Annotated in this window: 46 protein-coding genes; 20 read left to right on the top strand and 26 right to left on the bottom strand. The window is 75.1% G+C overall.

The features are described from left to right. Positions 1-69 precede the first annotated feature (69 nt). The 4 genes from H9657_RS15910 to H9657_RS15895 all read right to left on the bottom strand — a co-directional run bounded on the left by H9657_RS15910 (position 70) and on the right by H9657_RS15895 (position 5,726). Positions 70-1,530, bottom strand: coding sequence for a cellulase family glycosylhydrolase (locus H9657_RS15910; RefSeq protein WP_191784406.1), 1,461 nt, complete (start codon positions 1,528-1,530; stop codon positions 70-72). A 215-nt stretch (positions 1,531-1,745) separates the two neighbouring features. Beyond that, on the bottom strand, positions 1,746-3,776 hold the full coding sequence (gene acs, locus H9657_RS15905) for an acetate--CoA ligase (protein WP_191784405.1): 2,031 nt from the start codon (positions 3,774-3,776) through the stop codon (positions 1,746-1,748). Between the two features lie 116 nt (positions 3,777-3,892). Beyond that, on the bottom strand, positions 3,893-4,756 hold the full coding sequence (locus H9657_RS15900) for a hypothetical protein (RefSeq protein WP_191784404.1): 864 nt from the start codon (positions 4,754-4,756) through the stop codon (positions 3,893-3,895). Positions 4,757-4,877: 121 nt separating this feature from the next. After that, positions 4,878-5,726, bottom strand: coding sequence for a formate/nitrite transporter family protein (locus tag H9657_RS15895; protein ID WP_191784403.1), 849 nt, complete (start codon positions 5,724-5,726; stop codon positions 4,878-4,880). Between the two features lie 320 nt (positions 5,727-6,046). Here H9657_RS15895 and H9657_RS15890 point away from each other — a divergent pair, with 320 nt between their 5' ends. The 3 genes from H9657_RS15890 (at position 6,047) to H9657_RS15880 (ending at position 9,762) form a co-directional block, all read left to right on the top strand. Further along, positions 6,047-7,720: an ABC transporter substrate-binding protein gene (locus tag H9657_RS15890; RefSeq protein WP_191784402.1), complete on the top strand. Its 1,674-nt coding sequence runs from the start codon at positions 6,047-6,049 to the stop codon at positions 7,718-7,720. Positions 7,721-7,804: 84 nt separating this feature from the next. Continuing rightward, positions 7,805-8,833, top strand: a complete 1,029-nt coding sequence (locus H9657_RS15885; protein ID WP_191784401.1) for an ABC transporter permease — start codon at positions 7,805-7,807, stop codon at positions 8,831-8,833. Continuing rightward, entirely contained in the window at positions 8,830-9,762 is a 933-nt protein-coding gene (locus tag H9657_RS15880; RefSeq protein ID WP_318241549.1) for a carbohydrate ABC transporter permease, read from the top strand. The genes H9657_RS15885 and H9657_RS15880 overlap by 4 nt, the downstream gene beginning before the upstream one ends. A gap of 51 nt (positions 9,763-9,813) precedes the next feature. Here H9657_RS15880 and H9657_RS15875 read toward each other — a convergent pair whose 3' ends face one another. Next, positions 9,814-11,265, bottom strand: coding sequence for an NAD-dependent malic enzyme (locus H9657_RS15875; RefSeq protein WP_191784399.1), 1,452 nt, complete (start codon positions 11,263-11,265; stop codon positions 9,814-9,816). A 105-nt stretch (positions 11,266-11,370) separates the two neighbouring features. Here H9657_RS15875 and H9657_RS15870 point away from each other — a divergent pair, with 105 nt between their 5' ends. Further along, positions 11,371-11,850 carry an NUDIX hydrolase gene (locus tag H9657_RS15870; protein ID WP_191784398.1) on the top strand — a complete coding sequence of 160 codons (480 nt, stop codon included), beginning with the start codon at positions 11,371-11,373 and terminating at the stop codon, positions 11,848-11,850. Further along, positions 11,847-12,707, top strand: a complete 861-nt coding sequence (locus H9657_RS15865) for a Fic family protein (RefSeq protein WP_191784397.1) — start codon at positions 11,847-11,849, stop codon at positions 12,705-12,707. The genes H9657_RS15870 and H9657_RS15865 overlap by 4 nt, the downstream gene beginning before the upstream one ends. 52 nt (positions 12,708-12,759) lie before the next feature. Here H9657_RS15865 and H9657_RS15860 read toward each other — a convergent pair whose 3' ends face one another. The 9 genes from H9657_RS15860 to H9657_RS15820 all read right to left on the bottom strand — a co-directional run bounded on the left by H9657_RS15860 (position 12,760) and on the right by H9657_RS15820 (position 22,239). Further along, positions 12,760-13,098, bottom strand: coding sequence for a hypothetical protein (locus H9657_RS15860; RefSeq protein WP_191784396.1), 339 nt, complete (start codon positions 13,096-13,098; stop codon positions 12,760-12,762). Between the two features lie 108 nt (positions 13,099-13,206). Next, complete coding sequence (locus H9657_RS15855) at positions 13,207-15,951, bottom strand: helix-turn-helix transcriptional regulator (RefSeq protein WP_191784395.1); 2,745 nt, start codon at positions 15,949-15,951, stop codon at positions 13,207-13,209. Between the two features lie 392 nt (positions 15,952-16,343). Then, positions 16,344-17,192 carry an HAD family hydrolase gene (locus tag H9657_RS15850; protein WP_191784394.1) on the bottom strand — a complete coding sequence of 283 codons (849 nt, stop codon included), beginning with the start codon at positions 17,190-17,192 and terminating at the stop codon, positions 16,344-16,346. A gap of 85 nt (positions 17,193-17,277) precedes the next feature. Further along, positions 17,278-17,835, bottom strand: a complete 558-nt coding sequence (locus H9657_RS15845) for a nucleotidyltransferase family protein (RefSeq protein WP_191784393.1) — start codon at positions 17,833-17,835, stop codon at positions 17,278-17,280. Then, on the bottom strand, positions 17,828-18,709 hold the full coding sequence (locus H9657_RS19750) for an ABC transporter permease (protein WP_318241548.1): 882 nt from the start codon (positions 18,707-18,709) through the stop codon (positions 17,828-17,830). The genes H9657_RS15845 and H9657_RS19750 overlap by 8 nt, the downstream gene beginning before the upstream one ends. Next, positions 18,706-19,503: an ABC transporter permease gene (locus H9657_RS15835; RefSeq protein ID WP_318241547.1), complete on the bottom strand. Its 798-nt coding sequence runs from the start codon at positions 19,501-19,503 to the stop codon at positions 18,706-18,708. The genes H9657_RS19750 and H9657_RS15835 overlap by 4 nt, the downstream gene beginning before the upstream one ends. A gap of 68 nt (positions 19,504-19,571) precedes the next feature. Beyond that, positions 19,572-20,393 carry an ABC transporter ATP-binding protein gene (locus H9657_RS15830; RefSeq protein WP_191784391.1) on the bottom strand — a complete coding sequence of 274 codons (822 nt, stop codon included), beginning with the start codon at positions 20,391-20,393 and terminating at the stop codon, positions 19,572-19,574. A gap of 10 nt (positions 20,394-20,403) precedes the next feature. Then, on the bottom strand, positions 20,404-21,483 hold the full coding sequence (locus H9657_RS15825; RefSeq protein WP_191784390.1) for an ABC transporter substrate-binding protein: 1,080 nt from the start codon (positions 21,481-21,483) through the stop codon (positions 20,404-20,406). 195 nt (positions 21,484-21,678) lie between these two features. Beyond that, on the bottom strand, positions 21,679-22,239 hold the full coding sequence (locus H9657_RS15820) for a nucleoside deaminase (protein ID WP_191784389.1): 561 nt from the start codon (positions 22,237-22,239) through the stop codon (positions 21,679-21,681). Between the two features lie 104 nt (positions 22,240-22,343). On the opposite strand from H9657_RS15820, the gene H9657_RS15815 reads away from it, so the two are divergent. Next, entirely contained in the window at positions 22,344-23,282 is a 939-nt protein-coding gene (locus H9657_RS15815; protein ID WP_191784388.1) for an XdhC family protein, read from the top strand. Positions 23,283-23,379: 97 nt separating this feature from the next. On the opposite strand, the gene H9657_RS15810 is transcribed toward H9657_RS15815, so the two are convergent. The 11 genes from H9657_RS15810 to H9657_RS15760 all read right to left on the bottom strand — a co-directional run bounded on the left by H9657_RS15810 (position 23,380) and on the right by H9657_RS15760 (position 35,857). Next, positions 23,380-23,889 (bottom strand): GNAT family N-acetyltransferase, encoded by a 510-nt coding sequence (locus tag H9657_RS15810; RefSeq protein ID WP_191784387.1) that lies wholly within the window; start codon positions 23,887-23,889, stop codon positions 23,380-23,382. A gap of 142 nt (positions 23,890-24,031) precedes the next feature. Further along, positions 24,032-26,776: a molybdopterin-dependent oxidoreductase gene (locus tag H9657_RS15805; protein WP_191784386.1), complete on the bottom strand. Its 2,745-nt coding sequence runs from the start codon at positions 26,774-26,776 to the stop codon at positions 24,032-24,034. Then, complete coding sequence (locus H9657_RS15800) at positions 26,773-27,558, bottom strand: FAD binding domain-containing protein (protein ID WP_318241546.1); 786 nt, start codon at positions 27,556-27,558, stop codon at positions 26,773-26,775. The genes H9657_RS15805 and H9657_RS15800 overlap by 4 nt, the downstream gene beginning before the upstream one ends. A gap of 11 nt (positions 27,559-27,569) precedes the next feature. After that, positions 27,570-28,451 carry a MurR/RpiR family transcriptional regulator gene (locus H9657_RS15795; RefSeq protein ID WP_318241545.1) on the bottom strand — a complete coding sequence of 294 codons (882 nt, stop codon included), beginning with the start codon at positions 28,449-28,451 and terminating at the stop codon, positions 27,570-27,572. Next, positions 28,448-29,725: an allantoate amidohydrolase gene (locus tag H9657_RS15790; RefSeq protein WP_191784384.1), complete on the bottom strand. Its 1,278-nt coding sequence runs from the start codon at positions 29,723-29,725 to the stop codon at positions 28,448-28,450. The genes H9657_RS15795 and H9657_RS15790 overlap by 4 nt, the downstream gene beginning before the upstream one ends. Further along, entirely contained in the window at positions 29,722-30,930 is a 1,209-nt protein-coding gene (locus tag H9657_RS15785; RefSeq protein WP_225215452.1) for a pyridoxal-phosphate-dependent aminotransferase family protein, read from the bottom strand. The genes H9657_RS15790 and H9657_RS15785 overlap by 4 nt, the downstream gene beginning before the upstream one ends. A 57-nt stretch (positions 30,931-30,987) precedes the next feature. Next, positions 30,988-32,391 carry an allantoinase AllB gene (gene allB, locus H9657_RS15780; RefSeq protein ID WP_191784383.1) on the bottom strand — a complete coding sequence of 468 codons (1,404 nt, stop codon included), beginning with the start codon at positions 32,389-32,391 and terminating at the stop codon, positions 30,988-30,990. Positions 32,392-32,401: 10 nt separating this feature from the next. Beyond that, entirely contained in the window at positions 32,402-33,304 is a 903-nt protein-coding gene (pucL, locus tag H9657_RS15775; protein ID WP_191784382.1) for a factor-independent urate hydroxylase, read from the bottom strand. Between the two features lies 1 nt (position 33,305). Beyond that, entirely contained in the window at positions 33,306-33,626 is a 321-nt protein-coding gene (uraH, locus tag H9657_RS15770; protein ID WP_191784381.1) for a hydroxyisourate hydrolase, read from the bottom strand. Beyond that, on the bottom strand, positions 33,623-34,183 hold the full coding sequence (uraD, locus tag H9657_RS15765; protein WP_191784380.1) for a 2-oxo-4-hydroxy-4-carboxy-5-ureidoimidazoline decarboxylase: 561 nt from the start codon (positions 34,181-34,183) through the stop codon (positions 33,623-33,625). Before uraD ends, uraH begins: the two co-directional genes overlap by 4 nt. Before the next feature lie 99 nt (positions 34,184-34,282). Next, positions 34,283-35,857, bottom strand: a complete 1,575-nt coding sequence (locus tag H9657_RS15760) for an AtzH-like domain-containing protein (protein ID WP_191784379.1) — start codon at positions 35,855-35,857, stop codon at positions 34,283-34,285. Positions 35,858-36,171: 314 nt separating this feature from the next. Between H9657_RS15760 and H9657_RS15755 the strand changes: the two genes are divergently transcribed. The 7 genes from H9657_RS15755 to H9657_RS15725 all read left to right on the top strand — a co-directional run bounded on the left by H9657_RS15755 (position 36,172) and on the right by H9657_RS15725 (position 40,845). Continuing rightward, positions 36,172-36,882 (top strand): pilus assembly protein FlpE, encoded by a 711-nt coding sequence (locus H9657_RS15755; RefSeq protein WP_225215451.1) that lies wholly within the window; start codon positions 36,172-36,174, stop codon positions 36,880-36,882. Beyond that, a complete protein-coding gene (locus tag H9657_RS15750; RefSeq protein WP_191784378.1) occupies positions 36,879-38,120 on the top strand; it encodes a TadA family conjugal transfer-associated ATPase in 1,242 nt (413 codons plus the stop codon). Before H9657_RS15755 ends, H9657_RS15750 begins: the two co-directional genes overlap by 4 nt. Before the next feature lie 37 nt (positions 38,121-38,157). Further along, positions 38,158-38,856, top strand: coding sequence for a type II secretion system F family protein (locus H9657_RS15745; protein WP_318241544.1), 699 nt, complete (start codon positions 38,158-38,160; stop codon positions 38,854-38,856). Continuing rightward, complete coding sequence (locus tag H9657_RS19745; RefSeq protein ID WP_191784377.1) at positions 38,853-39,503, top strand: type II secretion system F family protein; 651 nt, start codon at positions 38,853-38,855, stop codon at positions 39,501-39,503. Before H9657_RS15745 ends, H9657_RS19745 begins: the two co-directional genes overlap by 4 nt. 192 nt (positions 39,504-39,695) lie before the next feature. Further along, complete coding sequence (locus tag H9657_RS15735; protein ID WP_191784376.1) at positions 39,696-39,944, top strand: DUF4244 domain-containing protein; 249 nt, start codon at positions 39,696-39,698, stop codon at positions 39,942-39,944. Next, on the top strand, positions 39,941-40,417 hold the full coding sequence (locus tag H9657_RS15730) for a TadE family type IV pilus minor pilin (protein WP_191784375.1): 477 nt from the start codon (positions 39,941-39,943) through the stop codon (positions 40,415-40,417). Before H9657_RS15735 ends, H9657_RS15730 begins: the two co-directional genes overlap by 4 nt. Further along, positions 40,414-40,845 carry an Rv3654c family TadE-like protein gene (locus H9657_RS15725; protein WP_191784374.1) on the top strand — a complete coding sequence of 144 codons (432 nt, stop codon included), beginning with the start codon at positions 40,414-40,416 and terminating at the stop codon, positions 40,843-40,845. Before H9657_RS15730 ends, H9657_RS15725 begins: the two co-directional genes overlap by 4 nt. 209 nt (positions 40,846-41,054) lie before the next feature. Here the strand turns inward: H9657_RS15725 and H9657_RS15720 are convergent, their stop codons facing one another. Next, a complete protein-coding gene (locus tag H9657_RS15720; RefSeq protein ID WP_191784373.1) occupies positions 41,055-43,658 on the bottom strand; it encodes a DEAD/DEAH box helicase in 2,604 nt (867 codons plus the stop codon). A 111-nt stretch (positions 43,659-43,769) separates the two neighbouring features. Between H9657_RS15720 and pxpA the strand changes: the two genes are divergently transcribed. From pxpA to H9657_RS15685, 7 genes are all read left to right on the top strand, one after another. Further along, complete coding sequence (gene pxpA, locus H9657_RS15715) at positions 43,770-44,618, top strand: 5-oxoprolinase subunit PxpA (protein ID WP_191784372.1); 849 nt, start codon at positions 43,770-43,772, stop codon at positions 44,616-44,618. Between the two features lies 1 nt (position 44,619). Then, entirely contained in the window at positions 44,620-46,467 is a 1,848-nt protein-coding gene (locus H9657_RS15710; protein WP_191784371.1) for a 5-oxoprolinase subunit B/C family protein, read from the top strand. A gap of 60 nt (positions 46,468-46,527) precedes the next feature. Then, positions 46,528-48,357, top strand: coding sequence for a ribonucleoside triphosphate reductase (locus tag H9657_RS15705; RefSeq protein ID WP_191784370.1), 1,830 nt, complete (start codon positions 46,528-46,530; stop codon positions 48,355-48,357). 108 nt (positions 48,358-48,465) lie between these two features. Further along, entirely contained in the window at positions 48,466-49,479 is a 1,014-nt protein-coding gene (locus tag H9657_RS15700) for a bifunctional riboflavin kinase/FAD synthetase (RefSeq protein WP_191784369.1), read from the top strand. Between the two features lie 114 nt (positions 49,480-49,593). Then, the gene (gene rpsO, locus H9657_RS15695) at positions 49,594-49,863 is read left to right on the top strand and encodes a 30S ribosomal protein S15 (RefSeq protein ID WP_191784368.1); all 270 of its coding nucleotides are present in this window, start codon (positions 49,594-49,596) and stop codon (positions 49,861-49,863) included. A 238-nt stretch (positions 49,864-50,101) separates the two neighbouring features. Then, a complete protein-coding gene (locus H9657_RS15690) occupies positions 50,102-52,333 on the top strand; it encodes a polyribonucleotide nucleotidyltransferase (RefSeq protein WP_191784367.1) in 2,232 nt (743 codons plus the stop codon). Position 52,334: 1 nt separating this feature from the next. After that, positions 52,335-53,660, top strand: coding sequence for a M16 family metallopeptidase (locus H9657_RS15685; protein WP_191784366.1), 1,326 nt, complete (start codon positions 52,335-52,337; stop codon positions 53,658-53,660). Positions 53,661-53,806: the final 146 nt, after the last annotated feature.

Below are 53,806 nucleotides of genomic sequence, written 5' to 3'. Positions count from 1 at the left end.
CCTACCGGGAGGGCGACGCGTGGCTCGGGGACGGGCGCGCGGCGGTGCGCGCCCGGTCACGGGGGCTCGTCAGCGGCAGGTCACCGGGACCGTGCCGGTCGGGGCCGTGCCCGAGCCGATGAACCCGTAGCTCACGGTCTGGGCGGCGCGCAGCGTGCCGTTCCAGGCCGCGTTCGTGGCGGTCACCGTGCTGCCGGAGCCGCTGAACGTCGCGCTCCAGCCCTGCGAGACGGACGCACCCGCCGGGAGCGTGAACGTCGTCGTCCAGCCGGACAGCGCGCTCGCGCCGGCCGTGACGTCGACCGTGCCCTGGAACCCGCCGGGCCACGCGTTCGACACCGTCAGCCGCGCGCTGCACGCGCCGCTCGGGCTGCTCGTGGGCGAGCTCGTGGGCGTCGGCGACGGCGTCGGGGTGGGCGAGGCCGTCGGCGTCGGTGAGCTCGTCGGCGTCGGTGAGCTCGTCGGCGTCGGCGTCGGGGTGGGCGACGTGGACGGGGTCGCGGTCGGGGTCGCCGTCGAGCCCGAGAAGAACGTGGCCGTCCTGGCCGTCGCCCGGATCCCGTTCGGGCCGTCGAAGATCAGCGTGCCCCACGTCGTCTTCCGCGCCGGGTCGAAGCTCGTCACCATGTCGAGGTACTCGACGCCACCGCCGTTGCCCGACCACGACCAGCCGTAGTAGCCGATGCCGCGCCGGACGGCCTCGCTCATGATCGTCGCCTCGTCCGGGTTGCCGTCGGAGTGGTCGTACCCGAACTCGCCGATGACGAGCGGCAGGCCCTGGGCGGCGAACGCGTCGAGGTACGCCGTGATGGTCGACGCCTGCGCGTACACGCCGTACATGTGCACCGAGAACAGCGTGTTGTGCTCGGGGTCCGCGGCGGCGACCGTCGCGGCGGTGTCCCGCATGACGCCCTTCCAGTCCTGGCCCCAGTTGGGGGCGTCGACGACGATGTTGTGCCGCAGGCCGGCGGCGCGCACCTTCACGACGGCGGCGGCGGTGTCGGCCGTCCAGGCGGTGACCTGGGGCTCGTTGTTGCCGGTGGGCTCGTTGCCGATGTTGATCTGGATGAAGTCCTCGGTGCCCTGCAGCACCGACTTCAGCGAGATGAAGTAGTAGGCGGCCCGGTCGAGGCTCACGGCGCCGGACTGCTCGCCGTTGCCGGTCGTGTCGTGGTTCTCGAGCATGCAGACGAGCTGGTTGGCCCGGCACAGCGCGATGACGGCCGCGACGTCCGCCGCGTCGTTCTCGGTCCAGCGGTCGCCGCCGGACAGCACGACGCGCAGCGCGTTGGCTCCGGCCGCCCGGATGGCGGGGACGGCCGTGGGCGTCTGCGACGTGTACCAGGTGTGGGCGTGGCTGACGCCGCGTGCGACGAACGGCGTGCCGTCCTGCTCGACAAGCCGCGTGCCGGAGACGTGCAGGCCGACGGGGTCGGCCGCGGTGGCGGTGGTGGCGGCGGAGGTGATCCCGCCGACCGCCAGGAGCGCGACGCCGCAGGCGGCTGCCGCGCGCAAGGTGGTGCTCTTCATCGACGTCCTCGTTCCGCGAAGGTGTCCGGGTGGCGCCCGTCGTCGCCGGCGAGCGGCGGTGCGGGTGCGGCCGTCAGACAACCAGCAGCGCCGGGGCCCCTCCATCGGTGAAGCGTTTCGCCGCAGGATCGCGGCGAAGCGCTTCGCCCGCGTCCCTCCCGGTACGGCGAACGGCCCGGGACGACGTGCGTCCCGGGCCGCTGCGACGGCGGCTCTCAGTCCTCGGAGGACGCCGCCGGCTTCGCGAGGCCCTGCGCGATGAGGTCCATGACGGACGAGTCGGCGAGCGTCGTGGAGTCCCCGACCTGCCGGTGCTCGGCCACGTCGCGCAGCAGCCGCCGCATGATCTTGCCGGACCGGGTCTTGGGGAGCTCGGCCACCACGAGGATCTGCCGCGGCTTGGCGATCGGCCCGATCTCCTTGGCGACGTGCGTGCGCAGCGTCTCCTGCACGGTCGCGGCGTCGGCGGCGTTGCCCTCCGCCACGTCGCCGCGCAGGATGACGAAGGCGACCACGGCCTGGCCGGTCGTCTCGTCCGTCGCACCGACGACCGCGGCCTCGGCGACCCACGGGTGCGACACGAGCGCGGACTCGATCTCGGTGGTCGACAGCCGGTGGCCCGAGACGTTCATGACGTCGTCGACGCGGCCCAGGAGCCAGATGTCGCCGTCGGCGTCCTTCTTGGCGCCGTCACCCGCGAAGTAGATGTTCTTGAAGCGCGACCAGTAGGTGTCCTTGTAGCGCTCGGGGTCGCCCCAGATCCCGCGCAGCATCGCGGGCCACGGCTCGGTCAGCACGAGGTAGCCGCCACCCCCGTTCGGGACCGGCTGCGCGTCGTCGTCGACGACGTCCGCGGCGATGCCGGGCAGGGGCACCTGCGCCGAGCCGGGCTTGGTCTCGGTGACGCCGGGCAACGGGCTGATCATGATCGCGCCCGTCTCGGTCTGCCACCACGTGTCGACGATCGGGGTGCGGTCGGCGCCGATGACCCGGCGGTACCACATCCACGCCTCGGGGTTGATGGGCTCGCCCACCGACCCGAGCACGCGCAGCGAGGACAGGTCGAAGTTGCCCGGGATCTCCTCGCCCCACTTCATGCAGGTGCGGATCGCCGTGGGCGCCGTGTACAGGATCGTCACGCCGTACTTCTGCACGATCTCCCACCAGCGCCCACGGTGCGGGGTGTCCGGCGTGCCCTCGTAGATGACCTGCGTCGCGCCGTTGATCAGCGGGCCGTAGACGACGTACGTGTGCCCGGTGATCCAGCCGACGTCGGCCGTGCACCAGTACACGTCCGTCTCGGGCTTGAGGTCGAACACGTTGAGGTGCGTGTACGCGGCCTGCGTGAGATACCCGCCGGTGGTGTGGAAGATGCCCTTCGGCTTCCCCGTGGTGCCGGAGGTGTAGAGGATGAACAGCGGGTGCTCGGCGTCGACGTCGACGGGCGTGTGCTGCGACGACGCGGCGTCGACCGCCTCGTGCCACCAGACGTCCCGCCCGGCCGTCCATTCCACGGGCTGACCGGTGCGCCGCACGACGACCACGTGCGAGACGCTCGGGGCGCCCTTCTCGAGCGCCTCGTCGACGGCCGGCTTGAGGGCCGACGGCTTGCCCCGGCGGAAGCCGCCGTCGGCGGTGACGACGAGCTTGGCCTCGGCGTCCAGGATGCGCGAGCTCAGGGCCTCGGCGGAGAACCCGCCGAAGACGACCGAGTGCGGTGCGCCGATCCGCGCGCACGCGAGCATCGTGATGACCGCCTCGGGGATGAGGGGCAGGTAGATCGCCACGCGGTCGCCCGTGCCGACGCCGAGCGCCGCGAACGCGTTGGCGGCCTTGGACACCTCCCGCAGGAGGTCGGCGTACGTCAGGGTGCGCGTGTCGCCGCCCTCGCCCTCGAAGTGCAGCGCGACGCGGTCGCCGCGCCCCTCCTCGACGTGCCGGTCCACCGCGTTGTACGCGGCGTTGAGTCGCCCGTCCGCGAACCATCGTGCGAACGGCGCGTCCGACCAGTCCAGCGTCTGCGTGAACGGCGTCGACCACGAGAGCAGCTCGCGCGCCTGGTCCGCCCAGTACCCGGGCCGGTCCGCGTTGGCCCACGCGTACGCGTCGGCGGTCGCGTTCGCCTGCGCGGCGAACTCGGGCGACGGGGGGAAGCGTCGGTCCTCGGTGAGGAGGTTCTCGAGGCCGGGCGAGCCCTGCGCGTCGGGGGCGGCCTCGTTCGACGTGGGGGCAGAGCGTTCGGTCACGTTGTCTCCTACGCAGCGGCTTCGGTGCGACGGTGGGGCTGACCAGGGCGGTCCTCGTGACGGACCTTAGTCCCGGATGTCCCTGCCGCGCACCGTGCCGTCCGGTGCCGGACGCCTCACGCGGTGCGGTTGCGCTCGCGGAACTCGCCGAGGCGCACGCCATGACGCCGGGTCAGGGCGATGACCGCGCCCGCGGTCACCAGCAGCACGCCGACCGCGATCGTCGTGCCCGACGTCCCCGCGACCGTCGCCTGCGTGACCGTCAGCTCCCAGTTGTCGGCCCCGACGACGTCGAGCGTCGTCTGGCGCGCGATGCCGGGCGCGTAGAGCTGGAGCCCGCCGACCACCCCCAGCACGAGCCCTGCGGTGAGCGGCACGGCCGCCGACCACAGGCCCAGCGCGAGCAGGCCGGCGAGCAGCAGCACACCGGCGCTGACGAGCACGATGCCCACCAGCTCGAGCGACGCGTCCCAGCCCTCGACCTGCACCCGCAGGATGCGGCTCTGCCCCAGCAGCAGCAGCGCGAGCGCGAGCGGCGCGAGGACCAGGCCGACCAGGACCCCGAGCACGTGGGTGCCGGCGTGCGGCGTGCGCGGTGCGTGGGAGTCGGGGAAGAGCTCGCCGTCGGTCCCGGAGCCGTCGGTCCCGGTCCCGGTGCCGGTCCTGGAGCCGTCGGTCGCGGGGCCGTCGGTCGCGGGCCGGTGCCCGTCCGTCCCGGTCGCGTCGTCGGACGGCCGGGTCGCGGGGGTCGCGGCGGCGTCGCGCGAGGCGTCCGCGGGCGGAGCGACCGGGTCGGGCGCCTCCTGGCCGCGCACGGGTGCCGGCGGCGTCGGAGCGGGTCGCGACACCGCGTGGCGGCCCGTGTCCGTCTCGGTGTCGTCCTGTGCGGGGACGCGCACCGGGGCCCCGGCGGCGTCGTCCGTGCCCGTCGTGCCTGCGCCCGTCGGGTCGACGGGGCGCTTCGGATCCGTGGCGCTCACGCCTGCTCCTCGGTCGCGGCGGTGCGTCGTGCGACGCCTGGCGCTCCCACGGTAGGGCCAGCGTCCGCCGTCCGCCGTTCGGCGCGCGAGGCCGGACCGGGTGGTCCTCGGGGCCGCGGTCTCAGCCCCGAGCGAGGCTGGGGGCCTGGGCGGCGGGCGACGGTGCGGGGACCTCGGGCGGCTGCGGAGGGGCCGCCTCGACGTGCCGGGCGCCGTACGCGTACGCGGCGCCGACGAGCAGCGCCCCGCCGATGGTGTTGCCGAGACCGACCGCGGCCACGTTGCGCGCGAACTCCGCGACCGTCGCGTGGGGCAGCCCGGCGTAGAGCCCCAGCGAGAACGTCGTCATGTTCGCCACCACGTGCTCGAAGCCCGACGTGATGAACACGAGGACGCACGCGAACACGGCGACGATCCGCGCGGTCTCGCTCGTGAGGCGCGCCCAGCACCACACCGCGAGGCAGACCAGGACGTTGCACAGCACGCCGCGCACCACGAGCTGCAGGGTGGTCGCCTCGGCCTTGTGCTCGATCATGCCGGCGATCGTGCTGCCGCCCGCAGTGCCCGGGGCGAGCACGCCGGAGACGTGCAGGAGGGCCGCGAACGCCATGGCGCCGAGCAGGTTGCCCGCGAGGCACGCCACGAGCGTGAGTCCCGCGCGGCCCCATCCGATGCGTCCGAGCATCGCGCCCTGCGTGAGGATCATCATGGCGCTCGTGGCGAGCTCGCCGCCCGCGACCAGGACGATGGTGAGCGCGATGCCGAAGACGGCCCCGTTGACCAGCGGCGCCCACGGCGAGCCGGCGGCGACGAGCGGCCCGCCGGCGGTCACCATGATGAGCACGCCGATGCCGATGTAGGCGCCGGCGAGCGCGGTGCGCACGAGGAACAGGCCAGGCGTGCGGGTCAGGTCGACCTTGTGCGCGGCGGCGTCGGCGTGCGCGGCGACGGCCGCGGGGATGGTCAGCACTCCCTCATCGTGGGCCCAGGTGGGGGCACCCGGGTGGGACGTAAGTGCCTCCTGGGTTGCTGTCCGGTGACGATCCGGTCACGACCCGATCGGATGCTTGACCGGCATGCGCGCAGGCGCATAGCGTCCCGGCACATCGGCAGATGTATCGTTAATCCAACGGCGTCGACCGATGACTCCGAAGGGCCTGCGGCAAGGATGCCGTAGCGTCCCTCCGGGCCGCTGACGCAGAGCGACGGATCGACCGGCGCCGGCGGTGAACCCCCCTGCTCCAACGCCCGGGTCGTGGCCTGGGACGGATCTCGAAGAGGAGAGCCCTGATGGCACGTGCGGGACATCTGACAGGACGGCGGACGCGTTCGGCGCGGGCCGCCGGTGCGCTGACGCTGGTGGGCGCGCTCGCGCTCGCCGCCTGCGGCAGCGGGGACGGCGGGGACACCACCGCCGACGGTGAGGCCAAGGACCTCGAGTGCTCGACCGAGGCGGTCGCGGACAAGCCGTGGAAGGCCGCGGAGCCGCGCGAGTTCTCGCTGCTGTGGACGGACTGGGCCGACTACCCGATCACGGACAGCTGGGAGTTCTTCGACGAGATCGAGGAGCGGACGAACGTCAAGCTCAACCTGACGAACATCCCGTTCAGCGACGCGATCGAGAAGCGCAGCCTGCTGATCAGCGCGGGCGACGCGCCCCAGATCATCCCGCTCGTGTACACGGGTGAGGAGCGCCAGTTCGCGGCCTCCGGCGCCGTGGTGCCGCTGAGCGACTACATCGACTACATGCCCAACTTCAAGAAGTACACGGAGGAGTGGGACCTGGTCGACATGGTCGACAACCTCCGCCAGGAGGACGGCAAGTACTACATGACGCCCGGCCTCCAGGAGGTCTCGGTCCCCGTCTTCACGCTCATCATCCGCAAGGACGTGTTCGACGAGGTCGGCGCCCCGGTGCCCGAGACCTGGGAGGACCTGGAGAAGGGCCTCGAGCTCATCAAGGCCAAGTACCCCGACGCCCAGCCCCTGGCTGACGGCTTCGAGGGCGGCGCGATGATCAACTACGCGGCCCACTCCTTCGGCACCATCGGCGGCTGGGGCTTCAGCGACGGCGCCTGGTGGGACGAGGACAAGGGTGAGTTCGTGTACGCCGCGACGAACGACGGCTACAAGGAGATGCTCACCTACTTCAACGGGCTGGCCGAGAAGGGCCTGCTCGACACCGAGTCGTTCACCGCGTCCAACGACGGCGGCGGCACGGTGACCGAGAAGTTCGCGGCCGAGAAGGTCTTCGCCGCCTCGGGTGGTTCGTGGACCGTCCAGGAGTTCGGCACGGCGCTCGACGCCGCCGGCATCACGGACTACGAGCTCGTCCAGATCGCGCCCCCGGGCGGACCGGCCGGCGCCGTCGTGGAGCCCCGCAACTTCTGGAACGGCTTCATGCTGACCGCTGACGCGGCCAAGGACGAGAACTTCTGCGACCTGCTGCACTTCACGGACTGGCTGTACTACAACCCCGAGGCCCGTGAGCTGATCCAGTGGGGCGTCGAGGGCGAGCAGTTCACCAAGGACGACGAGGGCAAGTACACGCTCGAGCCGGACTACACGCTCAAGACCCTCAACCTCAACCCGTCCGGCACGATCGACATCAAGAAGGACCTCGGTTACGCCAACGACGTCTTCGCCGGGTCGACCGAGTCGCGCGAGCTGAAGGAGTCCTACAACGTCCCGGCGTTCGTCCAGTACATCGACGACGTCCAGACGAACCGCACGCCGCGCGACCCGTTCCCGCCGCACCCGCTCGACGAGGCCGAGCTCGAGCAGTCCTCGCTCCTGGGGACGCCGCTCAAGGACACGGTCGACACCGCGACGCTCGAGTTCATCCTCGGGCAGCGTGACCTCTCCGACTGGGACGGCTTCGTCGCCCAGCTCGAGGGTCAGGGTCTGCAGGGCTACATGGACCTGATCAACGGCGCTCGTGAGCGCGCCGAGAAGAACAGCTGACCGACGCTCGACGAGGTGCGGTGGGCCGGTCCCTCACGGGGGCCGGCCCGCCGCACCACCGATCCGCTCACGAAGGAGTGAGAGATGAGCGCTGCTCACGCGACGGGTGACGCACTCGCGACCACGGTCCCGGTGCCACCCCCGGGGGCGACCTCCCCGTCGAGGGACGGTCAGGACCCCGGCAAGAAGGACGAACGAGCCCGCGTGCGGAAGATCGGGTGGCGGCACACGATGCGCCGCGACTGGGTCCTCTACGCGATGGCCCTGGTCCCGGTGCTGTTCCTCCTGGTGTTCCGGTACGTGCCGATGTTCGGCAACATCATCGCCTTCCGGCGCTTCCGGCCCGGCGGCAGCATCGTCGGTGACGAGTGGGTCGGCATGCGTTATGTCGAGCTGTTCCTCAACGACCCCAACTTCTGGAACGTCTTCGCCAACACGGTGATCCTGGGTGGCCTCACGCTGCTCTTCTGCTTCCCGCTGCCGATCGTGCTCGCGCTGCTGCTCAACGAGGTGCGCAAGACGGCCTTCAAGCGCGTCATCCAGTCGATCTCCTACCTGCCGCACTTCCTGTCGGTCGTCATCGTCGTCGGCATGCTCATGCAGCTGTTCTCGCTGCAGGGCACCGTCAACCAGATCATCGAGGCGACCGGCGGCGAGGCGATCCCGTTCCTGCAGCGCGCGGAGTGGTTCCGCACGGTGTACGTCGGCTCCGAGGTCTGGCAGACCGTCGGATGGGGCACGATCCTCTACCTCGCGGCGCTCACGACCGTCGACGCCTCGCTCTACGAGGCCGCGCGCATCGACGGTGCGGGCCGCCTGCGCCAGACGTGGCACGTCACGCTGCCGGGCATCCGGCCGACGATGATCACGCTGCTGATCCTCAACATCGGCCTGTTCCTCAACGTCGGGTTCGAGAAGGTCCTCCTCCTGTACAACCCCCTGACCTACGCCACCGGTGACGTCGTCTCGACGTACCTGTACCGCGTCGGTCTCGTCTCGAACAACTTCAGCTACGCGACGGCCATCGGTCTGTTCCAGGCGATCATCGGGCTCGTGATGATCCTCTCGGCGAACTTCCTGTCGCGGCGAGTGGTGGGAGCAAGCCTGTGGTGACCCAGAGCGCCCTCACGGCGACCCCGGAGGTCGGGGCCGGCAAGTCCGTCGGCCCGCGGGACTCCAAGGGCTACAAGACGTTCACCTGGTTCAACGGCACGTTCCTGATCCTGCTCTGCGGGTTCATGCTCTACCCGTTCGTCACGGTGCTGGCGCAGTCCTTCAGCAGCGCGGGCGCGGTCAAGGCGGGCCTGGTGAACGTCTGGCCGATCGGCTTCAACCTCGACACGTACAAGGTCGTCATCGCCAACGACCTCTTCTGGTCGTCGTACCGCAACACCGTCGTCTACACGCTCGTCGGCACGACGATCGCCATGGTGCTCACGACGCTCCTCGCGTACGTCCTCGCGCGGCGCGCCCTGCGGGGCCGCAACGTGCTCATCGGCATCGCCGTGTTCACGATGTTCTTCAACGGCGGCCTGATCCCCAACTACGTGCTCATCCAGACCCTCGGGCTGAAGAACACGATGTGGGCGGTCGTGCTGCCCGGGGCGATCTCGGTGTTCAACCTGCTGGTCATGAAGTCGTTCTTCGAGAACATGCCCTCCGAGCTGGAGGAGGCAGCGCAGATCGACGGCCTCGGCTGGTGGGGGATCTTCCGCCGCATCGTGCTGCCGCTGTCGAAGGCGGTCATCGCGACGATGATCCTGTTCTACTCGGTGGCGATCTGGAACGACTGGTTCGCGGCGTTCCTGTACCTCGACAAGCAGGAGCTCTTCCCGGTCACGCTGTACCTGCGCAACATGATCGCGGGTGCGTCGTCGACCGCCTCCCAGGGCGCGGCGGCTGCCGGGTCCAGCAAGGAGGCGATCTCGGCGAACATCCAGGCCGTGACGATGATCCTCACGATCATCCCGGTCCTGTGCATCTACCCGTTCGTGCAGCGCTACTTCGTCTCGGGCATCATGCTCGGCTCCGTCAAGGGCTGAGCACTCCCGCGCACGACCCCGGCGAGTACTCCTCGCCGGGGTCGCGTGCGTTCACGCCCGCGTCGAGCGCACCGTGGCGATCGCCCCGGTGTCGGGGCGGGCGGCCGCGTGGCCCGCCTCGGACTCGGCCGCGGCGCGCACGGCGGCGGCGACCGCGGTCGTCGCCTCGGGGTTGAACACGCTGGGGACGATGTAGGTCGGGTTGAGCTCGTCGGGGTGGACGACCGACGCGAGGGCGTGGGCCGCCGCCAGCAGCATCGACTCGGTCACCGAGCGCGACTGCGCGTCCAGCAGGCCGCGGAAGACGCCGGGGAACGCGAGCACGTTGTTGATCTGGTTCGCGAAGTCCGAGCGGCCCGTGCCGACGACCGCCGCGTGCCGTGCGGCGTCGTCCGGGTCGACCTCGGGACGCGGGTTCGCGAGGGCGAACACGATCGAGTCGGGCGCCATGCGCGCGACGTCGTCCCCGGTGATGACGTCGGGTGCGGACAGCCCGATGAAGACGTCGGCGCCGACGACCGCGTCGCGCAGCGTCCCCGTCTCACCGCGCGGGTTCGTGGCCTCGGCCGTCCAGCGCAGCGACGGGCTCAGGCCCGGCCGGTCGACGTGGACGACGCCCTCGATGTCGGCGACGACCACGTCGCGCACGCCGGCCGCGAGCAGCAGCTTGAGCACGGCGGTCCCGGCCGCGCCCGCACCCGACATGACGACGCGCACGTCGCCGATCTGCTTGCCGACCACCTGCAGGGCGTTGGTCAGGGCCGCGACCACGACGATCGCCGTGCCGTGCTGGTCGTCGTGGAACACCGGGATGTCGAGCCGCTCGCGCAGCCGCCGCTCGATCTCGAAGCAGCGGGGGGCCGAGATGTCCTCGAGGTTGATGCCCGCGAAGACGGGGGCGATCGCGACGACCGTCTCGACGATCGCGTCCACGTCGGTCGTGTCGAGGCAGATCGGGAACGCGTCGATGTCCGCGAACCGCTTGAAGAGCACGGCCTTGCCCTCCATGACGGGCAGCGCCGCGAGCGGTCCGATGTCGCCCATGCCGAGCACGGCGGTGCCGTCGGTGACCACCGCGATGGTGTTGCGCTTGATGGTCAGGCGGCGCGCGTCCTCGGGGTGGTCGGCGATGGCCTGGCAGACGCGCGCGACGCCGGGCGTGTACGCCATCGACAGGTCGTCGCGGTTGCGCAGCGGCACCTTCGACTCGATGGACAGCTTGCCGCCGAGGTGCATGAGGAACGTCCGGTCGGAGACGCGCTGGACGACCACGCCCTCGAGGCCCTCGAGCGCGCTGACCACGTCGGCCGCGTGGTCGGCGTCCCGCGTCGCGCAGGTGACGTCGACCGTCATGGTCTCGTGGAACGACGCCGTGACGTCGAGGGCCGTGACGATCCCCCCGGCGCGCTCGATGGCCGTGGTCAGGTCCGAGACGGCGGTGGGCCGGGCCCGCACCTCCAGCCGGGCGGTGATGGACGAGGACACGGACGGCGCGGAGACCATGCCGTCATTGTGGCGGGTGGGAGGGCCGTGGCGCCCTCCGACGGGCCGTCCGCGCGGCGGTGGGGGACGGGCATGGCGCCGGTGGGCGGCGCGTAGCATCGGCGCGTGCCCGTCCCGCCCTTCGTCCTGGCCCTGCGCGAGCGTGTGGGGCACGACCAGCTCTGGCTGCCCGGCGTGACCGCGGTCGTGCTGCGCGAGGACGGCCCGCGTCCCCGGCTGCTGCTCGTGCGGCGGTCCGACACGGGAGAGTGGACGCCCGTCACGGGGATCGTCGACCCGGGGGAGGACCCGGCCGTGGCCGCCGTGCGCGAGGTGCTCGAGGAGGCCGACGTCGTCGCCACGGCGCAGCGGCTCGCACTGGTGGGCGTCGTCGGGCCCGTGGTCTACGACAACGGGGACCGGTCCCTGTACCTGGACCTCACGTTCCGGTGCCGCTGGGTGTCCGGCGACCCGTTCCCGGCCGACGGGGAGAACACCGACGCCGGGTGGTTCGACCTGGACGCGCTGCCCGCGATGTCGGCGTCGATGTCCGCACGCGTCGCCGCCGCACTGCCCGCGCGCGGCGAGGCGCTCTTCACCGCATGAGCGTCACCCCGTCCGGGCCCGGCCCGGGTGACGCGCTCGCGAGCCTCGCGGGCCTGCCGGGGGTGGCCGCCGCGGTGGACGCGGCACGCGCCGCGTGCGAGGAGCTGCGCTGGCACGAGGCGTTCCGTCGCCGGTGGCGCGAGGTGCGTGCCGAGACGGGGCTGCGGGCGGCGGCCGCGTCGGCCGCGCTCGACGGTGCACCCGTCGGCGTCGAGGCGCTGCGGGCGTGGGCGACCGGGACGGTGGCGCCGGGCGCGGGTGCCGAGGCGGTCGCCGCGGGTGCGCTGCGGGCGCAGGCGGTCGTCGAGGCGCAGCTGCCGGCGCTCGGGTCGCGCGAGACCGGGGCGCGCGTCCCGCTGCCGCAGCTGCTCGCGCGGCTGCACGCCGCAGCCGCGGCCGACGTGCTGCCGGACGCCGAGGTCGGCCGGCCGCGCAGCGGGCCCCCGGGCGACCTGCGCGGGCTCGGCACGGCGCCGTCGCCCGAGGTGGCCGCGGCGCGGGTCACGGGCGTGCTGCGCGACGCGGCGGCGACGCGCGCACCCGCCCTCGTCGTCGTGGCGGTGGTCCACGCCGAGCTGCTGACGGCCCGACCGTTCGCCGGGGCCAACGGCGTCGTCGCACGCGCCGCCGCACGCCTCATGGGGACGCGCACGGGACTCGACCCCACTGGCTCGGTGCTGCCCGAGCTCGTGTGGCAGGAGGCGCCCCCGACGTACCTCGCGTCGGCCGCGCGGTACGCGACCGGTGACGCCGACGCGGTCGCGCGCTGGGTCGTCGCGTACGGGGAGGCGGTCGTCCACGGGGCCGGACACGCCCGTCGCGTGGCCGACGAGGTGCTCGCGGGGCGGCGCGCCTAGCGACCGCCTCGCCCCTGGTGCGCGGAGCCGAGGTCCGGTGCCGCGGGTCGTGTCAGGAGACGGGCGGGACGGGTCCTGGCCGACCGTCCGCCGGCTGGCCGATCCGGCGGCGCACCGCGCCGTCGACGAGCAGCGCGATCCCGGTCAGGAGCGCCAGCAGCCCGAGCAGGAACGTGAACGCGGCTGCGATGTCGAAGTCGTCCTCGCTCGGACCGGTGTAGCCGGAGCGGTAGTCGTTCAGGTCCTCGGCCCGCAGCGACGCGAAGGCCAGACCGACGGTCGCGACCGAGCACACGGCCCACAACAGCCCGCTCACGCGCAGGGCGACGACGCGCCGGGTGACGCGGCGACGTGGACGGGCGGCAGGAGCGTGCGGCACGGGCGACGTCATGCGTCGGACCTAGGGGGATCGCGTTCCGGGCGCGAGGCACCGACCCCCTCGACGGCGGCATGGTGGCACGCGCTCACCAGGGCCCCGCGCACCACTGGGACACGGGTCCTAGATCAGCGTCGCGACGCGGTCCCGGGACGTGACGCCGAGCTTGCGGAAGATCCGGTAGACGTGGTTGTCGACCGTCCGGTCGCTCACGAGCAGGCGCTCGGCGATCTGGCGGTTGGTCGCCCCCTGGGCCACGAGGCGGGCGATCTCCAGCTCGCGGGCCGTCAGGAGCTCGCCGGCACCCGCGGCGCCGGTCACCAGGTCCAGGTCGTCGCCGGCCGCGGCCACCAGCTCCCGCAGCCGCGACGCCTCGCGGGTCGCGCCCACGGCGTCGCCGCCCGTGCGCAGCGCCCGGACGGCTGCGGCGTGCGCGCGCGTGGCATGCAGCACCAGCCCCTGGGCGCGCAGCTCGTCGGCGGACGCCAGCAGCGCCCCGGGCTCCCCGGCGGCGGCGCGCACGTACCGGCCGAGGGCGGGCAGCAGCGTCCCCTGCGCCTCCCGGCCCGCGTCCGCGACGAGGCGCGCACGGTCCGGGTCGCACCACACCGTCGCGAGCTCCGACGCGTCGAGCACGGCGGCCAGCACGTCGCCCCGCGCGACGAGGGCCGCGACCTCGTCCCACGCCGCGGCGGCCGCCGCGCGGGGGTCCGCCCCGGTGGTCACCGCGAGTACCGCGGCGACCGGCGCCGGCCGCGCGAGCGGCGAGAACGCCGCGCGCAACGGCGAGGAGGACAGCTGCGCGACCATGGACCGCGCGCTCGGCACGTTGCCCTGCAGGAGCGAGAGCAGCGCCGCCGTCGTGAGCAGACCCGCGTGGGTGCAGGGCCGCAGCGGGGCCGGCGACCCGGTGGCGAAGACACGGGTCAGGTGGGCGCGCAGGGTCGCCAGCCGGCCCTGGAGGTACAGGCCGAGCGCGACGACGTACCCGTGGGGCTCGATCTCGACGGCACGGAACGTCCCGCGGGCCTGCTCGAGCAGCCGGGAGGAGCGGTCCGTCGCGGTCTGCAGCTCACCGGCGCTCAGCAGGGCGAGGGACAGCAGCGACATCTGGTCGGTGTTCGGGTACGTGGCTGCGGGGCCGCCGTCCGAGAGGACCTCGCGTGCGTCGTCGACCCGCCCGCGGGCGAGCAGCGTCTCGGCGCGGACCACGCCCACCACCGTGTCCACGCGCCGTGCCAGCTCGACGTGCCGGAAGGGCAGGTGCGGGTCGCCGGCGGCGGCGTGCGCGGCGAGGCCGCGGTCGAGCGGGTCGTCGAGCAGGTGCTCGTCGAGCGGGTCCCCGTCGAGGGTGTCCTCCTCGAGCGGGACGGGCGCGACGGGGACGGACGGTGCGGCTGCGGGCTCGGCGGGTGCGGGCTCGGCGGGTGCGGCCGGGACGGCCGCGCCTCGCCGCGGGGCGTCGTCGCCGGCGACCAGCCGCAGGTGCTCCGCCACCGCCCCGGCGAGCGTGGCCCGCAGGTCCCGGGGCCCGGCGGCCGTGGCGTCGAGGGTCCCCAGCGCCTCGTGCACGCGGCCCAGCACCAGGGCGCGGTACGTCGCCTCCCACGCGTCCACGAGCACCGGGCGACGGTGCGGCGGTCCCGGCGTGGTGGCCCGCGAGGCCGTGAGCACCTGCTCGATCGTCTCGGCCGACGCGCCCGCGGTCAGCAGGGCGTCGAGGTAGTTGACCGTGTGCAGGCCGCTCGGCCGGCGCTCCCACGCGGCGCGACACACCATGACGCGGGTCGCGGCGTGCTGCCGCAGCACGCGGCCCAGCACCGCCGCGGACTCGGGCGACGACGCCCCGCTCGGGTCGGACCACGCCCCGGTCCCCGCACCGAGCGGCCGGTGGTCCTCGTCCCCGCCGAGCGTCCGGGCGATGGTGTCGGACGCGCGCAGCCCGCGCGCGCCGTGGCCGGTGTGCCGCAGGTGCTCGGTCAGCAGCGGCGGGAACAGCGCTGCCTGGAGCTCGTCACCGAGCTCCAGGAACCGGAGCAGGCCGTGGTCCTCGAGCGCGACGACCGCGGACCACGGCAGCAGACGGCGCACGGTGGCGACCTCGGCAGGACCGAGCGCGGCCAGCAGCTGCATCGACTCCCGCTCGTCGGGCCCCAGCGGAGCGACGAGCCGGTCGACCACGACCGACACGGCCGGTGTCCACAGGTCGTGCGGCGCCGTCCACCGACCGGCCCGGGCGACGAGCCGGCCCGCGCGCAGCGCCTCCACGACGAGCGTGCGGGCGACGCCCGGCAGCCCGCCGGACAGGGCGTAGACCCGCCCGGCCACGTCGGCGTCGACGTCCCCGCCCGCCACGTCGGCCGTCAGTGCGTGGATCTCCTCGAACGCGAGCAGGGGCACGTGCAGCGTCGTGGCGTCGCGGCCCGGCGGCAGCGCGTCCGCGAGCCACGTCGGCCCGCCCGGCGGCCGTGCCGTGGCGACCACCGTGACGCCGTGCTGCCGCACGGTGGCGGCCAGCACCGCGACCGACGCGTCGTCGAGCGCGTCCGCGTCGTCCAGCAGCAGCACGCTGCGGCCACCACCGAGGGCACGGCCTGTCTCGGCGACCGCGTGCGCGAGCGCGCCGACCCGTCCGGTGGGACCGGTCACGAGGCCCGCGAGCACCAGCGACTCCAGCGGGGCGGCGGCGCGCGTCAGGCCGGGCACGCGCACCACGGCACGGCCGTCGTCGTCGGCCGCGGCAGCCACGCGCTGGAGCAGCGAGCTGCGTCCGGAGCCCGGCAGCCCGACCAGCGTCACGCAGGTCCCGTCGGCGACCGCGGCGAGCACGGACTCACCGAATCGCGCCCCCGGCGTCGGCACGTCCATCTCGTCACCGTACTGAGGCCGGTCGCTCGCCGCCCGGTGCGGCGTCAGGCGGGGAGTGGGTGCACGCGGCGCCCGGTCGCGGTGGGGACGGGTCTGCGTGGAGGGCGCAGGCCCGTCCGTCATCCCGGTCCGGACACGAACGACGGCGCCCCGCGCGGGACGCCGTCGCCGTACCGACGACCGGGGGAGTGATCAAGCGTGCGTCATCGCGGTTCGCTCCGGGACCAGCCCGGTCGACCTGCCCATAGGTGGGCTACTCCTGCCCGTGGGTGCTCCCTCGGTCGTTCGGTTGTGGTCCTGTCCTACACCCGCTCGTCCGGACGGGCAACGGTCGTCAGCGTCGTCGCAGGTCAGTGCGGTATCGAGGGTCGCATGGCGAGATCTGCGTACCGTCAGCCGGACCGTCGTCGGCGCCGCCACCACACCAGCGCGACCACGACGAGCGCGACGCCCGCCAGGACGGCACCGGTCGTCACCCGCACCTGCCTGTCGAGCCGGCGCAGCGGCACGGGACGCCGGAAGGTCAGGACGTCCCAGCCGTGGTCGGCCGCGAGCCGGCGCAGCGCCCGGTCGGGGTTGACGACGTGCCCGTGGCCCACGGCGGCCAGCATCGGCGCATCGGTGACGGAGTCGGAGTACGCGGAGCTGGCGGCGAGGTCGTACCCGCGGGCCTCCGCGAGCTCGCGGATGGCGACGGCCTTGTTCTCGCCGTACGCGTAGAAGTCGATGGCGCCCGTGTAGCGGCCGTCGGCCACCGCCATCCGGGTCGCGATCACCGCGTCGGCGCCGAGCATCTCCGCGATCGGCTCGACGACCTCGGTGCCCGACGCCGAGACCACGACGACGTCGTGGCCTGCGGCGTGGTGGGCGGCGATGAGCTCGACGGCCTCGGCGTAGACGGTCGGGTCGATCGAGTCGTGCAGCGTCGCTCGCACGATGGTGGACACCTGCTCGACGTCCCACCCCACGACGGACCGCGAGAGGGCTGCGCGCAGGCGCTCGGTCGACGTCTCGCCCGCGCCGCCGAGCAGGTACGCGAGCTGCGCGTACGCAGACGCCACGACGGACCGCCGGGTCAGCAGCCCCTCGGCGAGGAAGCCGCGGGAGAAGGCGGTGGCCGACGACGTCGCGATGATCGTCTTGTCGAGGTCGAAGAACGCGGCCACGCGCGGGCGCGGCGCACGGGGGTGCGCACGGGGGTGCGCGCGGTGTGCCGCGTCGGCGGGGTGCTGGTCGACCATGACGCTCCGCTGGTCCGGGGGCGGGGACGAGGACCTGACCGCGCGAGCGTAGCGGCGCGGTCGGACACGCGCGCGGTCGTCCCGGTCAGCCCGGGGTGTCGCGGTCGCGGCCGCCGGGCAGGTCGGTGCAGTCGACCTCGACGGGCGGGTGGGCGAGCAGGTAGCCGCGGGCGCCGGCGTCGCCGTGCAGGTGGGTGCCCAGCGGGGCCCAGTGGTCGCGGCCGACGAGCACGGGGTGCCCCGGCGATCCGCCGAAGACCGCGCGTCGCAGGTCGTGCGGCCCGACGGGTGCGGCGGTCACGCGGGACACCGCACGCGCGTCGAGGTCGGGCAGGTCGACCAGGGTGATCACGACGGCCACCTCCCCGGGGGGCCCGGCGAGGCCCGCGGCCAGGGACGCGCCCATGCCGCCCGCCCAGCCGGCCGCGACCACCACCTCGGTGCCCGGCGGGACGAGCGCGCGTGCGTCGTCCGCAGCGGCGCCCAGGACGACGCGGACGCGGGCGCACCCGCCGCCGAGGAGCGCGTCGTGCGCGAGCCGCAGCCACGGCACGCCGTCGGGTGTCGTGCACAGCGCCTTGGGGCGTCCCATGCGCGTCCCGGCGCCGGCGGCCAGGACGAGGCCCAGCAACGGCTCAGGCACGCCCCGCCGCCGGGCCGAACCGCGCCAGCACCCACTGCTCGACCAGCTGCGCGAGCGTGTAGAGGACGAGCGAGGCGAGCGTGACCACCACGACCAGCGCCCACACCTTGGTGTTCTGCGCGCGGCCGACGGCGGACACGACGCCGTACCCGATGCCCCCGCCCGTCGCGAGCCACTCGGCGATGAGGGCGCCCGTGATCGCCCCGGGCACGGAGATCCTGATGGCGGCGAACACCGCCGGCAGCGCCGCGGGCAGCTGGACCAGGCGCAGCACGGTGCGTGGCCCACCGCCCAGGACCGTCACCAGGTCGCGCATCTGCGGCGACGCCGAGCGCAGCCCCAGCACGATGGTCACCAGGGCGGGGAAGAGCACGACGATCCCGCTCATCACCGCGACCGACGCCACGCCGCGCCCCACGAGGAGCACGATGATCGGCGCGAGCGCGATGAGCGGCACGGACCGTAGCAGCATCGCGACCGGCATGATCGCGGCTTCCGCAGTGCGCGACAGCACGATCGCTGCCGCGAGGACGAGGGCCGCCGCCATGCCGACGACGAAGCCGATCGACGCGTCGGTCAGCGTCTCGCCCAGCAGGCCGAGCACCTCGGTGCGGTTGCTCCCTGCGTCGGCGTCGGTCACGAGGTGCTCCCACACCTGCGCCGGCCCCTTGCCCACGTACGGGGAGACGTCGAACGCCGCGAGCAGACCCGTCCACGCCACCAGCACGACGACGGTGGTCGCGGCCGCGTCGAGCAGCACCCGCCCGACCCGCCGCCACGCGGGGTGCGAGCGGCCTCGTGGGCCGTCGTCGACCGGTACGCCCCCCGGCGCCGGTGCGACGGTGAGGGCGCCGGGCGCACCGGGCGCGCTCACGCCGCACCCCCGTCGGCCCCGCTGCCGCCCGCCGACCACGGCGTGACGACCCGCGCGAGCACCGCGAACAGCGCGTAGCCGGCGCCCGCGACCAGCGCGCACACCAGCGCGATGCCCCACGCCCGCTCGGCGTTCAGCGACTGCCCCGCGTTGACGAGCGCGGGCCCCACGCCGCGGTCGACGCCCCCGATGTACTCGCCGAGGATCGCACCGAGCAGCGCCGCGGGCGCGGCGACCTGCAGCGCGCCGATGATGCCCGGCAGCGCCGCGACGAGCCGCACCCGCACGAGCTGCTGCCAGCGGCCGCCGCCGAAGACCGTGACGACGTCGAGGCTCGCGGGGTCGGCGGACCGGAAGCCCAGGACCGCACCGACGACGGTCGTGAAGAACACCGACAGCGCCGCGAGGACGACGGCCGTGCCCGACGGCTCCCCGGACGGCGGCGGGCCGATGACGATGTAGAGGATCGGCGTGATCGCCACCAGCGGCAGGCAGTAGCTGATGACGGCGACCTGCATGATGAGCCGCTCGAGCGCGGGCACGAGCAGCACGAGCGACGCCAGCAGCAGGGCCAGCCCGTTGCCGACGACGAAGCCGCGGACCGCCTCCTCGAGGGTGACGGACAGGTGCGCGACGTAGAACCCGAGCCCGTCGTCGGCGAACCCGCGCAGCACCCCCAGCGGCGTGGGCGTCGTCGTGCCGGCCAGCACGGTGACGGCCGCGAGCCACCACACGGCGACGACGCCGAGGACGCCGACCGCGCCGGGCGCCCAGCGGCGGGCCGTGGCACGCACGCCCCGTCCGCCCCGCCGCGCCGGGGCTGACGTCGTGCCGGGCGTCCCCACCTCGCCCGCCACGACGCTCACGCGGCCGCCCCGCCGCCGAAGAGCAGCTCCGACGCGTGGTCGTGCAGCGCGTGGAACTCGGGCGTGCGCATCATCTCCGGCGTCCGGGGGCGCGGCAGGTCGACGTCGACGACCTCCTTGACGCGCCCCGGCCGCGGGCTCATGACCGCGACCTGGTCGGACAGGAAGATCGCCTCCGAGATGCCGTGGGTGACCATGAGGGTCGTCGCGGGCTTCTCGGTCCAGATGCGCAGCAGCTCGAGGTTGAGGCGCTGGCGCGTCATGTCGTCCAGCGCGCCGAACGGCTCGTCGAGCAGCAGGACCGACGGCTGCACGACGAGCGCCCGCGCGATCGACACGCGCTGGCGCATGCCGCCCGAGAGCTGCGCGGGCTTCGCCTTCTCGAACCCCTCGAGCCCGACGAGCCGCACGAGGTCCGCCACGAGCGTGTCGTCGACCGGCGTCCCGGCGACCTCGAACGGCAGCCGGATGTTCGCCACCACGCTGCGCCACGGCAGCAGCGCGGAGTCCTGGAAGGCGATGCCGAGCGCGTGCTCGGCGCGCAGCTCGACCGGTGTCCGGCCCTCGACGAGCGCCGTGCCCGTCGTGGGCTCCTCGAGCCCCGCGAGGATGCGCAGGATCGTCGACTTGCCGCAGCCCGACGGGCCGAGCAGCGACAGGAAGCTGCCCTTGTCGGTGTGCAGCGTCGTGTCGTCGAGCGCGGTGACGTGGCGACGGCCCGTCGTGAACGTCTTGCCCAGGTGGTCGAGGCGTACCCCGGTGCCCCGCGGACCCGAGGGGGTCCGCCGGGCACCGGCGTCCTGCTGCACGTGCGTCATCGGCGGTGGGTCACTTCGCCAGGTCCGGCTGCTCCTCGAGCAGCTCGGTCAGCAGGGACAGGTCGAACAGGTCGTCGGCCTCGAGCTCGATGCCCGCTGCGGCGAGCGTCCGCAGGTTCTGCTCGATGAGGTCGTCGGAGATGGTGAACAGGCCGTTCTTCTCCGTCTCGTCGGTGACGATGAGGTCGATCTGGATCGTGGCCTGCTGGATCTCCTTGGCCAGGTCGAGCTCGAGGTCCGCCCCGTACTCCTCGACGGCCAGGCGCGCACCCTCCTCGGGGTCGGCGACGGCGTCCTTCCACCCGCGGATCTCCGCGGCGAGGAACGCCTTGACCTTCTCCGGCTCGTTCTCGATCATCTCCTGCGTCGTCACGACGGACTCGGCGACGAACGGCAGCCCGTTGTCGGCGAAGAGCAGGTTGGTGACCGCGTTGCCCTCGGCCTCCACGGTGATGGACTCGTTGGTCACGTACGCGAGGAACCCGTCGACCTCGCCGTTGACCAGCGGGGACGGGTCGTACTCGACCGGCACCTTGGTGACCTCGGCCGGGTCGATCTCGTTGATCGCGAGCAGCGCGTCGAAGAGGGCCTCGTTGGGGCCCGCCTGCACGCCGATGCGCTTGCCCTTGAGGTCCTCGGGCGTCGCGATGTCACCGCCGTCCGTGAGCGACAGGATCGTGAACGGGTTGCGCTGGAACGTCGTCCCGACGATCTTCAGCGGGGCGTCCTCCTCGGCCACGACCTGCCCGACCGAGATCGCGTTGGACAGGCCGAAGTCGGCGCCGCCGGACAGCACGATCGACTCGGTGGCGCCCGGGCCCGCGTTGAGGGTCACGGAGCTGAAGCCCGCGTCCGCGAAGTAGCCTTTGCTGTCGGCGAAGAACTCGCCCGCGAACTCGGCGTTCTTGATCCACGAGAGCTGGACCGTGATGGCGCCGTGGTCGGCGCCGTCCGCGCCGGCGTCCTCGCCCGTCTCGGCGTCGGCACCGGACGAGCAGGCGCCCAGGACGAGCGCGAGGGCCGCGCCCGCGGCCGCGAGGCCGGTGAACCGCGTGCGGTGTGCGCGCCGGGGGAGCTGGGGGAGGGTCATCGGCACTCCATCTGGGGGGACGGGCGCGAGGGGATCGCGCGCTGCGGTGAAACAGGTGTTGCGCGCGGTGACGCTACGGACGCGGCGTGTCGGCTCGTGTCGCGGTTCGTGTCCCCGGTGTAAACGCCGCTCCCCGACGGTCACGGTTCGGTCTCGGTCGACCGTCCAGGAGGGCTGTGCCGGTGCCGGTACCGGTCAGTAGGCGGTGCGTGCCGCCTGCGCGAGCCAGGCCTCGAACGGGCGCGTGCACCCCGGCAGCCGCAGCTCCTGCACGCGCGTGCGGTCCCACGTGCTGCGGTCGCGGGCGAGCAGCTCGTAGAACGCGGAGTCGTCGAACCCGCCGCGGCTCGCGTCGTGGCGGTCCGCGGCGAACACCACGCGGTCCAGCCGCGCCCACAGGCTCGCGGCCAGGCACATGGGGCACGGCTCGCACGACGTGTAGAGCGTCATGCCGTCGAGCGCGAACGTCCCCGCCGCACGACAGGCGGCGCGGATGGCCTGCACCTCGGCGTGGGCCGTCGGGTCCAGGTCGCGCGTGACGCGGTTCTGCCCGACGGCGACCTCGACGCCGTCCGCGACCACGACGGCGCCGAACGGGCCGCCGCCCTGCGCGACGTTGGCGGCCGCCAGGTCGACCGCGCGACGCAGCCACCGGGCGTCGGCGTCGGACGGCAGGTCGGCGCGCGGGGGGACCGGCCGGTCGGCCGGCACGGCGGTGCGACGGGCGGTGCCCACGGGGTCGACGACGATCGACATGGCGACTCCTCTCGATGTCCTGCCTCGAGGGTGCGGTCGCGCTGTTTCGGCGCCGTTACCCTCGCGCGCCGGTTCTCGAAACAATTATTTCGTAACGTCGCCGCATGCTGGACCAGGCTGCGGAGATCTGCCGCCGCCTCGACGCCGGTCAGCGCGTCGTGGCGGCGACGGTCGTGCGTGTCGAGGGCAGCGCGCCGCGTGCGGTCGGGTCGTCGTTCCTCGTCGGGTCGGACGGCACCGTGGCGGGCAGCGTGTCGGGCGGGTGCGTGGAGTCGGACCTCGTCGAGCGCTGCAGGGGGTTGCTCGACGAGGGACCGGCGCACGTCGTGACGTACGGGGTCGGCGACGACCTCGGTGCGCCGGGGATCACGTGCGGCGGCACGATCGCGGTGCTGGTCCACGAGGTCACGGCGCTCCCCGAGGGCGCGCTGCACCAGGTGCGCCGCGCCGCCGAGGGTCTCGACGCGTGCCTGCTGCTCGACGAGCAGGGACGCGTCTGCACCGAGACCCCGCTCGTCACGCTGCGCACGCCCGCCGCGCACCCCCTGCTCGTCGTGGGGGCGGGCGAGCACGCGGTCGCGCTCACGCGGCTCGCCGCGACCTGCGGGTTCGCCGTCACGGTGCTCGACCAGCGCCCGCTGTTCGCGACCAAGGAGCGCTTCCCCGACGCCTACGCGGTGGTCCGCGACTGGCCCGACCGCTGGCTGGCCGCGCACCCGCTGACCGCCGCGCACGCGGTCGCCGTCCTCACGCACGACCAGCGCGTCGACGTGCCGACCCTCACTGCGGCGCTCGCGTCCCCGGCCCGCTACGTCGGAGCCATGGGGTCGCGGGCGACGCACGCGCGCCGCGTCGAGGCGTTGCGCGCGGCCGGGGTGGGCCCCGACGCGCTGGCACGCCTGCGCTCACCCATCGGCCTCGACCTGGGCGGCTCGACGCCCCAGGAGGTCGCGCTGTCGATCCTGGCGGAGGTCGTCATGGCACGTCACGGCACCACGGGCCGGCCGCTGTCGACGACGACGACCCCCCTCCACCCCCGCTGACCCGTGCCCGTGGTCGCGAGGCCGGCTCAGGTCGCTCATGCGGGTCGGTCGACGACCTGCGCCCGGTGTCGCGGTGGCGTCGTGCCGGCAGTGCCCGTCACCGGGCAGCCGACGGCGCCGGGCGCGAGCGCCAGACGAGGTCGAGGGCCGGGTCGCCCGAGGGGCTCGGGTCGATCCGCTCGACGACGAAGCCCTCCCGCTCGTAGAAGGCGGCGGCGCGGGTGTTCGCGGCGACGTGCTCGACGTACAGCACGCGGGTGTCGCCCGGCAGCCGGCCGACGAGCGCGTCGAGGAGCCGCGGGCCCAGGCCGTGGCCGCGCAGGTGGGGGGCGACGTAGAGCTTGTGGACGACGTGGTCGTCGCCGTGCCGGCCGAGCTGGGCGACGCCGACGCACGCGCCGCCGGCCTCGGCGATGACCACGCGCCCCGCCCTGACCGCGGAGTCGACGTAGGTCGGGTTCCACCACGCGCGCACCTGCGCGTCGGCGGCCGCCGCGCCGATGAGTGGGGCGTAGTGCGGCCGGATGTGCGACTCCCCGAACGCGCAGATCGCGACCACGTCCCCAGGGCGCGCGTCGCGGACGAGAGGTGTCGGCGCCGCGTCCACACCGTCAGCGTGCCAGGCGCCGCGACACGAGGCGACCGATCGGGCCGGCCTGACCGGCTGACGCAGGATCGGCGCTGAAGTGGTCGCATCTGTGTGGTCGGACCCCGTACGTGGTCGGATGTGTGACCACTTCCCGGATCGGTCAGCGCAGGAGGCGCCAGACGCGGTCCTTCGTCATCGGGATCTCGTGCGGGCGGACGTCCAGGGCGTCGCGGACCGCGTTGGCCAGGGCGGGGGCGACCGGGTTGTACGGGGCCTCGCTCATGGACTTGGCGCCGTGCGGGCCCAGGCCGTCGTGGGTGCGGGCCAGCAGGACGCGCGTCGGGGGCACGTCGGCCATCTGCGGCACGCGGTAGCCGCGGAACGTCCGGGACGTCACGACGCCGGCGTGCAGCACGGTCTCCTCCTGCAGCGCCGACCCGATGCCCTGCGCGACGCCGCCCTCGACCTGCCCGCGCAGCTGCTCGGGGTTGAGGACGACGCCCGCGTCGGCGGCCTGCACCGACTGCAGGATCCGCACCGTGCCGGTCGCCGTGTCGACCGCGACGCGGAACCCGTGGACGTTGAACGCGACCGACCGGGGGCTGCCGTGGTGCTCGCCCGCCGCGGTGCGGGGGCCGAGCTCGGCGAACGTCACCAGGCGGTCGCCCACGTGCACGCCGTCGGGTCCGACGACGACCGGCGCGGCCCCGTGGTCCCGCGTCGCACCGGCTCCGACCACCGCGCACGCCGCCGCGACCAGGTCCGCACGCAGCCGCGCGGCGGCCTGCGCCACCGCCCGGCCCGCGACCACGGACCCCGTCGACCCGTACGCACCGGTGTCGAACCCGGACCCGTCGGTGTCCGACTGCCGCAGCCGCACGCGGTCCGGCGTCGTGCCCAGCTCGGTCGCGACGAGCTGCACGTGCACCGTCGACGTGCCGTTGCCGAACTCCGCGGTTCCGACGCCGACCTCGTAGCGCCCGTCGACGTCGACCGACACGCTCGCGGTCGCGTGGTGGCCGCGTGGTGGGATCGTCGCGATCATCGCGACCGCCATGCCCTCGCCCACGCGCCACCGGTCCCCGGCCGGCACGAGCGCGGCGTCGCCCGCCCGCGTCGTGGCCAGCGCGTCCTCGACGAGGTCGAGGCACGCGAGCAGCCCGTACGACGGGGTGCCGTCGTCCGGCCCGGCGACGCCGTACCCGAGGTCGGTCGTCGTGTCGGCGTGGTTGACGAGGAACGGGTCGCCGGGACGCACGACGTTGCGCCGCCGCAGCTCGAACGGGTCCAGCCCCACCTCGCGCGCGAGCTCGTCCATCGCGGACTCGAGCCCGAACAGGACCTGACCCAGCCCGTAGCCGCGGAACGCGCCCGACGGCAGCTGGTGGGTGTAGACCGCCTCGGCGTCGACGCGCTTGGCCGCGCAGCGGTACTGCGCGACCGACTCGTGGATGCCGTGGAACAGCACGCCCGGCGCGTGGTTGCCGTACGCGCCGGTGTCGGTCAGCACGTCGAGGTGCATCGCGGTCAGGTGCCCGTCGGCGTCGGCGCCCAGCGTGACGTCGACGCGCACCGGGTGCCGGCACGGCGCGAGCGCGAGCTCGTCCTCGCGCGTCATCTCATACTGCACGGGCCGTCCTGTGCGCAGCACCGCGAGCGTCACGAGGTCCTCGGTGAGCAGCTCCTGCTTGCCGCCGAACCCGCCGCCGACGCGCGCGGCGACGACGCGCACCCGCTCGCGGTCGAGCCCGAACACGTGACACAGCTCCTCACGCACGAGGAACGGGACCTGCGTGCTGGTGCGGACCACGAGCCGCCCGTCGTCGTCGAGCCACCCCACCGCCCCGTGCGTCTCGAGCGCGGCGTGCGACACGCGGGCCGTGCGCCACGTGCCCCGCACGACGTGCGCGGACGCCGCCAGCGCGCCGGCCACGTCACCGACCTCGCCCCGGCTCGCGGCGACGACGTTCCGCGACGGGTCGGCGATGCGCGACGTGGCCGCGTCCTTGTCGCCGTGCACCAGCGGGGCACCCGGTCGGCGCGCCTCCTCGGGGTCCAGGACCGCCGGCAGCGGCTCGTACGTCACGTCGACGAGCGCGCACGCGGCCCGCGCCAGGGCGGGTGAGTCCGCGACGACCGCCGCGACGCGCTGCCCGTGGAACCGCACGACGTCGTCGAGGACGCGCGTGTCGTCCGGGTCGTCCGTGCGGTGCTGGTGGCGGCCCGTCGAGAACAGGACGTCGGGGGAGTCGTGGTGCGTGAGCACCAGGTGCACGCCCGGCAGCGCCCGAGCGCGGCTCGTGTCGACCGCCAGGATCCGCGCGTGCACGTGCGGCGAGCCGAGGACGGCCAGGTGCAGCAGGCCCGCGGGCGGCTCGTCGAGCGTGAACGGCTCGCGCCCGCACACCAGTCGCCGGCCCGCGGGGACCGCCACGGAGTCGCCGACGCCGCCGTCGCGCACGACGTTCGTCTTGCCGGCCAGCGCGTCGCGCACCGACCGGTACCCGGTGCAGCGGCACAGGTTGCCCTTGAACCGGCGGACGAGCGTCTCCTCGTCGAGGTGCACGTGCCCGTCGTCGTCGGCCAGCGCGGTGGCCGTGACGACCATGCCGGCGGTGCAGAAGCCGCACTGGAAGCCCTGTGCGTCGACGAACGCCTCCTGGACCGGGCTCAGCGCGTCGGGCGTGCCGAGCCCGGCGGCCGTGGTGACCTCGGCGTCGAGCGCACGCACCGCCGGCACCAGGCAGGAGTGGCGCGCCTGCCCGTCGACGAGCACCGTGCACGCACCGCAGTCGCCCGCGTCGCAGCCCTTCTTCACCGCGACGTGCCCTTCCTGGCGCAGGAACGTGCGCAGGCACTGGCCGGGTGCGGGCACCGCGGTGACGTCGCGGCCGTCGACCCTCACGCGGCCACCTCGGCGAGGACCTCGTGCGCGAGCAGGGTCGTCACGGCGCGTCGCCAGTCCGGCGCGCCGTGCAGGTCGTCGTACCACTCGAGCCCCGTCAGGACCCCGTCGACCTGCGCGGACGTGGGCGGGCACGCGAACCGGTGCTGCACGGGACGCGGCGTCGCGGCGGTCACCGTCAGGGTCACGGTGCCGTCGGCGTCGCGCCGGGCGACGACGAGCGACGACGAGCGCCCGACCGCCGTCAGCGCGACCTGGCGCACCGCGGCGCGCGCCTGCAGCGCGTGCGCCGGGACGTCGAAGGCCCGCAGCACCTCGCCCGGCTCGAGCGTCGTGCGACCCGGCCCGACGACGAGGTCGGCGACCGCCTCGCACCGCTCCCCGCCGTCGGGCGTCCAGACGACCGCGACCGCGTCGAGACCGGCCAACAGGCTCGTCATGGCGCCCGCGGGCAGCGCGAGCGCGACGTTGCCGCCGACCGTCGCCTGCCCCTGGACCTTGAACGACATCAGCAGCGCGTCCACGCACGCGGCGACCACCGGCCACGCGCTCCACGCGGGGTCCGGGGCGTGGGACGCGAGCTGCTCGACCGTGCACGTCGCGGCGACCCGCAGCCCCGCGGCCGTGCGCGCGACCGGCTCCCACCCCAGCGACATGAGGTCCACCAGGCCCGTCACGCCCGGCTGCGGCTCGGAGAAGAGCCATGTGCCGCCGGCGAGCGGCCGCTCGCCGGGGGCCAGGCGCAGGTCGGCGCGCGTGCGGGCCGCGCGCAGGGAGCTCACCGCGAGGTCCATCAGCGCGCCTCGACCTCGCCGAGCGTGCGGTACGCCGAGTCGATCGCGGCGACCCGCTGCTCACCCGTGCGCCCGCGGCGCGCCAGGACCGCGTCGGCCAGCGCGGCGACGACCGACGACGCGGCCGCGTAGGAGTCGAACGCGCCGCGCGCCTGCACCGGGCACTCCAGCCACCACGTCGCGTGCGCCGCCAGGGCCTGCGCCGTGGGGTCGGCGAGCAGCACCACGGGCGTCCCGCCGGCGCGCAGCCGCTCCGCGAGCGCCCGCACCCCCGGTGGCCGGCGGCGGAACGCGACCAGCACGACCGCGTCCTGCGGGGACAGGTCCACGACGTCCTCCGACCACGACTGCCCCGGCTGGGGCAGGAGCGTGACGTGCGGCCGCACCTGCGTGAGCTGCTGGCGCAGGTGCAGCGCGACGGGGTAGCTGCTGCGCAGGCCCACGACGAGGACGCGCGGCGCGTGCGCGAGCAGGTCGGCGACCGCGTCGAGGTGCGCCGCGAGGCCCGTGACGGCCGCGCGCACGGCCGCGGCCTCGGTGGCCGCGTGGGCGTCGAGGTCCGGCGCGTCGCCGAGCGCGACCGGCACCCCGTGCTGACGCAGCCCGCGCACGTGGTCCCGGACCTGGGTGAAGTCCTCGAAGCCGAGGTCGCGGAACAGCCGGCTCATGGTCGCCTTCGACACCCCGGCGAGGGCCGCCAGCTCGGCCGCGGTGTACGTCGCGAGGTCGCCGAAGTGCTCGAGCAGCGCGTCGGCCCCCCGGCGCTCCTGCGGGGGCAGCTCCGCGTAGCGCACGGCCACGCGCTCGTCGAGGCGCAGGCCGTGCACGTCCGCGAGCCCGGGGACCGGCGGTGCCACGCCCACGGGAGCCGTCGTCGTCACGCCGGGACCCCGACCGGTGACCCCGGCGCCCCGCCGCCACGTCCGGTGCGCGCGTCCGCCGCGACGGCGCGCACGGCCGTCGTGAACGCGTCGAGCCCGGCCGCGACGTCGACCTCGCGGACCGCCTCGGCGGGGTGGTGGCTGATGCCGTCGTGGCAGCGGACGAACAGCATGCCGACGTCGGTGACCGCGGACACCGCCATGCCGTCGTGCCCCGCGCGGCTCCACAGGTCCATCGGGTCGGTGTCACCCGTGGCGACGATTCCGGCGCGCAGCGCGGCGCGCAGCCGGCCGGCGCAGGGTGTCGCGGGCGCCTCGTAGAGGTCGGTGACGTGCACGCCCAGGCCGCGGGCGGTGCACAGGGCCTCGATGCCGGTCAGCAGCGTGGTGCGCATGGCGTCGCGCTCGTCGTCGCCGACCGCCCGCAGGTCGACCGAGAACACCGCCCGCCCGGGGATCACGTTGACGGCCCCCGGCTCGACCTCGAGCTGCCCGACGGTCGCGATCGCGCCCGAGTCCCGGACCGTGCGCTCGACCAGGACGATCGCCTCGGCCGCGCCGACGAGCGCGTCGCGCCGCCGCGGGTAGGGCGTCCCGCCCGCGTGCCGCGCCTCGCCGACGACCTCGACCAGGAACCGCCGTGCCCCCGCGATCGACGTCACGACGCCCAGCGAGCGGTCCGCCTCCTCGAGCAGGGGCCCCTGCTCGATGTGCGCCTCCAGGTAGCCGACCAGCGTGTCGGGCGCGCGCGCGGCGGTGGCGATCAGCGCCGGGTCGAGGCCGAAGTCGCGGGCCGCCTGCGCGAGCGTCGTTCCGCCCGCGTCCCGCAGGTCCCACCAGGCCGGGTCCCACGTGCCGGCGAGCGCGCGCGAGCCCAGCAGCGCGGTGCCGAAGCGGGCGCCCTCCTCGTCGCTGAACGCGACGACCTCGAGCGCGCACGGCCACGTCGCGACCTCGTCGCCCAGCCGCTCGACGACGGCCAGCGCCATGAGGACGCCCAGCATGCCGTCGTACCGCCCGGCGTCGGGGACCGTGTCGAGGTGCGACCCCAGCAGCAGGGCCGGCAGGCCGGGCTCGCGGCCCTCGACGCGTCCGCACAGGTTGCCGGCCTGGTCGCGCCACGTCCGCAGACCGGCCGCCGTCATCCAGCCCTCGACGAGCCGGTGCGCGGCGGCCAGCGCGGGCGTCAGGTGCGCGCGGTCCAGGTGCTCGGGGTGGTCGCTGCACGCCGCGAGCGCGTCGCAGCGGGCCAGGACCTCGCGCGCCGTCGTCACGCGGCCCACGCCTCCTGCGCGGCGCTCACGCCACCACCGGTCGCCACCGCCGCGCCGTGCCGGCGCAGCACGTGCTCGAGGGCCGCCAGGGTCGTCAGGACGGCGTCCTTGCGCGCGTTCCAGCCCATCGTGCCGATGCGCCAGACGCGTCCGTGCAGCGGGCCGAACGACGTGCCGATCTCGATCGCGAAGTCGTCGAGCATCGCCTCGCGGACCGCGTCGGCGACCACGCCGTCGGGCACCCGCACCGCGACCACGTTGTGCATGCGGTGCGCCGGGTCGCCGAACACCTCCAGGCCCAGCCCCCGCACGCCCGCGAGCATCGCCGCGCCGGCCCGCCGGTGACGCTCGACGGTCGCGTCCAGCCCGTCCTCGAGCACGATGCGTGCGCACTCGTGCGCCGCGTAGAGCATCGACGTGGCCTCGGTGTGGTGGTTGAGCCGGCGCGGACCCCAGTAGTCGAGGAGCTGCGCGAGGTCCAGGTAGTTGGAGCCGATGACGGTGCCGCGCGGCTCGTCGTCGTCGGTCCGCAGGCCCTCCTCGACGTGCCGACGCGCCTGCACCGCGTCGCGCGCGCGGTCGGACAGCGTGGTGGGTGCGCTGCCCGACGGCCCGCCGAGGCACTTCTGCAGCCCGGCCGTGACGACGTCGAGGCGCCAGTCGTCGGTGCGCACGTCGTTGCCGCCCAGGGACGCGGTCGCGTCGACGTAGAGCAGGGCGTCGTGCTCGGCGCACACGGCGCCGATGTCGGCGAGCGGCTGACGCATCGTCGTCGAGGTGTCGCCGTGGACGACGGCGACCAGCCGGGGCCGGTGCGTGCGCACGGCGTCGGCGACGCGCTGCGGGTCGACGACCTGCCCCCACGGGACCTCGACCGTCTCGACACGGGCGCCGGCGCGGCGCGCGATCTCGACCAGCAGGTGCCCGAACCGCCCGAACACCGGCACCAGCACGCGGTCGCCCGGCTCGACGAGCGACACGACCGCCGCCTCGATCGCGGCACGCGCGGTGCCGTCGACGAGCAGCGTCGCGTCGTTGGCCGTGCGGAACACCTGGCGGTACAGGTCCTGCGTCGCGTTCATGTACCCCGTCATCACCGGGTCGAACTGCCCGACCAGCGGTGCCGACATCGCCCGCAGCACGCGCGGGTCGGCGCTGATCGGACCCGGTCCCATGAGCAGGCGGTGCGGGGGGTGCAGCGTCATGTGCGGCACGTTACGAAACGACCGTTTCACCGAGGTTTCCGTCAGGTGCGCGCGGGGTCACGTCCGGGCGAGCAGGCGTCCCGTGCCGGCCGTGACGGCGCCGTCGCGCGCCACGACCCGTCCCCGCAGCACCGTCGCGGTGACCGACGCCGAGAGCTCGACGCCGTCGTACGCACTGATCGGGTTGCGGTGCGCGAGGGTCCGCGCGTCGACGTGCAGCGGCACCCGGGGGTCGAGCACGAGGACGTCCGCGTCGGCGCCCGGCGTCAGCCGGCCCTTGTGGGTCAGGCCGACGAGGTCCGCGGTGGACGTCGACATCCAGCGGCTGACCTGCGCGATGTCGATGCCGCGGGCCAGGGCCCCGTGCGCGACGGCCTGGAAGCCCACCTGGAGGCCCGCGACCCCGCCCCACGCCTGCTGCAGGTCGCCGTCGCCGCGCAGCTTCTCGGCCGCGGTCGCGGGGGAGTGGTCCGTGACGACGACGTCGACGACGCCCGACCGCAGGCCGTCCCACAGGGCCTCACGGTTGCCCGCGTCGCGGATCGGCGGGCAGCACTTGTGCGCGGGTGACGCGTCGGGGATCGCATCGGCGTCGAACGTCAGGTAGTGCGGGCACGTCTCGACCGTCACGGGCAGGCCCTCCGCGCGCGCGTCGGCCAGCAGGTCGAGCGCGCGGGCGCTCGACAGGTGCAGGACGTGCACGCGGCAGCCCGTCGCGCGGGCACCGGCGACGACGCGCGCGATCGCCGCGGTCTCGGCCTCGTGCGGGCGCGACGCCACGAAGTCGCGGTACGCGCCGCCCGGGCGCACGGGGGCGGCGTCGAGGACCGCCGGGTCCTCGGCGTGCACGACGACCAGACCGTCGAACGCCGCGACCGTGCGCAGCGCCGCCTCGAAGCCCGCGGGCCCCAGCGGCGGGAACTCGTCGACGCCCGACGGCGACAGGAAGCACTTGAAGCCCATGACGCCCGCGTCCCACAACGGACGCAGGTCGTCGAGGTTGCCCGGCACGGCGCCGCCCCACAGCGCCACGTCCACCGAGAGCTGCCCCGTCGCGGCGCGGCGCTTGGCCGCCAGGCCGTGCGTCGTCGTCGTGGGCGGGATGCTGTTGAGCGGCATGTCGACCAGCGTCGTGACGCCGCCGAGGGCCGCCGCGCGCGTCGCCGACGCGAAGCCCTCCCACGCCGTGCGGCCCGGCTCGTTGACGTGCACGTGGGTGTCGACGACCCCGGGCAGGACGTACGCGTGGTCCGGGGCGGTCAGGACCGGGCCCTCCACCGGGTCGTCGTACGCCCCGACGGCCACCACGCGACCGTCGACGACGTGCAGGGTCGCGGGGCGCAGAGCGCCGTCGACGAGCACCTGCCGGCCGCGGACGGCCGCGAGGAGGTCGCCGGGGACCGGGCCCGGCAGCGTGCTCGGCAGCGTGCTCGGCGGGTCGTGCGGGACCGTCGTGGTCATCGTCGTCCCCTCAGACGAAACCGGGCACGGACGCCCAGACGTGCGGCACGGGGGCGTCGCCCTCGCGGTGCAGGGCCGCCTCGATCAGGCCGTACGGGCGGTCGGCGGCATGGAACACCTCGTTCGGGTTGTCGAGCCCGAACGGCTCGAGGTCGACGAGCAGGTGGTGCTTGTTGGGGCACGACAGCCGCACCTCCGCGACGTCGGCGCACGACTCCAGCACGGCCCGGCCCATCTCGTAGATCGTGTGCTGCAGCGCGAGGGAGTGGACCTGCGCGAACGTCGCCAGCAGCAGGTCGCGCACGACCGGGTAGCGCGCCTCGAAGTCGACGTCCGGGTCCGCCCACCGCCACCACGCCGTCACGGACGTCGCCAGCACGCGGTCCTTGGTCTCCGGGAGCGTCGTGTAGGCGTCGCGCGGGAACCCCCAGAACTCCGAGCCGGTGGACTTCAGGACGGTCGCGCCCGTGAAGCCCGAGAGCACGTGCACGTCGTCGCGGTCGACGTGCACGACGGTGCGGCGCGTCTCGCGTCCCGTGCGGACGAACGCGTGGTCGTGCGCCTGCCCGTCGACGGCGATGCGGTCCCACGCGTGCACGTCGGCCACGAACCGTCCGCCCGTGACCTGCTCGAACCCGTCGACGAAGTGGCGGGCCAGCCGCAGCAGGAAGCGCTCGGGCGACCCGACGCCGTGCTGCCGCGCGAACGCGTACACCGTGTTCTTCTGCGTGTCGGTCGCGACGACGTGCGCGTTGTCGCCCGCCGTGTGGCAGGCCGCGAAGTCCCCGCGCAGCTGCGTGGTCACCGTGAGGTCCTCGATCTCGTGCACCGGGGTGTCCCGCGTGACCCGCACGAGCCGCACCTCGGCCTTCCCGTACTGGTTGGTGCCCAGGACGACGTCTCCCACGGCCATGTCAGCTCCCTCGGTACGTGGTGTAGGCGAACGGGCTCAGCAGCAGGGCCAGGTGGTAGTGCGGCTGCGCACCGTCGACGAGGACCTCGAGGTGGACCGCGGCGTGCACGGTCGCGACCCCGGCGGCGGCGAACCACGCACCGGTCGCGAACCGCAGGCCGTAGGTGCCGGTCGCGAGCGTGGTCGACCAGCGCAGGCGGCCGTCGGCGTCGGTGCGGCCGGCCTCCAGGACCGCGCCGTCCGCGGCCAGCAGCGTGACGTCGAGCCCGACGGCGGGCCTGCCGGCGACCGCGTCGAGGACGTGCGTCGAGCAGGTCGTCATGCGACGTGCCCCGGTGCGGGGGCGGCGGTCGGGGTTGCCGCGGGCTCCGCCGCGTGGGGAGGCGCGGTGACGAGGCCCGCGAGCCGCAGGGCGGCGATCTCGCGGAGCTGCTGCGCGGTGACCTCGGCCTCGGTCGCGTCGTCGTGCGTCAGCCGCTGCTCCAGGAGGGCCAGGATCTCGGCGCTGCTGCGACCCGCGGCGCGGACCAGGAACACGCGCCCGAACCGGCGTTCGTAGCGCGCGTTGCCGGCGGCGAGGCGCGCGGCGAGGTCCGCGTCCGTCGCGTCGACACCGGCCTGCTCGCGCGCCGACATCGCCGCCGTGGCACCGGCGCGCCGGTGGCCCTCGCCGATGCGCGGGTGGTCGGCGAGCGCCTGCGCGACGTCCCGCGGCCCCCACGCCAGGGCCTGCACCTCGGCGTGCGCGTGCAGGTCCGCCACCGACGCGTACGGCCGCGCGGCCACGACCGCCGCCGCCCACCACGGCACGTCGGCGCAGGTCCGCACCAGCGCGAGCGCGTCGGCCTCCGGCAGCGCGTCGAACTCCTCCAGCAGCATGGACGTGTCCTCTCACCCGCGGCCGACCGTAGGCGGGTGATGTGTCACCGAGGGAAACGGCTGTTTCAGCCGCGTGAATACCGGCCGGGGGCCCGCGGTTCAGGCTCCGGCCGTGAGGTGACGCGCGAGCGTCAGGAGCGCCCGGTCCCGCCCGGGGGCGGCCACCAGGCAGACCCCGACGGGTGGCGCCGCGCGGGTGCCCACCGCCGGGAACCCGGCCGGGTCATGCGGGGGCCCGTCGGGGCGTCGGGGGTCGAGCGGCATGGGCAGGGTGACGGCCGGGAGGCCCCCGAGCCCGGCGATGCAGGTCAGCCGCAGGGTCGCCGTGCGCACCGCGTCGAGGGCGCGTGGGTCGGGGCGTGGGGCCACGGACGACGTGGCGGGCAGGACGAGCACGTCGTCCCCGACGAGCTCGACCAGTCGGTCGCGGATCGACTCGCGCCGCACGGCCGCGGCAGCACCCGCGTCGTCGTCGATGCCCGCCGCGGCGGCGAACCGGCCGGCCACGTCGGCGCCCAGCGCGCCCGGGTGCGCGCGGACCCACGCGCCGTGCGCACGCCACGCCTCCCAGCCCTGCCGGACGCGGAACACCTCGGCCCAGTCCGCGAGGTCGACGTCGTCCCACCGGTCCGTGCTCGTGGCACCGGCGTGCTCCGCGAAGGCCGCGACGCGCGCCGCGACGTCCGCGTCCGCGTGGGCGAGCAGCGCCCGGCTGACGACGAGCCGCGGCGACCCCGCAGGCTGCGCCGGGTCGGGCGGCAGCAGGACGTCGCCCACGGCCGCGAGCAGGTCCGCGTCCCGCGTCAGCCAGCCCACGGTGTCGAACGTGGGCGCGAGCGGGACCAGGCCCGTCGTGGCGACCGCGCCGTGCGTCGTGCGGATCCCGTGGAGCCCCTGGTAGGACGCGGGCACGCGGACCGAGCCGCCCGTGTCGGTCCCGAGGCCGACGTCGGCCTGCCCCAGCGCGACCGCGGCGGCCGACCCCGACGAGGACCCGCCCGGCACCCGACCGGGGGCCCGCGGGTTCGGCGCCGTGCCGCTGTGGGCGTTGGTGCCGGCGAGGGAGTACGCGAGCTCGTCGGTCCGGGCGACCCCGCGCACGTCGGCACCCGCCGCGAGCAGCCGGTCGACCGCGGCGGCGTGCCGGGTCTCGACGGACGCACCCGCGAGCCACGTCGGGTTGCCGGCGCCGACACGCTGACCGGCCACGGCGAACATGTCCTTGACGGCGACGGTCCGCCGCGCGAGGGACCCGGCGGTGGCCCCGACGACCAGGGGGCCACCGAGGACGCGCCAGACGCGTGCGTCGAACGCCGGCGCGGGGGCGTGCACGTGCGCGGCGGCGACGACCCAGCCGGCGGCCCCGCGCTCCCAGAGCTGCGTCTGCTGCCCCCGCCCGCCGCCGAGCGGCTCGGTGACGGCGAGCACCAGCGCGTGGTCGTCGTCGAGCGTGCGCACGTGCACCTCGACGAGTCGGCGCGCGGGGGCGCCGCCACGTGCACCCCGGAACGCGGCGATCTCGTCGTGCCCGACCAGGAGACCCGTCGCGTCGCCGCGCAGGGTGTCCGGCCCGGGCGCGAAGAGGCGGTCGAGGGCGTCGAGGTCGTCCGCCGCCAGCGCCGTCTCGTAGGCGCGCAGCGCCGCGAGCAGGCCCGGTGGCGGGTCCGTCCTCATGTGCGGGGGGCGACGTCGGGGTTCCGGCCCGGCGTCGCGTGCGGGAGGGCGGCGGCCAGCAGGGGGCCGGGGCGGGGGTCGAGCAGCATGGGCGGGACTGTAGGGGTCCCGGGTGACGGCCGTGTTGCGTCGTGCACAGGTGCGGCGGCGACGGCGCGTGCGGCGGTCCCTCGACGGCGTCGAGCCGACCCCAGGTCCCGCCGGCCCACGGTGCGTCCCCAGATCCGTCCGCGCCCCCGCACCGCGGCGGGCCTGCGGTGGAGGCTCGCTCGGTGCGCGAACCCACGCACCGACGACGACGGACGGAGACCCGGGTGCAGCGGGGACGCAGAGCGGTGGTGGTCGGGGTCGTGGGGGCCGCGGGCGGCGTGGGCGCCTCGACGCTCGCGGCGCTCGTCGCGCGCCGGCTGTCGCGCACGACCTCGACCGCCCTGGTCGACCTGGACCGTGGTGCCGGTGGCCTGGACGTCGTGGTCGGCATCGAGGAGGTCGACGGTGCGCGGTGGCCCGACCTGCACGGTGCAGGGGGCGACGTGCGCGGCTCGGACGTCGTCGCGCTGCTGCCGCGCTGGGGCGCGTGCGCCGTGCTGTCGGCGGACCGCACGCGCCCGACCGCGGTCGAGCCCGGTGTGCGTCTCGACGTGCTGCACGCGCTGGCCTGCGAGGTCGGTGCGCTCGTGCTGGACCTCGACCGCGGGACGGTCGTCGACGGGGACGCGCCCCTGGCGGCGTGCGACGCGGTGGTCGTCGCGGCACGGGCCGACCTGCGCTGCGTCGCGGGTGCGCTCGCGCTGCGGCCGCGGCTCGACGAGGCGGCGACCAGGCGGGGCCTGGTGGTCAGGACCGGTGCTGCGGCGGCCCTCGGCCCGGGCGACGTCGCGGCCGCGAGCGGCCTGGACGTCTGGCACGTGGCACGGCACGACCGCGCGCTCGCCGCCCGTGCGGAACGCGTCGGGCCGGGTGGGCGCGGTCCCGCCGCCCGGTCCGCGGACGCCGTCGTGCGGCGCCTCGGGATCGCGACGTGAGGGCGGCCGCCGGCCAGGCGTCGGAGCCGCCCGGTGCGCGGGGCAGTGCCGCACCCGCGCGCCGTGCGGCCCCGGCCGCCGTGGTCGCGCACGTGCGGGAGGCGATGCGCACGCACCCGACCGGCACCGCCGGGCTCCCCGCTCTCGTGGACGCTGCGCTGCGCGCCCACGGCACCCTGCTCGGTCCGGTGCCGCTCGCCGAGACGGTGCGGTCCGTCGCCGACGAGCTCCTCGGCGCCGGGGCGCTGCAGCCGTGGCTCGACGACCCGGCGGTCACGGACGTCCTCGTCAACGGGCCACGGGACGTCTGGGTCGAGCGGGCCGGAGCCCTCGTGCGGGTCGACGTCGACCTCGGCACGCCCGCCGACGTCCGGACGCTCGCGGTGCGGCTGGCCGCCGCCGCGGGACGACGGCTGGACGACGCCGCCCCCACCGTCGACGCGCGCCTGCCCGACGGCACGCGTCTGCACGCGGTGCTGCCACCGCTGGCCGAGACGTGCACCGTGCTGAGCCTGCGGGTCGTGCGGCCTCGGGCGTTCACGCTCGCGGAGCTGGTGACCGCGGGCGCCCTCGTACCGGTGCTCGTGCCCGTGCTGCAGGGGCTGGTCGCGTGCCGGGCCAACGTCCTCGTCTCCGGCGCGACGGGCGCGGGCAAGACCACGCTGCTGGCCGCGCTGCTCTCCCAGGTGCCGCACGACGAGCGCGTCGTCCTGGTCGAGGAGGCCGGCGAGCTCGTCGCGGACCACCCGCACGTCGTCCGCCTGACGAGCCGCCCGCCGAACGTCGACGGTGCGGGCGGGGTCGACCTGGCCGACCTGGTGCGCCAGGCCCTGCGCATGCGGCCCGACCGGATCGTCCTCGGGGAGTGCCGCGGCGCCGAGGTCCGCGAGGTCCTCGCCGCGCTGAACACCGGCCACGAGGGCGGGTGCGCCACGCTGCACGCCAACACCGCGGCCGACGTGCCGGCCCGCCTCGAGGCGCTCGCCGCGCTCGCGGGACTCGACCGTGCCGCCGTCGCCGCGCAGGCGGCCAGCGCCGTCGACGCCGTGCTGCACGTCCGGCGGGTCCGGCGCGGTCGCGACGCCGGCCGGCGGTACCTCGCGGAGATCGGCGTCGTCGGACGCGCCGACGACGGGAGCCTGCGCGTGACGACCGCGGTCGAGGTCGGGGAGGACGGGCGGGTGCGGTCCGGCCCCGGGTGGGCCCGGCTCGCAGCACGCACCGAGGTCGAGGTGTGAGGCGGCGAGGTCGGTGCGCTCGGTCCCAGGGCGCACCGTGAGCGTGGTCGTCGGCGCTCTCGTGGCACTCGCCGTCGTCGCGCTCGCGGGACCGGGAGCACGGCGGGGGCGGCCGGGGGCTCCGGGTGCTCCTGGCCGGGGCGTCCTGTCCGCCCCGGGGCGGCCCGTGGGCCACGCGGGGTCGAGCCGGCCGCGCGGACCGGGACCGCGGCGTCGCACGCTCGCGACGCGCACCGGGCAGAGCGACCTCGCCGGCGTGCTGCACGCCGTCGCCGCGCAGGTGCGCGCCGGTGTCCCCCCGGGCGCGGCGTGGGCCGCGGTGCTCGGTTCACCCGTCGACCGGCAGGTCCCCGAGGTGGACGTCGTGGTCGCGGCCGTCGGTGGGACGCGCGAGCAGCGGGCCCGGGTCCGTGCGGTCGTCGCCGGGGCGCACGTCGCCGCCGAGACGGGTGCGCCCCTCGCCGACGTGCTCGAGCACCTCGCCGACGCCGCCGCGGCCGACGCCGAGCAGGCGGGCGAGCTCGCGGCCGCGCTGGCGGGTCCGCGCGCCACGGCGCGCGTCCTCACGTCGCTCCCGGTCCTCGGGCTGCTCGTCGGTAGTGCCATGGGGGCCCGGCCGTGGGAGGTGCTCACGGACGGTGGCCTCGGGAGCGTCCTGGGCGCAGTGGGCGTCGCGCTGGTCGTCGCCGGACGCGCCTGGGTCGACGCGCTGCTACGACGGGCAGGTGCGCCGTGAGCCCCGTGGCGGCGGGGCTCGTCGTGGCGGCGTGCGTCCTCGTCGCGGTGCTCCCGTGGGCCGAGGTGCGGCGCAGTGCGGGGTCGAGGCGCAGTGCGGGCGTACCGGCGGGTACCGGGAGGCGGGCCGGGTGGGTCGGGTGGGTCGGGTGGGTCGGGTGGGTCGGTGCCACGGTCGGACTCCGTCCCGGCCGCTCGGGTGCACCGTCGGCCCCGCTCGACCCGGCTTTCGTCCTGGACCTGTGCGCCGCGGCCGTGCGCGGCGGCGCGCCCGTGCCGACGGCTCTCGTGGTCACGGGCAGGCACCTCGGTGAGGAGGAGGGGGACGCGCTCGTGCGCGCCGGGACCGCGCTGGGTCTCGGTGCACCCTGGGACGCTGCCTGGGCCGGTGCCCCGCCGTCGGTCGCGGCACTCGCGCGGGCCCTGCGCGTCGGCCGGGACGCGGGAGCCTCTCCGGCACCGCAGCTGCGTGCGGCGGCCGCCGGGCTGCGGCGCGAACGCCGAGCGCGCGTCCGTGCCGCCGCCGGCGCGCTCGGGGTGCGGCTGACGCTGCCGCTCGGTCTGTGCTTCCTCCCGGCCTTCGTGCTGCTCGGTCTGGTGCCGGTCGTCCTGGGGCTCGCCGGGGACCTCCGGGGAGCGGGGCCGTGACCGCTCCGGGGCCGCGCGGGTGGATGCCGCTCGGTGCCGAGCCGCCCACAGCCACCGGCGCGGGGCGCCCGGTCCACGGATCGCGGCGCGCGGCCCCACGGCGCGACCCGGTCGCCCGAGGCTCGTCCCGGGCGCCACGAGGGTGCCCGGCCCGCACGAGCGGACCAGGTCGACGGACGAAGGAGCACACCGATGGGACACGGGACGAGGACCGCAGCCGCGCGTGCGGCGTGGCGGCGGACGGCACGGCGAGCGGCATCCGTGCCGGGGCGGCTGCGCGGCGCGCGGGAGCACCTGGACGACGCGGGGATGGCGACGGCGGAGTACGCGATCGCGACCCTGGCGGCCGTGGGGTTCGCCGGGGTGCTGGTGGTGGTGCTCAAGGGGAACGAGGTGAAGGGCCTGCTCAGCGGCATCGTGCGGCAGGCGCTCGGCGGATGACCGGGCGGCGCCGCGACGCCCGGGTGGTCACCCGGACCGGCCGGACCACCGCGACCGGCCCGGGCGTGCGGGAGTCCTGGGACTCGCGTGCCTCCCGGGACGCTCGGGGCTCGCAGGTCTCCGGCGCCGGCCCGCACGACCGCTCCGATCGCGGCGCCGTCACCGCTGAGCTCGCCGTCGGCATGGTCGCGGTGGCGGCGGTGCTGGCCGCCGTGCTGGCGACCGGCGCCGCGACCCTGACCCGGCTCACCTGCGTCGACGCGGCTCGCACGGGCGCACGGGTCGCCGCGCTGGGGGAGCCGGACGGCGAGGTCGTCGCAGCCGCACGGCACGTCCTCGGCGCGCGTGGCGGTGACGTGCGCGTCGCCCGCGACGACCGCTGGGTCACGGTCACGGTGAGCGCGCCGTTCACCGCGTGGCCCGTGGCCGGTGCCCGTGCCAGGGCCTCGGCCACGAGCTGGGCCGAGCCGTGAGGTCGCCGACCGACCGGCCCGCGGAGCCCTCGCGATCACGTGCCGACGGGGACGGCCGTCTCGCGTCGGGGGCGCCCGGCCCGGGGCGGGACGCGGGGTCCGGTGCCGTGCTCGTGCTCGCGGTGGTGACGGTCGCGCTGTCGCTCGTGCTCGCCGCGGGGCTCGTCGGGTCCGCGCACGTCACGGCGGCGACGGCGGCCGCTGCCGCGGACCTCGCCGCGCTCGCGGCCGCCCAGCACGCCGCGGACGGTGGCACCGACCCCTGCGCGCAGGCGACCGTGGCGGCCCGCCGCAACGGTGCGCTGCTGACCTCGTGCACACCGGGGCCGACGGGTGACGTGACGGTCCGGGTCCGGGTGACCTCCGGCATCGGCGACGCCCGCGACATCGCCCGCGCCGGCCGCCCGCCCGCCCGCCCCCTCCCGTGAGATGTCGATCCGGTTCGACCGGCGACTGGATTGCTCTCTCGGCGGGGAGGGGGTGGGTCACCCCCCCTCGGTGAGATGTCGATCCAGTTCGGCCGGTGACGGATTGCACTCTCGGCGGGGAGGGGGTGCCACCCCCCCCCCCGCGGTGAGATGTCGATCCGGTTCGGCCGGTGACTGGATTGCTCTCTCGACGAGAGGGGGGGTGGGGGTCAGGGGGTGGCGTGGGTGAGGACCGTGGTGAGGAGGCGCAGCGCGCCGGCCTTGTCGAGGGGCTCGTTGGCGTTGCCGCACTTGGGGGACTGCACGCACGCGGGGCACCCCGTGGCGCACGGGCACGCGGCGATCGCGTCGCGCGTCGCGGTGAGCCACACCGGGCCGAGCTCGAAGCCGCGCTGGGCGAAGCCGGCACCACCCGGGTGCCCGTCGTGCACGAACACCGTCGCGTGGCCGGTGTCCGGGTGGACGAGCGTCGAGAGCCCGCCCAGGTCCCAGCGGTCGCACGTCGCGAGCAGCGGCAGCAGGCCGATCGACGCGTGCTCCGCGGCGTGCAGGGCGCCGGGCGCGACCTCGAGGGTCACGCCGGCCTCCGCCAGGACCTCGGGCGGCGCCGTCCACCAGACCGCGCTCGTCCGCAGCGTGCGGGCCGGCAGGTCGAGCTCGTGCGTCGAGAGCACCTGCAGGTCCGGGATGCGGCGGCGCTGGTAGCCGACCACCTGCGTCGTGACGTCCACCTGCCCGTAGCTCCAGGTCAGCGGACCCCAGTCGACCTGACGCTCGACGTCGACGACCGTCGTCGAGGTGACCCACCGCGCCCACGTGCCGTGGTCGACGTCGCGGCGCGTGGCCAGCGCGGCGCCGTCCTCCAGGTGCAGCTCGTCCACCACGTACGTCGCGCCCAGGTGCACGTAGACGGCACCCGGGTGGACGGTCGCGTCGGCCGACGCGGCGTCGACCGTGCCCAGCAGCCGCCCGGTGGCGGTCTCGACGACGCGGACCGGCTCGCCCCCGGCGCCGCGCAGGTCCGTCATGCGGCTCGCCGGCTCCGCGTGCGTCCAGTACCAGCCGGACGCGCGCCGGCGCAGGATGCCGCGCTCGGTGAGCTCGGTGAGCAGCTCGAGCGCCCGCGGGCCGAACAGGTCGAGCTCCTCGGCCCGCAGCGGACGCTCGGCTGCCGCCGCGCACAGGTGCGGTGCCAGGACGTACGGGTTGCCGGGATCGAACACGGTCGCCTCGACGGGTGCGTCGAGCGCCGCCTCGGGATGGTGGACGAGGTAGGTGTCGAGGGGGTCCTCGCGCGCCACCAGCACGACCAGACCGTCCGCACCCGCCCGGCCCGCGCGCCCGGCCTGCTGCCACAGCGACACCCGCGTCCCCGGCCACCCCGCGATGAGCACCGCGTCCAGGCCGGAGATGTCGACGCCCAGCTCGAGCGCGTTCGTCGTGGCCAGCGCGCGCAGGTGGCCGTCGCGGATGGCCCGCTCGAGCGCACGGCGCTCCTCGGGGAGGTAGCCGCCGCGGTACGACGACACCAGGGAGGGCAGCGTCGGGTCGACGGCCGCGAGGTGGTCGCGCGTCGCGGCGGCGACGGACTCCGCCCCCCGCCGGGACCGCGTGAACGCCAGCACGCGCGCACCCGCCGCGACGAGGTCGGCGAGCAGGTCCGCGACCTCGGCGGTGGCCGTGCGGCGCGGGCGGTCGGGCGGGACCGCGACGAGGCGCTCGCCCGTCCCCACGGGCCCCGAGCCCTCCGGGGCAGACGTCGACCCGTCACCCGGTCCGGGGACGCCTGCCGTGCCGGGCTCACCTCTCCCGGCGGTCCCACCCCCGCGGGCACTACCGCCCTCGTCCGGCCCCTCGGGTCCCTCGGGGTCCTGCGCCGACCCGTCACCCGCGGGCACGCTGATGACCGTCGACCACCGGTCCTCGGCGGGCAGCAGCGCGGCCCACGGGGTGTCGCCGCCGGGCAGCTCGGGCGGCTGCCACAGCACGACGGTCTTGCGTCCGGCCGGCGAGGTGTCGTCGGTCACCGCGTGCACGTCGGCGGGGGTCACGCCCAGCAGGCGCGCGGCGCTCGCGGCCGGGTCCGACGTCGTCGCCGACGCCAGGACGACCACGGGCTCGGCTCCGTAGGCCGCAGCGAGGCGCCGCAGCCGCCGCAGGACCAGCGCGACGTGCGCACCGAACAGGCCGCGGAACGCGTGGCACTCGTCGACGACCACGTACGCCAGCGACGACAGCAGCCGGGACCACGTGCCGTGCGCGGGCAGCAGCGCGAAGTGCAGGAAGTCGGGGTTGGTCAGGACGACGTCGGCGTGCTCGCGGACCCACCGCCGCTCGTCGCGCGACGTGTCGCCGTCGCACGTGGCCACCCGCACGTCCCGCGTGCCTGCCGCGACCAGCAGCCGTTCGAGGCCCGCCAGCTGGTCGGCCGCGAGCGCCTTGGTCGGGCTCAGGTACAGCACCGTGGGTCGACGAGCCACCGACTCGATGCGTCCGGGGTCCAGGAGCGTGCCCGCGGCACCGCGACGGACCGCGGAGAGCGCCGGCAGCCAGAACGCGAGCGACTTGCCCGAGCCGGTCGACGTCGCCAGAACCGTGTGCCGGCCCGACCAGGCCGCGTCGGCCGCGTCCACCTGGTGCGCCCAGGGGCGGTCGACGCCCATCGAGCGGTACCCGCGCACGAGGTCGGCGTCCGCCCATGCCGGCCAGTCCGCACGGACGCCGTCACGCGCGGGCAGCTCGCGCACGTGGGTCGCCCGGTCGGCGCGCCGCCCACCGGCGAGCAGCACGTCGAGCAGCACGCCGGGATCCACCACCCGATCCTCCCACCGCCGCGCCCGTCACTCGCCCCGCCCGCATCCCGCGCAGGCCCGGCGGTGCGCGTGGCGCGTGTGGTCGGCCCGCACGTGGGGGAGGATCGGCGCGTGGGCGTCATCGACCTGAACGCGGACCTCGGCGAGGGCGACGGGCCGTGGCGCCTCGAGCCGCCCGCCGACGCCGCGCTGCTCGACCTGGTGTCGAGCGCCAACGTCGCGACGGGCTACCACGGCGGCGACGCCGCGACGATGGCGCTGACGTGCGCGGGGGCGGTGGCGCGCGGCGTCGCGATCGGCGCCCACCCGTCGTACGACGACCGCGACGGCTTCGGCCGTCGGCGGTTCGACGTCGCGCCGGCCGTGCTGCGCGCGCAGGTGGCCTACCAGGTGGGCGCGCTGCTCGCGGTCGCGACGTCGGTCGGTGCGCGCGTGACGCACGTCAAGCCGCACGGTGCCCTGTACAACGCGGTCGTGCACGACGAGGACCAGGCGCGGGCCGTCGTCGAGGCGGTGGCCGCGACGGACCCGACGCTCACGCTGCTCGGGTTGCCCGGCTCACGCCTTCTCGCGCTCGCGCGTGCGGCCGGGCTGCGGGTCATGACCGAGGCGTTCCTCGACCGCGGGTACGCGCCGGACGGCACGCTCGTCCCGCGGGGGCGGCCCGGCGCGCTCGTCGTCGACCCCGAGGAGGCCGCGGCCCGCGCCGTGCGCATGGCCGTCGACGGGGTCGTCGTCGCGGTCGACGGGTCGGTCGTCGAGCTGACGCCCGGCTCGCTGTGCGTGCACTCGGACACGCCGGGTGCCGTGGGCATCGCCCGGGCCGTGCGCGCCGCGCTCGCGGCGGCCGCGGTCGACGTCCGGCCGTTCGCCGACGCCCCCCACCCCGGCAGTGGGTCGGGCGGCGGCCTGGCGGGCCCGGTCGCGCGGGACGCCGCAGGCCGGCGCGCGAGGCCCTGACGTGGTCGCCCGGCTGCTCGCGTGCGGCGAGGACGGGGTGCTCGTCGAGGTCGAGGGCCTCGACGAGGTGCGTGCCCTCGACGCCGCGCTGCGGGCGCGTCCCGTCCCCGGCGTCGTGGACGTCGTGCCCGCTGCCCGCACGGTGCTCGTGCGGGGCGACGCGCGGCGACGTCCCACCTGGGCGGCGGGCGTCGGGCGGGCGGCCGCGGCGCTCGACGACCCGTCGGACGGCCCGCACGGCCCGCACGACCCGCACGACCCGGCGGGTGAGCGCGTCGTCGAGGTCCCCGTCGTGTACGACGGGCCGGACCTGCACGACGTCGCCGAAGCGACCGACCTGTCCGTCGAGGAGGTCGTGACCCGGCACCTCGCCGGTGGGCCCGACGGCTACCGGGTGGCGTTCGGCGGCTTCGCACCCGGCTTCGCGTACGTCGTCGGCCTCGACCCGCGGCTGCGGGTGGCGAGGCTCGCGACGCCGCGCACGCGCGTGCCGTCCGGCGCGGTGGCGGTCGCGGGCGAGTTCACCGCGGTCTACCCGGCGCCGTCGCCGGGCGGGTGGCGGCTGCTCGGCACGACCGACGTCGAGATGTTCGACGCCGCGCGCGGGGTCGCACGCGCGGCCCTGCTCGCGCCCGGTGACGTCGTGCGGTTCGTGCGGCGCGCGGCCCCGCCGGTCGTCGCGCTCCTCGACGGCGGACGACGCCCGACGCCCGACGCACCGGGCCTCCCCGCAGGCGCCGTGACCCGCGCGACCCCCGCCACCCCGACGTCCGGCCCCACCCCGACGTCCGGCCCCACCCCGACGTCCGGCCCCACCCCGACGTCCGGCCCCACCCCGGGCGACCGGTCCCTGACCGTCGTCGCGACCGGCCCGCTGACGCTCGTCGAGGACCAGGGTCGCCCGGGTCTGGCGGCCGTCGGCGTGCCGCGGTCGGGTGCCGCCGACCCCGACGCCCTGCGCCGCGCGAACCGCCTGGTCGGCAACCGGGCCGACGCCGCGGGTCTGGAGATCCTGCTGGGCGGCCTGGAGGTGCGGTGCGGTGCGACCACCGCCTTCGCGCTCACGGGTGCCGCGGTGGCGGCCGAGCTCGACGGCGTCCCGGTGCCGCACGCCACGGCGGTCCGCGCCGTCGCGGGGTCCACGCTGCGGCTCGCCGCGCCGCGCGACGGGGTGCGGACGTGGCTCGCGGTGCGCGGCGGGATCGACGTGCCGCACGTGCTCGGCTCGCGGTCGAGGGACGTCCTGTCGGGGCTGGGCCCGGCGGCCCTGAGCGCGGGTGACGTGCTGCCGCTGGGGTGGGCGTTCGACGGGTCGCCGGAGCTGCCGCTGCCCGACGCACCACCGGCCCGAGGCCGCACCGGCGCGGGCCGGGACGGCGACGTGGTGCTGCTCGACGCGTCCGACGGCCCCCGCCTGGACCACCTCGACGCGGCCGGCCGCGCCCGGCTGTGGTCGGCCGTGTGGCAGGTCGCGGCGGCGAGCAACCGCGTCGCCGTGCGTCTGACGGGTGAGGCCCTCACGGGCGCCGTGCGCGCCGAGCTGCCCTCCGAGGGCCTCGTGGCCGGGGCGGTGCAGGTCCCGCACGACGGGCAGCCGGTCCTGTTCGGCGCGGACCACCCGGTGACGGGCGGCTACCCGGTCGTGGCGGTGCTGACGCGTGCCGCGCGCGCCCGGGCCGCGCAGCTGCGACCGGGGGACCGGGCCCGGCTGCGCCGCGTCGAGGTGGACGGCCCGGGAGCCGGGCCGATTCACCCTCCGACCGGGACCTACGTCCCCGCTGGGGCCCTGCCGGATCAGGTCGGGACGCCACATGTGGGCGCGCCGGGCGTGTCGGGGCACAACATGTAGTGCCCGGCGGCGTTCGCTGGTGGTCAACTCAGAGGACCACAGCACCGAAGGAGCGCACGCATGTCGCAGCAGGACCGCACCGGCACCCCGGTCGTCGTCGAGGTCGCGTCGACCGTCGACGAGTACCTCGACCGCAGCGACTGGCGGGTCAACGCCAACGCCAACCAGGGGTACTCGCTGGGCGGGCTGATCCTCAACACGGCCGGCAAGGTCATCGCCAACTACTGGCTGAGCGAGGTGTACCCGGCGGCCGTCGGCGAGGCGCACCGCGACGGGTCGATGCACGTCCACGACCTCGACATGCTCTCGGGCTACTGCGCGGGATGGTCGCTGCGCACGCTGCTGCAGGAGGGGCTCAACGGCGTCCCCGGCAAGGTCGAGGCCCGCCCGCCGAAGCACTTCAGCGCCGCGATCGGCCAGATCGTCAACTTCCTCGGCACCATGCAGAACGAGTGGGCCGGGGCACAGGCGTTCAGCAGCTTCGACACGTTCATGGCGCCGTACGTCCGGCTCGACGACCTCACGTACACCGAGGTGCGCCAGGGCATCCAGGAGCTCATCTACAACCTCAACGTGCCGTCGCGCTGGGGCACGCAGACGCCGTTCACCAACCTCACGTTCGACTGGACCTGCCCCGCGGACCTCGCGGACCAGACGCCGTTCGTCGCGGACGAGCCGTGCGACTTCACCTACGGCGACCTGCAGGTCGAGATGGACATGATCAACCGCGCCTACATGGAGGTCATGACCGAGGGCGACGCGTCCGGCCGGGTCTTCACGTTCCCGATCCCGACGTACAACATCACCAAGGACTTCCCCTGGGAGTCGGAGAACGCCGACCGCCTGTGGACGATGACGGCCAAGTACGGGCTGCCGTACTTCCAGAACTTCATCAACTCCGACATGGAGCCGGGCGACGTGCGGTCCATGTGCTGCCGCCTCCAGCTGGACCTGCGCGAGCTGCTCAAGCGCGGCAACGGGCTCTTCGGCTCCGGCGAGCAGACGGGGTCCATCGGCGTCGTCACGGTCAACTGCGCGCGGCTGGGGTTCCTGCACCCGGGCGACGAAGCGGCCCTCGTCGCCGACCTCGACCGCCTGCTCGACCTCGCGCGCACGTCGCTCGAGCTCAAGCGCGTCACCATCCAGCGCCTCATGGACGAGGGCCTCTTCCCGTACTCCCGGCGGTACCTGGGCTCGCTCGACAGCCACTTCTCGACGATCGGCGTCAACGGGCTCAACGAGATGGTCCGCAACTTCACGGGCGACCTGTACGACATCACCGACGAGCGCGGGCACGCCATGGCGCTGCGCGTCCTGGACCACGTGCGCGAGCGGATGGTCGAGTTCCAGGAGGAGACGGGCAACCTCTACAACCTCGAGGCGACGCCGGCGGAGGGCACCACGTACCGGTTCGCCAAGGAGGACAGGAAGCGCTACCCGACGATCCTGCAGGCCGGGACCTCCGAGCACCCGTACTACACCAACTCCTCGCAGCTGCCGGTCGGCTTCACGGACGACCCGTTCGAGGCGCTCGAGCGCCAGGACGAGCTGCAGACGCGGTACACGGGCGGCACGGTCCTGCACCTGTACATGGCGGAGCGCATCTCGACGCCCGAGGCGTGCCGCGAGCTCGTCAAGCGCGCCCTGAGCACGTTCCGGCTCCCGTACCTGACGGTCACGCCCACGTTCTCGATCTGCCCGGCGCACGGCTACCTGGCCGGCGAGCACGCCACGTGCCCGACGTGCGAGGAGGACGGCGAGGTCACGACGTGCGAGGTGTGGACGCGCGTCATGGGCTACCACCGGCCCGTCAGCTCGTTCAACATCGGCAAGCAGGGTGAGCACGCCGAGCGCGTGCCGTTCCTGGAGGCCGCCGGGGCGCGGGCGTGACGTCCCACGGCACCGGGGGGGGGGGCGGCGTGCGTGCCGCGGCCCGCGGCGTGGCAGGCTTGTCCGCCGGGCCCCGCGACGGGCGGGCCGACGGGGACAGGAGCGGGTGTGCAGGTCTGGACCGACGTGTCGCAGGTGCCGGCGGGGTGGGGGCCGTCCGTCGTGACGCTCGGCAACTTCGACGGTGTCCACCGGGGCCACGTCGCCGTGCTGACGCGCATGGTCGAGGACGCGCGCGCCGCGGGCGCGCACGCCGTGGCGGTGACGTTCACGCCGCACCCGGCGCAGGTGCACCGCCCCGAGGAGGCGCCGCCGCTGCTGCTCGGCGACGCCGACCGGACCGACATGCTCGCGGCGACGGGGCTCGACGCCGTGCTCCTGGTCACCTACACCCTGGACTTCGCCCGGCAGAGCCCGCAGGAGTTCGTCGAGCGGTACCTCGTGGGTGCGCTGCGCGCGCGGACCGTCGTGGTGGGGCGGGACGTGCGGTTCGGCTGGCAGAACTCCGGCGACCTGTCGACCATGCGCGAGCTGGGGGAGAGGTACGGGTTCGAGGTCGAGGTCATCGAGGACGTGCGCCCCGGCGGCGTCCCGGACGACGTGCCGGCGCACCGCCGCTGGTCCTCGACGTGGGTGCGCGAGCTCCTCGCGGTGGGGGACGTGCGGGCCGCGGCCGACGTCCTCGGCCGCTACCACCGGGTGCGCGGCGTCGTCGTGCACGGCGACGCCCGTGGGCGTGACCTCGGGTACCCGACGGCGAACCTGGGGGAGACGACCGGCATGGTGCCGGCCGACGGCGTGTACGCGGGCTGGTTGCGGCGCGGCGAGCGGCGGCCCGACGGCACCTCCGTCGCCGAGCAGGACCGCGTGCTGCCGGCGGCCGTGTCGATCGGCACCAACCCCACCTTCGACGGGCGCGAGCGGCGCGTGGAGGCGTACGTGCTGGACCGGACCGACCTCGAGCTGTACGACGAGGAGGTCGTGGTCGAGCTCGTCGCGCGGCTGCGCCCGACGCTGCGCTTCACGTCCGTCGCCGGGCTGCTCCACCAGATGGCTGTCGACGTGCAGGACGTCCGCAGGGAGCTCGGCGTCGTCACGTCGGGGCCTCCGACGCCCGCGTGACGAGGTGACCGGCGGCACTGGTAGGCTTGTGCACGCCGTACGACCGGCCGCGGACCGAGAGAGCCCGGGTGGACATGCCCCGGCGCACCGCGCAACGAGAACCTGAGGAGCACCGTGCCGCTCGACCTTGCCGTCAAGCAGTCCATCATGACCGAGTACGCCACCCACGAGGGTGACACGGGCTCGCCCGAGGTCCAGATCGCCGTCCTCACGCAGCGCATCAAGGACCTGACCGAGCACCTCAAGGCTCACAAGCACGATCACCACAGCCGCCGTGGGCTGCTCCTGCTCGTCGGGCGCCGTCGCCGGCTGCTCGGCTACCTGCAGAAGGTCGACATCAACCGCTACCGCGCGCTCATCGAGCGCCTCGGCCTGCGTCGCTGACCGACCCGCACCAGCCCGGACCGTGTCGGTCCGGGCTGGTCCTGCGTCGGCCCCGGACCGAGACGGTCCGGGGCGGCACGGGACCGCACGACCCGCACCACCTGCACGACCAGCTCAACCACCGCGCCGACCCCGCTCGTCCGGTCCTCGGTAGTGGCTCCCGGAACCTGTGTCCGGGAACCACGGTCGAAGACCGTCTGGGGGCAGGGCGGCGCCTTCGAGAACAAGGAGGGCACCCGTGGAGGGTCCCGAGATCCAGTTCGCCGAGGCCACGATCGACAACGGTCGCTTCGGCACCCGCACCGTCCGCTTCGAGACCGGCCGGCTGGCCAAGCAGGCCGCCGGCGCTGCCGTCGCGTACCTCGACGACGACACGATGCTCCTGTCGGCCACGACGGCCGGCAAGCACCCGCGCGAGGGCTTCGACTTCTTCCCGCTGACGGTCGACGTCGAGGAGCGGCAGTACGCCGCAGGCAAGATCCCCGGCTCGTTCTTCCGCCGCGAGGGCCGTCCCTCGACCGAGGCGATCCTCGCCTGCCGGCTCATCGACCGCCCGCTGCGCCCCCTGTTCGTCAAGGGCCTGCGCAACGAGGTCCAGGTCGTCGTGACCGTCCTGTCCATCAACCCGGACGACTCCTACGACGTCCTGGCGATCAACGCGGCGTCGATGTCGACCCAGCTCTCGGGCCTGCCGTTCTCCGGCCCGATCGCCGCGACGCGCCTCGCGCTCGTCGACGGCCAGTGGGTCGCCTTCCCGCGCTACTCCGAGCGCGAGCGCTCGACGTTCGACATCGTCGTCGCCGGTCGCGTCGTCGGTGACGACGTCGCCATCGCGATGATCGAGGCGGACGCCCCCGAGGGTGCGTGGAACCTCATCCACGGCGGCGGCGGTACCGCGCCGACCGAGGAGATCGTCACGCAGGGCATCGAGGCGGCCAAGCCGTTCATCCGTGCCCTCGTCGAGGCGCAGCAGCAGCTCGCCGCGTCGAACGCCAAGGAGACCCGGGTCTTCCCGACGTTCCCCGACTACCAGCCCGACGCGCTCGCCGCCGTCGAGCAGGCCGCCACGGCGCGCCTGTCCGAGGCGCTGACGATCGCCGACAAGCAGCAGCGTGAGGCTCGTCTCGACGAGATCAAGGCTGAGGTCCAGGGCGAGCTCGCCGGCCAGTTCGAGGGTCGCGAGAAGGAGATCTCCGGCGCGTACCGGTCCGTGCAGAAGGCGCTCATCCGCCAGCGGATCCTCACCGACGGCTTCCGCATCGACGGCCGCGGCCTGCGCGACATCCGCACGCTCTCGGCCGAGGTCGAGGTGCTGCCCCGCACGCACGGCTCGGCGCTGTTCGAGCGCGGCGAGACGCAGATCCTCGGCGTCACGACGCTGAACATGCTCCGCATGGAGCAGCAGATCGACTCGCTCTCCCCGGAGACGCGCAAGCGGTACATGCACCACTACAACTTCCCGCCGTTCTCCACGGGCGAGACGGGCCGCGTCGGCTCGCCGAAGCGCCGTGAGATCGGCCACGGCGCGCTCGCCGAGCGCGCCATCGTCCCGGTCCTGCCGGCGCGCGAGGACTTCCCCTACGCGATCCGTCAGGTCTCCGAGGCGCTGGGCTCCAACGGCTCGACCTCGATGGGCTCGGTCTGCGCCGCGACGCTGTCGCTGCTCAACGCCGGTGTCCCGCTGCGCGCCCCCGTCGCGGGCATCGCGATGGGCCTCGTGTCCGACACGGTCGACGGTGAGACCCGCTACGCGGCCCTCACCGACATCCTCGGGGCCGAGGACGCCTTCGGCGACATGGACTTCAAGGTCGCCGGCACGCGGGAGTTCGTCACCGCGATCCAGCTCGACACCAAGCTCGACGGCATCCCGGCGTCGGTCCTGGCCGGTGCGCTGACGCAGGCGAAGGAGGCTCGCCTGGCGATCCTCGACGTCATCGCCGAGGCCATCGACGTCCCGGACGAGATGAGCCCGTTCGCACCGCGCGTCATCTCGGTGAAGGTGCCGGTCGACAAGATCGGCGAGGTCATCGGCCCGAAGGGCAAGATGATCAACCAGATCCAGGAGGAGACCGGCGCCGACATCTCCATCGAGGACGACGGCACGGTCTACATCGGCGCCACCGACGGACCGTCGGCGGAGGCCGCGCGGGCCGCGATCAACGCGATCGCGAACCCGCACATGCCCGAGATCGGCGAGCGCTTCGTCGGCACCGTGGTGAAGACGACGACGTTCGGCGCGTTCATCTCGCTCTCGCCGGGCAAGGACGGGCTGCTGCACATCTCGCAGATCCGCAAGCTCGTCGGCGGCAAGCGCGTCGAGAACGTCGAGGACGTCCTGGCGATCGGCCAGAAGGTCCAGGTCGAGATCGGTGAGATCGACCCGCGCGGCAAGCTGTCGCTGCACGCGGTGCTCGACGAGGCGCAGACCGAGGGCGAGCAGGCCGCCGAGCCGGCGACCACCGACGCCTGACGTGCCGCAGATCCTCCCGCTCGTCGCACCCGGCTCACCGGGTGCGGACCTCGTCGTCGGGCAGGACGGTGGTGCCGCCGTGCGGCGCACCGTCCTGCCCGGGGGCGTCCGGGTCCTGACCGAGCACATGCCCGGCCTGCGCTCCGCCACCGTCGGGGCGTGGGTCGGCGTGGGCTCGCGGGACGAGACGTCGGGCCACTTCGGCTCGACGCACTTCCTCGAGCACCTGCTGTTCAAGGGCACCGCGCGGCGCTCGGCGATGGACATCGCGGAGGCCTTCGACGCCGTGGGCGGCGAGGCGAACGCCGCGACCGGCAAGGAGCACACCTGCTACTACGCGCGGGTGCTCGACACCGACGTGCCCATGGCCGTCGACGTCATCGCCGACATGGTGACGTCGGCGCGGCTCGACGCCGACGAGCTCGAGACCGAGCGCGGCGTCATCCTCGAAGAGCTCGCGATGAACGACGACGACCCGTCGGACGTCGCGCACGAGCAGTTCGCGACCGCCGTGTTCGGCGACACCCCGCTGGGGCGTCCGATCGGCGGCACTCCGCACGCGATCCGGTCCGTGCCCCGCGACGCGGTGTGGGAGCACTACCGGCAGCACTACCGCCCGGAGACGCTCGTCGTCACCGCGGCGGGCGGCGTCGACCACGACGCGCTGTGCGCCCAGGTGGCGGCCGCGCTCGCGGACGGCGGCTGGGAGCTCCCGGCGGCTGCCGCGCCCGCGTCGCGTCGCGCGGCCGGCGCCCCCGGCGGCACGGCCCAGGGCGTCGAGCTCACCGTCCGGCGGCCCACCGAGCAGGCCAACGTCATCATCGGCGGCACCTGCCTGAACGCCACCGACGAGCGCCGCTTCGTGCTCTCGGTCCTCAACGCCGCCCTCGGCGGCGGCATGTCCTCGCGCCTCTTCCAGGAGATCCGCGAGAAGCGCGGCCTGGCGTACTCGACGTACTCGTTCGCGAGCGGGCACGCCGAGACCGGGATGTTCGGCCTCTACGCGGGGTGCACGCCGGCCAAGGTGGACGAGGTCACGGCGCTGATGGTGGTCGAGCTCGAGCGCATGGCGCAGGACCCGATGGGCGAGGCGGAGCTCGCCCGCAGCATCGGTCAGCTGTGCGGTGGCCTGGTGCTCGGCATGGAGGACACCGGCTCGCGCATGAGCCGGCTCGGCAAGGCCGAGCTCGTGCACGGTGAGCTGCTCGACATCGACGAGTCGCTCGCGCGGATCCGCGCGGTGACCGCGCGCGAGGTCCAGGACCTCGCCGGGGACCTCGCGGCCGCGCCGCGCAGCGTCGTGCGCGTCGGACCCTTCGGGGACTGACGCTCCGGTGCCGCCGGGGGCCCCCGCGGGGGCCCGCCGGGAGGCCCGCGCGGGCGGCGGCGCCGCCCGCGCGCCAGCGTGCGAGCAGCGTGCCGAGCTGCCAGCCGAGGTCCTCGGCCGAGCGCTCCGGGGCGGGCGCTGCGGCG

The sequence above is a fragment of the Cellulomonas avistercoris genome, from assembly GCF_014836445.1.
Classification (GTDB): Bacteria; Actinomycetota; Actinomycetes; order Actinomycetales; family Cellulomonadaceae; genus Cellulomonas; species Cellulomonas avistercoris.
Note: the sequence above shows the minus strand (reverse complement) of the source record. Positions and strands in the feature narration are given on the sequence as shown.

Bases quoted from the DNA above. Each gene is read 5' to 3' on its own strand.
- H9657_RS15910 (WP_191784406.1), bottom strand. From the start codon at position 1,530: ATGAAGAGCACCACCTTGCGCGCGGCAGCCGCCTGCGGCGTCGCGCTC.
- H9657_RS15890 (WP_191784402.1), top strand. From the start codon at position 6,047: ATGGCACGTGCGGGACATCTGACAGGACGGCGGACGCGTTCGGCGCGG.
- H9657_RS15885 (WP_191784401.1), top strand. From the start codon at position 7,805: ATGAGCGCTGCTCACGCGACGGGTGACGCACTCGCGACCACGGTCCCG.
- H9657_RS15875 (WP_191784399.1), bottom strand. From the start codon at position 11,265: ATGGTCTCCGCGCCGTCCGTGTCCTCGTCCATCACCGCCCGGCTGGAG.
- H9657_RS15865 (WP_191784397.1), top strand. From the start codon at position 11,847: ATGAGCGTCACCCCGTCCGGGCCCGGCCCGGGTGACGCGCTCGCGAGC.
- H9657_RS15860 (WP_191784396.1), bottom strand. From the start codon at position 13,098: ATGACGTCGCCCGTGCCGCACGCTCCTGCCGCCCGTCCACGTCGCCGC.
- H9657_RS15855 (WP_191784395.1), bottom strand. From the start codon at position 15,951: ATGGACGTGCCGACGCCGGGGGCGCGATTCGGTGAGTCCGTGCTCGCC.
- H9657_RS15850 (WP_191784394.1), bottom strand. From the start codon at position 17,192: ATGGTCGACCAGCACCCCGCCGACGCGGCACACCGCGCGCACCCCCGT.
- H9657_RS15830 (WP_191784391.1), bottom strand. From the start codon at position 20,393: ATGACGCACGTGCAGCAGGACGCCGGTGCCCGGCGGACCCCCTCGGGT.
- H9657_RS15825 (WP_191784390.1), bottom strand. From the start codon at position 21,483: ATGACCCTCCCCCAGCTCCCCCGGCGCGCACACCGCACGCGGTTCACC.
- H9657_RS15820 (WP_191784389.1), bottom strand. From the start codon at position 22,239: ATGTCGATCGTCGTCGACCCCGTGGGCACCGCCCGTCGCACCGCCGTG.
- H9657_RS15815 (WP_191784388.1), top strand. From the start codon at position 22,344: ATGCTGGACCAGGCTGCGGAGATCTGCCGCCGCCTCGACGCCGGTCAG.
- H9657_RS15785 (WP_225215452.1), bottom strand. From the start codon at position 30,930: ATGACGCTGCACCCCCCGCACCGCCTGCTCATGGGACCGGGTCCGATC.
- allB (WP_191784383.1), bottom strand. From the start codon at position 32,391: ATGACCACGACGGTCCCGCACGACCCGCCGAGCACGCTGCCGAGCACG.
- pucL (WP_191784382.1), bottom strand. From the start codon at position 33,304: ATGGCCGTGGGAGACGTCGTCCTGGGCACCAACCAGTACGGGAAGGCC.
- uraH (WP_191784381.1), bottom strand. From the start codon at position 33,626: ATGACGACCTGCTCGACGCACGTCCTCGACGCGGTCGCCGGCAGGCCC.
- uraD (WP_191784380.1), bottom strand. From the start codon at position 34,183: ATGCTGCTGGAGGAGTTCGACGCGCTGCCGGAGGCCGACGCGCTCGCG.
- H9657_RS15760 (WP_191784379.1), bottom strand. From the start codon at position 35,857: ATGAGGACGGACCCGCCACCGGGCCTGCTCGCGGCGCTGCGCGCCTAC.
- H9657_RS15735 (WP_191784376.1), top strand. From the start codon at position 39,696: ATGGGACACGGGACGAGGACCGCAGCCGCGCGTGCGGCGTGGCGGCGG.
- H9657_RS15730 (WP_191784375.1), top strand. From the start codon at position 39,941: ATGACCGGGCGGCGCCGCGACGCCCGGGTGGTCACCCGGACCGGCCGG.
- H9657_RS15705 (WP_191784370.1), top strand. From the start codon at position 46,528: ATGTCGCAGCAGGACCGCACCGGCACCCCGGTCGTCGTCGAGGTCGCG.